The organism is Silicimonas lutimaris (assembly GCF_047314965.1).
Taxonomy (GTDB): Bacteria; Pseudomonadota; Alphaproteobacteria; order Rhodobacterales; family Rhodobacteraceae; genus JAVJUV01.
In genome coordinates, this window is record NZ_JBLBVK010000041.1 from 1 (window position 1) to 55,932 (window position 55,932).

Below are 55,932 nucleotides of genomic sequence, written 5' to 3' on the forward strand. Positions count from 1 at the left end.
GCGTCGGCAACCGAAGGGGGGGACGCTGTCCCCCGCGCCCCCTGCTGTATTTGCACCAGGAAGAAGAGGCATTGACCCGATCTGCCCGGCGGCGTAGGCGCAGGGGCATGACGACCTGGAGTGCAATCACCACGCTGGCCAGCAAGGCCTCTGCCGACGCGCTGAGCGAGGCGCTGGAGGCATTGGACGAGACGCCCTCGGGGGTCGGTGTCTTCGAGGTCGAGGACGGCAGCGGAACCTGGGAGGTGGGCGCCTATTTCACCGAGGCGCCGGACGCCGTCGCGCTGGCGCTTCTGGCCGCGGCGCACCATGCGGCGGAGTTCGTGATCTCGGAGATTCCGGAGACCGACTGGGTGGCCCATGTGCGCCGCGAATTGTCGCCCGTCGAAGCCGGGCGGTTCTTCGTTTACGGCAGTCATGACGCGGACAAGGTGCCGGAGGGGCGTATAGCACTGCTCATCGAGGCGGCGATGGCCTTTGGTACCGGGCATCACGGGACCACCCTTGGGTGTCTTCGGGCTCTCGACGGGCTTCTGGACGCGGGGCTGCGCCCGTCGAGCGTGGCGGATATCGGCTGCGGCACGGCGGTTCTGGCAATGGCGGCTGCACGGGTGTTCGATGCCGAGATCGTCGCCTCGGATATCGACGCCGTCGCGGTCGAGGTCGCGGAAGCGAATCTGGTCGCGAACGGGCTCTCCGGGCGGGTGCGCTGCATCGAGGCCGCGGGGTTCGATCATCCCGATCTTGCCGGAGAGGACGCTTTCGACCTTGTCTTTGCGAATATCCTGATGGGGCCGCTGATCGCGCTGGCCCCGGACATGGCGCGCGCCGTCCGGGCGGGCGGGCATGTCATCCTGAGCGGGATTCTCAACGAACAGGCTGACGAGGTACAGGCGGTCTACGAGGCGACCGGCTTCAATCCGGTCAAAAGGGAAGAGATTGTTGACTGGACGACGCTAATGCTCGCCCGAAACGGGTGAATTTTAGCGAAACTAAGTCTTTTCCATTGGTTACGCCATAATACTGCCATAATGGGACGTATTCTAGACGGGCTCGAATTCAGGGTTCGTGTCTCAGGAGTCGATTATGTCTGCCTCGCAGTTTGATGAATTTGAACGTCGTATGCGCCGGATTAACAGGCGTCATTCCAAGCTGTCGCAAGGCTATGTGACGGCGGTGACCAGCGACGGCCTCGTCGTTGCCAAGCCCCAGCGCCGCGCAAGACGCGGCATGCTGAGAGGGCTGGCGATGGTGGTCGTCGTCATGATGCTGTTCAAGGGTGCGCTTCATGCGCAGCTTGGAGCGCAGTCCTACCAGGATCGCATCGATGCTCTTGCTGCGGGCAATGCCATGGAACAGGCGGGCGCGTATTTCATGGTGGCCGACCCGATCACGCTCTGGATTTCGAAGACGGTGGTTTCCCTCGTGCGATAGGCCTTCCGCCGGGGCCGCCCGGCAGTCCTTTCAGGTCGCACAGAAACGGCCGTGTCCACCAAAGGACACGGCCGTTTTCGTTTCCGGTTTTTCTGAAGTCTCAGAAGAAGCGCTTGCGCGAGATCGCGTCGATGTCGCCACGGGTCAGCCCGATGTCGTCCAGCTCATGGGACGACAGTTGCGAGAGTACCTTGCGGGTCCGGCGCGCGTCGTTCCAGTCGGCGAACATGCCGAGTGCGTTGACGAAGCGGGCGCGGATGGTGTCCGCGAAGGTGGTTGCGTGGCCGCGGTTGCGGCCCAGATCGATAAGAGCCATTGAGGTTCCGCCTGTTCAGGAGTTGTTCGATTGAGCGCACATAGATTGAGCAAAACGCCTGCACAAGCGGCGGAATTGCAATTCTCATATGCATTGGAAGCATAGGTCGTTTTCAAGCGTAAACCGTTTTGAAAAAAGAAGAAATCCGGATCGAATATGTCGATTTCAAGCGCCGGAACGGCGTTTTCAGACTGCGATTGTGGCAGGATTGCGGCGGCAGGCCCGAACGCGACATCCTGCTAAACTTCTTGGCGAATGTTCGCGTTTCGTGCTAATCGTGCCTGAAAAGCAACAAGAGCAGGTGAGGCGATGCGCGTGATGGGGCTGGACCCGGGGCTGAGAGCCCTTGGATGGGGCATCGTGGATGTCTCGGGATCGCGTCTGTCCCATGTCGCAAACGGCATCTGCAGAACGGATGCAGGTCCGCTCGGGCCGAGGTTGGCGGCGCTTTTCGACGAGCTGTCGGCCATCTGGGCGCGATACGTTCCGGAGGCAGCGGCGGTCGAGCAGACCTTTGTCAACAAGGACGGCGCGTCGACGCTGAAGCTGGGCCAGGCGCGGGGCATCGCCATGCTGGTTCCGGCGCGGGCCGGGATCGATGTGGGCGAATACGCTCCGAACGCGGTCAAGAAGGCTGTCGTCGGTGTCGGTCATGCCGACAAGGCGCAGATCGCGCACATGGTGCGGATGCAATTGCCTGGTGTCGAGATCGCGGGACCGGATGCGGCGGACGCGCTGGCCGTCGCGATCTGTCACGCGCACATGATGCAGACGGCGCGGGCCGTTGCGGGGCGCGTCGCATGATCGGGCGGCTGGCGGGGCGGATCGACTACCGGGGCAGCGATCACGTGCTGATCGACGTGAAGGGCGTGGGGTATATCGTCTATGTGAGCGAGCGGACGATGGCCGCTTTGCCGCGCGTGGGCGAGGCGGCGGCGCTTTACACCGATCTTCTGGTGCGCGAGGACCTGCTGCAGCTTTTCGGTTTCACGACGCTGGCCGAAAAGGAATGGCACCGTCTGCTGATGGGCGTACAGGGGATCGGGGCGAAGGCGTCGATGGCGATCCTTGGGACCCTTGGGCCGGATGGCGTGGCGCGGGCGATCGCGCTGGGCGACTGGGGGGCGGTCAAGGCGGCGCCCGGCGTAGGGCCGAAGATCGCGCAGCGGGTGGTGAACGAGTTGAAGGGCAAGGCGCCGGCGATGATGGCGATGGGGGGCGAAGCGCCACCTGTCGCCGACGACGGCGAGGTAATCGAACACGTGGCTCCGGTGGCGCCCAGGGCGGTCAGGTCGTCCTCGGCCCAGTCCGAGGCGTTGTCGGCCTTGCAGAACCTCGGTTACGCGCCGGGCGAAGCGGCGAGCGCGGTGGCCGAGGCGGCCGGGGTTAACGAAGGAGCGGAGACAACGGTGCTGATCCGTGAGGCTCTGAAGCGATTGGCGCCGAAAGGATGAGGTCCGTTGTCTCATACCGGGTTTGTGCCGCCTTCGGCGCCGCGGTGCGAGGGGCGCTGCCCCTCGCGCTCCCCGAAGTATTTGAGCCAAGAGGAAAGCCGGGGGCGGTGCGATGAGCGGACCTGATCCGACACTCCGCCCCGAGCCGCGCCCCGAGGATGCGGACCGGGCGCTGCGCCCGCAGACGCTGGACGCTTTCATCGGACAGGCCGAGGCGCGGGCGAATCTGCGGGTCTTCATCGAGAGCGCGCGGCAGCGGGGCGAGGCGATGGATCACACGCTGTTCCACGGGCCGCCGGGGCTGGGCAAGACCACGCTTGCGCAGATCATCGCGCGGGAACTCGGCGTGAACTTTCGCATGACTTCGGGGCCGGTCCTGGCCAAGGCGGGGGACCTGGCGGCGATCCTGACCAACCTGGAAGCGCGGGATGTGCTGTTCATCGACGAGATTCACCGGCTGAATCCTGCGGTGGAGGAGGTGCTTTATCCGGCGCTGGAGGATTTCGAGCTGGATCTGGTGATTGGCGAGGGGCCGGCAGCGCGGACCGTCAGGATCGAGTTGCAGCCGTTCACGCTTGTGGGCGCGACGACGCGATTGGGGCTGCTGACGACGCCGTTGCGCGACAGGTTCGGCATTCCGACGCGGCTGCAGTTCTATACCGAAGACGAGTTGCACGAGATCGTCACGCGCGGCGCGCGGCTGATGGGCATCGAGACCGGCGAGGGCGGTGCGCGCGAGATCGCGAAGCGGTCGCGGGGCACGCCCAGGATCGCGGGGCGGCTTCTGAGGCGCGTCGTGGATTTTGCGCTGGTCGAGGGTGACGGGCGGCTGACTCAGGAACTGGCGGACAATGCGCTGACGCGGCTGGGGGTGGATCACCTGGGCCTCGACGGGGCGGACCGACGGTACCTGTCGCTGATTGCCGAGAACTACCAGGGCGGTCCTGTGGGCGTCGAGACGCTGTCGGCAGCGCTTTCTGAGAGCCGGGACGCGATCGAGGAAGTGATCGAGCCCTTCCTGTTGCAGCAGGGGCTGATCCAGAGGACCCCTCGGGGCCGGATGCTGGCGGCGAAGGCCTGGGCGCACCTGGGGCTTGCGGCACCTTCCGCGCCGGGGCAGGCCGAGCTATTCTGATCCCGGGCTTTCGAAGAGGGGGCGGGATGGCAGAGCCTGAGTTCACGGCACTTTGGCCGACGAATCTGATGCGGATCACGCTGCCGGGCGCCGAGCAGGCGAACCCGGTTCTTGCCGAACTGATCGAGCGGATGGATGCCGGACGCGACCAGATGACGACGGATTACCTGTCGGGGAATTTCTTCGACTTCGGGCATCCGGCGGTGGGATGGCTGAAATCGTGCGTCGAACGCGCGGTAGTGGATTACGCGCGCGGCACCGGGGTCGACTATCCGATCGACTTCAGCATCCAGGCCTGGCCGAACGTCAACCGGTTCGGCGACTATCACGACCTGCACAATCATCCGCATTCGTGGCTGTCGGGCACATACTACGTGCGCGTGCCCAGCGGCGAGGACGCGCCTCCGGGCCGCGAGGACCGGACGCCCAACGCGATCAGCTTCTTCGATCCACGCCCGCAGGCCAACATGCTGGCGATCCGAAACGATCCGCAGGTCGATCCCGAGCACCGCATCCTGCCGGAGGCGGGGCAGATGCTCATCTGGCCCGCATTCCTGCATCACATGGTGCATGTGAATCTGAGCCGGGAGGCCCGGATTTCGGTGTCGTTCAACATCGTGCTGAGATGGCGGAACGAGTATCTTCCCTGAGCCAGCCGGATGCGGTAGGGCGAGGCATGGAACATCAGGATATCGCGCGCTTTTTCACCCGTTCGGACGGGTCCTATCTGTTTTCCCGATGGGGCAGGCCCATCGTGCCCGTCGTTTTCGGCGTGGACGACCGGACGCTCAGCATCGTGAAGGGGGCGATCGAGGCTGTCGTGGTCCTCGCGGATCACAAGATGGCCGAGACCGACCCGGAACTGGGCGCGAACATGCTGATATTCTTCTTCCGGGACTGGGACGAGCTGACCGAGACCCCGGACCTGGATCGGCTGATTCCGGATCTGGCGGCTCTGGTCGAACGGCTGAAGGCGGCCGATGCAAACCAGTACCGACTGTTCCGGTTCGATCAGGGCGGGGCCATCAAGGCGGCCTTCGTCTTTGTCAGGATGGATGAAGCGCTTGCCGATGTTCCGGCGGAGGATGTCGCACTGGCGCAGGCGGCGCAGTCCATCCTGCTCTGGTCGGACATGGCGTTTCAGGACAGAGGGCCCCTGTCGGCCTTCGAGAGCAAGACGATCCTGAACCCGGAGATCGCGGGGATCATCCGGGCGGGCTATGATCCCGTGATGCCGGCAGTCGCGGACGATCCGAGCCATGCGCTGCGTCTGGCGGCGCGGATCGGCGCGGACAGGCGGAGTTGAACGGGAGGGGCGCGCATCGTGAATGCGCGCCGCCGCAAGATATCATTCGAGTTCGACCAGCAGATCCTTGGCGTCGATCTGGGCGCCGGGAGTGACGTGCACGGCCTTGACCGTCGCGTCGCGTTCGGCGTGGATGCCGGTCTCCATCTTCATCGCCTCGATCGTCAGCATGAGATCGCCCGCCTTCACCTCGGCTCCCGGAGTCACCGCGACGGTCGCCACGACGCCCGGCATCGGAGCGCCGATGTGGCCTTCGTTCGTCGGATCGGCCTTGGGACGGGCCGCGGCCGCGCTCGTCGATGACCGGTCGGTGACCCGTACGGTGCGGGGCTGACCGTTCAGTTCGAAGAAGACCTTGGCTTCGCCCTCGTCGTTGGTTTCGGCGATGGCCTGGCAGCGGATCTCGAGACGGACGCCGGGATCGATCTCGGGCGAGATCTCGTCACCGGGCGCCATCCCGTAGAAGAAGGTCGAGGTTCGCAGCGTGCGCACGGGGCCATAGACCTCGTGGCGCCGGGCGTAGTCGGTGAAGACCTTGGGGTACATCAGGTAGCCCATCAGGTCGTCGTCGGTGATGGCCCGGCCTTCCAGCGACTCGGAGGCTTCTTTCCGCGCCTTTTCCAGATCGACGGGAGGCAGGTTCTTGCCCGGACGGTCGGTCAGCGGCTTCTCGTTCTTGAGGATTTTCTTCACGATCGCCGGCGGGAAGCCTCCCGGCGGACGGCCGAGGTTGCCGCGCATCATGTCGACCACGCTGTCGGGGAAAGAGACTTCCTTCTTGGGGTCCTCGACATCGGCGCGGGTAAGCCCCTGCGAGACCATCATCAGGGCCATGTCGCCCACGACCTTCGACGATGGGGTGACCTTCACGATGTCGCCGAACATCTGGTTCACGTCGGCATAGGTCTGGGCGACCTCGTGCCAGCGCTCTTCGAGGCCCATCGAGCGGGCCTGCGCCTTGAGGTTGGTGAACTGGCCGCCGGGCATCTCGTGCAGGTAGACCTCGGAGGAGGGGGCCTGCATGCCGGATTCGAAGGCGGCGTAGTGGGCGCGGACGGTTTCGAAGTAGTTCGAGATTTCGCGGATCGCGGTGATGTCGAGGCCGGTTGCGCGGTCGGTATGGGCCAGCATTTCGACGACGGTGCCAAGCGTTGCCTGCGAGGTGTTGCCCGAGAGCGAATCCATCGCGCAGTCGACCGCATCGACGCCCGACTCGGCGGCCGCAAGGATGGTGGCGCAGGCAATGCCAGCGGTGTCGTGGGTGTGGAAATGGACGGGCAGGCCGACCTCTTCCTTCAGCGCCTTGACGAGGATGCGGGCGGCATCGGGGCGCAGGAGACCGGCCATGTCCTTGAGGCCCAGCACATGGGCGCCGGCGGCCTTCAGCTCTTTGCCCATGTCGACATAGTATATCAGGTTGTACTTGGCCCGGTTGGGGTCGAGCAGGTCTCCGGTGTAGCAGATGGTGCCTTCGCAGACCTTGTTCGCTGCCACCACGGCGTCCATCGCAACGCGCATGTTCTCGACCCAGTTCAGGCTGTCGAAGACGCGGAATACGTCGATTCCGGTCTCGGCGGCATGCTTGACGAAAGCCTGGACGACGTTGTCGGGATAGTTGGTGTAGCCGACGCCGTTCGAGCCCCGGAGCAGCATCTGCGTCATCAGGTTCGGCATGAAACGTCGGATGTCGCGGAGGCGCTGCCAGGGGCATTCCTGGAGGAAGCGGTAGGCCACATCGAAGGTGGCGCCGCCCCAGCACTCGACGCTGAAGAGTTCCGGCAGGTTGGCCGCGTAGGCGGGGGCGATCCGGACCATGTCGATGGAGCGCATCCGGGTCGCGAGAAGAGACTGGTGGCCGTCGCGCATCGTGGTGTCGGTGATGAGGACCTGTTTCTGGTCCAGCATCCAGTCGGCCAGCGCCTCGGGGCCGAATTCGTCGAGGATCTGGCGAGTGCCAGGGCGCGGGGACTCCGTGCGGAGTTCGGGTTTCCGGGGATTCTTGACATCTGCGGGAGGTTTCGGGCGGCCCACCGTCTCGGGGTGGCCGTTGATCATGATGTCGCCGATGTAGGTGAGGATCTTGGTCGCGCGGTCCCGGCGCGGTTTGAAGTCGAAGAGTTCGGGCGTCTGGTCGATGAACTTGGTGTGGTATTCGTTGTTCAGAAACGTCGGGTGCTTGAGCAGGTTCTCGACGAAGGCGATGTTGGTCGACACGCCGCGGATGCGGAATTCGCGGAGCGCCCGGTCCATCCGGGCGATGGCCGCCTCGGGCGTGGGCGCCCAGGCTGTCACCTTTTCCAGAAGCGAGTCATAGTAGCGGGTGATGACCGCGCCGGAATAGGCGGTGCCGCCGTCGAGACGGATTCCCATGCCGGTGGCGCCCCGGTAGGCGGTGATGCGGCCATAGTCGGGGATGAAGTTGTTGGTCGGATCCTCGGTGGTGATCCGGCACTGAATGGCGTGGCCGTTCAGCTGGACGTCATATTGCGACGCCGTGCCGGTCGCCTCCATCAGCGACTTGCCCTCGGCGATCTTGATCTGGGCCTGCACGATGTCGATGCCGGTGACCTCCTCGGTCACGGTGTGTTCGACCTGGACGCGGGGATTGACCTCGATGAAGTAGAATTCGCCGCTGTCCATATCCATCAGGAATTCGATGGTGCCGGCGCATTCGTATTTCACCGCTTCAGCGATCTTTTTGCCGAGGCTGCAGATCTTTTCACGCTGGGCGCCGGAGAGATAGGGAGCGGGCGCGCGCTCGACGACCTTCTGGTTGCGGCGCTGGACCGAGCAGTCGCGCTCCCAGAGGTGATAGATGTTGCCGTTCTTGTCGCCGAGGATCTGCACTTCGACATGGCGCGCACGCATGATCATCTTCTCGAGGTAGCCCTCGCCGTTTCCGAAGGCGGCTTCGGCCTCGCGCCGGCCCTCGAGAACCTTTTCCTCCAGTTCCTCGGGCTTGAGGATCGGCCGCATGCCCCGGCCGCCGCCGCCCCAGGAGGCCTTGAGCATCATCGGATATCCGACTTCCTCGGCGGCCTTGCGGGTGGCCTCCATGTCGTCGGTCAGGACCTCGGAGGCGGGAATGACCGGCACGCCGGCCTTGATTGCGACCTTGCGGGCGCTGGCCTTGTCGCCGAGGGCGCGCATGGTTTCGGCCTTCGGGCCGATGAACGTAATCCCATTTCGTTCGCAGGCATCGACGAAGGCCGGGTTTTCGGAGAGCAGGCCATAGCCGGGGTGGATCGCATCGGCACCGCATTCGCGCGCCACGCGGATCATCTCGTCGATGGAAAGATAGGCCGCAACGGGCCCCATGCCCTTGCCGATCAGATACGCCTCGTCAGCCTTGAAGCGGTGCAGCGACAGCTTGTCTTCGTCGGCATAGACCGCAACGGTTCGTTTCCCGAGTTCGTTCGCCGCCCGCATCACGCGGATTGCGATTTCGCCACGGTTGGCGATGAGGATCTTCTTGAACTCGGTCATCTGGGCAGGTCCTGTCTTTGCAGTTGCAGCACTGTGTTAAAGGTTGGGTAATTATTCAGCAAGTGTTGGGGTGGAAGGTTGATTGACCGTGCCGCATTGCATGCCTGTGTTTCTGCATGTGCGAAATGATGGCGCCTAAACTTTCGTCGTTTCTGATGTGTATGTTCAGCCTGTTCCCTCGCGGCGGATGGTCGGTTTCGGAGGTTCTTGAACGAAGTCGGTTGGCTGAAGATAGGGCGAAAAGTTACCGCGAGTAAAGTTTCTGGCTTATCGCCTTATTTTTGCCACATTGCCAGTAAAATATCGATATTTGTTTGAGTCGTTTGTTTGAGGAAGCGTTTCGTGTCGAGTTCTTTTTTTCAAGTGCAAGCCTTCAAAAGAAATGCGTCTTTCTTCGAGAGACGATTTCTGAATTCGGAAAGCGGCTCCCTCACCATTTTCAGCCTGTTTCTGTTCGTCATTCTGCTGATGATGGCTGGCCTTGCCGTCGATATGGTCCACCACGAGCGGAATCGGGTATATGTCCAGAATACCTTGGATGTCGCGGTGCTTGCCGCAGCCAGCGCCTCGCAGGATCTGGACTCGGAAGAGGTCATCGCCAGCTTCGTCGAGGCGGCCGGTATAGACCCCGACACCATCCATTTGACCACAAGCGATGTGGATGGCGAAACGCGTGCGTCGGCCGCGGCGGATGTCTCGACCGGTACCTTGTTCGCAGGCTTGATGGGCATCAACAGCCTGTACAGTCCGATCGATTCGGAAGCGATGGAGAGCATGACGAGGCTCGAAATATCCCTCGTCCTCGATTTCTCGGGATCGATGCGTGAGAACGCACAGGGTTTGGGGGCCGGGGGTGAAAAGACCCAGGCCTTGCGTGATGCTGTCGGGGATTTCATCAACCTGATCTATCAACTTGATTGCTCCACCGGCGTTTGTACCCAGCCGAATTCGAACGTGGACGTAACCGTGAACATCATTCCCTACGCAGGAACGGTGAACCCGGGCCCGGAGATGGCCGAGATCCTCGGGATGGATCGGTGGCATGACTGGTCGTCCTGCCCGTTTCTGGAGGCATCCGATTACAGCAATACGGCGCTTCCCGATGCGGAAAGCCAGATGCCTCACTTCGTGATCTGGACCGAAGAACTGGATGTCTGGACGCAGTATGGCTGGTGTCCGACTGACGACGGTTCGATCCTCTATGGTGGAACCGATCCGGAAGCGATCAAGCAATATGTCAACGATCTGCCTCTGTACGATGGGACGGCAACGGCTGAAGGGTTCAAGTGGGGTCTTTCGCTGCTGTCGCCGAGTTCGCGCAACGAGATGCAGGAGCTGGCAGACCTTGGCGTGACCGGCGATATCCGAGACGATTTTCCGGCGAACTATACCACCAACACGAAAAAGGTGTTGATCCTGATGACCGATGGCAAGACGACGCCGCAGGTCGTGCCGACGGATTTTTCCTTTGACGCATTGTATGACAACGATCGCCCGAACAGACCGCTGTACGACGAGTATCTCCATATCCTGGATCGCTATGCCAGCGTCGGATCCGACGGTGAGCCGAACACCCTTGAGGAGGTGGAGGCCTATGTGCAGCCCCAGGTGAGGTGGAATGCGTTGGATGATCCGTTGTTCACTCGCGAGGAAGCCGTCGCCAATTTGTTGCAGCAATGCGCCCTGGCCAAGTCGGCGGCCAACGGAGCCTCGGACCCCATATCGGTATATACGATCCGCTTCCTGAACGATGACGACTGGGTCGAGAACTACATGAGGGAATGCGCCAGCGAAGAAGGGTTCTTCTTCGACGTGAACGACCTCGATATCCAGTCTGCTTTCGTTTCGGTCGCGCGCCACATCAATCACACCATGCTCGCTCTGGTGAGATAGCGCAGTTTGCCATGCGGTTCATTCGGGCCCTGGAGGCATTCCCGCCTTCTAGGCCCGAGTGACCAGATGGTCCTTCAGTTCCGCCAGCGTTCTTGCCCCGATCTGCCCCATGTTCAGGAACATGTCATCCTTGAGGATGTGGATCAGGTGGGGCGGACCTTTCTCGCCGAGGGCGCCCACGGCATAGTGGAACGCGCGGCCGAGCATCACGAAATCCGCGCCAAGCGCCAGTGCGCGCATGATGTCCAGACCGCCTGTCACGCCGGAATCGAAAACGATCGGCGTGTCGGGGAGCGCGGCACGGATGGCAGGAAGCGCGAGGATCGACGCGGGGCCCCCGTCGAACTGGCGCCCGGTATGGTTCGAAATCCAGATGCCATCGACGCCCTTGTCGACAAGCCGCTGCGCGTCCTCGACCTTCTGGATGCCCTTGACCAGGAACGGGCCATCCCAAATCTCGCGGATTTCGTCGATGTCCGACCAGCCGGGCTGGCCGCGAATGATGTGACCCGCATGGGCCACGGAGTTGTACTCGTTTGATTTCTTCGCGTAATCCTCGCAGAACTTGAGGCTTGGGATGCCTTCCTTGAGCGTCCCGATGGTCCACTCGGGATGGGTCATCATCGACCAGATCATCGCCGCATTCACCTTCGGCGGGATTGTCAGGTTGGCGCGCCGCTGACGCTCGCGTCGCGAGTCCACCGGGACATCGACCGTCAGGATCAGGGTATGAAAGCCGGCGTTCTTCGCGCGCGCAAGCATATCGGCGCGGATGTCCTTGTCGCGTGGCATGTAGAGCTGAAACCAGCCCTGATCGCCGATGGTGGGCGCCAGCGTTTCGGGCACCACGGTCGCCACCGTGGACATGGAATAGGGAATCCCCGCTTTCGAGCAGGCAGCCGAGATGATCTTCTCCGCCCTCGGCCACATGATGCCCGACATGCCCACCGGCGCGCAGCCGAAGGGAAGCGGATACTTCCGTCCCAGGAACTCGGTCGAGAGGTCCGGCGTGAAGTTTCCTTCAAGGATCGACGGCATGAAATGGATGTCGTTCAGCGCCGACATGTTGCGGCGATGCTGGTCTTCAAGCCCGGTCGCGCTGTCGAGGTATTCGAAGACGAAATGCGGCACGCGGCGGCGCGCGCGTTTGCGCAGATCGGAGATGGCGGGAAAGCGAGTGTCGAGGTTCATGGCGCGAATATGCCCGGTTCTGGAATGGCCGCAAGGGGGCAGGGAGACCTTAACCATCTCGCAACCCTGAACTCAAAAAGGAGAAGATAAGATTTGCGCCATATGCGACTAAAGGCACGTGGGGTCCGGGCGCAGTTCAGGAGTATTCAGTGCCATGATTCAGATCGTTTATGAAAGCGAAGCCTCGGCGTCGTTCCGCGCGCAAGATCTTGTCGACATCATCGAGATTGCAAGGTCTGCAAACCCGGCCCGGCATATCACGGGCATGCTGATCTTCCACGAAGGGCGCTTCGTGCAGGTCATCGAAGGGCCACAGACCAACGTTCTAGAGCTTTACCAGCATATCCAGTCCGATCCGCGCCATGCGGACATCTGGCGTCTTGCGCGCCTGAGCATAGAGGAGCGTGTTTTTGCGCGATGGAGCATGGGCTTGCTGACCAAGGACAACATGCCCGAGCGGCTTGTCGACAGTTTGCGCGACTTTCGGGAGGTGTCCTGCCGCCTGAAGCAAGCCGCCGCAGCCAACCCAGATGGTGATAGCGCCTATACGGTGCGACTTGTGAGAGGCTTTCTGAGCCAGTTCAAGGAATTGGAAACCGCCTGAATGGATGGCGAAAAAAGGCGGAACAAAATGGAAACTTCACTTTAACCTCCCGCCGGGTGGCACTATCATTCTGCCATGAACTGGGCTTCCGACGATGATATGCCAGAGCGCGCCCCCCTGTCCCGGCAGGCGATGGCGGCGCGCGCGGCGCCGTATCTTGACGACCTGAACCCGCCGCAGCGTGAGGCGGCCACCACTTTGGATGGGCCGGTCCTGATGCTGGCCGGTGCAGGGACGGGGAAGACAAAGGCGCTGACGACGCGCATCGCCCATCTTCTGGCCACCGGAACGGCCCGGCCGAACGAGATCCTTTCCGTAACATTCACGAACAAGGCCGCCCGCGAGATGAAGACCCGCGTGGCCCGGCTTTTGGGTCAGGCCGTCGAGGGTATGCCCTGGCTTGGCACGTTTCATGCCATCTGCGTGAAACTTCTTCGCCGTCATGCCGAGCTGGTCGGATTGAAGACGAATTTCACCATCCTCGATACCGACGATCAGGTTCGGCTTCTGAAGCAGCTGGTGGTAGCGGCGAACATCGACGAGAAGCGCTGGCCAGCGCGCCAGTTGGCGCACATCATCGATGGATGGAAAAACCGCGCCTGGACGCCGGACAAGGTGCCGGCTGCCGAGCATGGCGCGTTCAACCGCCGGGGCGTGGAACTCTATGCCGAGTACCAGGAGCGTCTGAAGACGCTGAACGCGGTGGATTTCGGCGATCTGCTGCTGCATGTCGTCACGATCTTCCAGACCCACGATGACGTGCTGCAGCAATACCAGCGCTGGTTCCGCTACATTCTGGTCGACGAGTATCAGGATACGAACGTTGCGCAGTACCTTTGGTTGCGGCTTCTGGCGGGCGGGCACAAGAATATCTGCTGTGTCGGCGATGACGACCAGTCGATCTATGGCTGGCGCGGGGCCGAGGTGGGCAACATCCTTCGGTTCGAAAAGGATTTCCCGGGTGCCCGGGTGATCCGGCTGGAGCAGAACTACCGCTCGACGCCGCATATCCTCGCCGCGGCCTCCGGCGTGATCGAGGGTAACCAGGGACGGCTGGGCAAGACGCTGTTCACCGATCTCTCCGAGGGCGAGAAGGTGCGCCTCATCGGCCATTGGGACGGTGAAGAAGAGGCGCGCTGGATCGGCGAAGAGATCGAGGCGATGCAGGGCGGAACGCGCGGCATGCGGCCGTTCTCCCTGAACGATATGGCCATTCTCGTCCGTGCTTCGCACCAGATGCGCGCGTTCGAGGACCGGTTCCTGACGATCGGGCTACCCTACCGCGTGATCGGCGGTCCTCGCTTTTACGAGCGGATGGAAATTCGGGACGCCATGGCCTATTTCCGCGTGTCGGTGTCGCCGGACGACGACCTGGCCTTCGAGCGGATCGTGAACACGCCGAAGCGTGGGCTGGGCGACAAGGCGCAGCAGAAGATTCAGGTGGCGGCGCGGTCGAATGGCGTGAACCTTGTCGAAGGGGCGCGCTTGTTGCTGGCAGCCAAGGAAATCGGCGGCAAGGGCGGGACGGAACTGGCGAAGCTGATCGACGGGATCGACCGCTGGCACGCTCTGGTGCGCGCGGGTGTGGATCATATCGAGACCGCCGAACAAATCCTCGAGGAATCGGGCTATACCGAGCACTGGCAGAATGACAAGACGCCGGAGGCGCCGGGTCGTCTGGAGAACCTGAAGGAGCTCGTCAAGGCTCTGGAATCCTTCGAGAATCTCCAGGGATTCCTCGAGCATGTCAGCCTGATCATGGACAATGAGAGCGAAGAGACCGAGGACAAGGTCTCGATCATGACGCTGCACGCGGCCAAGGGGCTGGAGTTTCCGGTCGTGTTCCTGCCGGGCTGGGAGGACGGGCTTTTCCCGTCGCAGCGCTCGATGGACGAAAGCGGGCTCAAGGGGCTCGAGGAAGAACGTCGCCTGGCCTATGTTGGGATCACGCGGGCCGAGGAACTGGCGACGATCAGTTTCGCTGCCAATCGCCGCGTCTATGGCCAGTGGCAGTCGCAACTCCCATCGCGTTTCATCGACGAACTGCCCGCCGATCACGTGGAGGTCCTGACCCCGCCCGGTCTGTACGGTGGCGGCTTCGGAGCGGCGGCCCCGGAGATGAGCGCCCCACGCTCGGACCTGCACGACAAGGCGAGCCGCGCGGATGTCTACAATTCGCCGGGATGGAAACGTCTTCAGACCCGAGCGCAGGGCCGGGGCATGTCTCAGCCCTCGGAGGCGCGCAACGTGGTGATCGACCTCGATGCGGTGTCGGCGTTCACGGTCGGCGACCGCGTGTTCCACCAGAAGTTCGGCTATGGCGAAATCACCGGCATCGAGGGCGACAAGCTGGATATCGCCTTCGACAAGGCCGGCGAGAAGAAGGTGGTGGCGAAATTCATTACCGCGGCCGAAAGCGCGGGCGACGTGCCGTTCTGAACCCGAGTCGGGGGCTCTGCCCCCGGACCCCCGAAGTATTTTAACCAAGCGGAAAGACAATTTGTCTTAGATTGTCCCGGCGGTACAGGCGGAAGCGCCGATGACCACCCAAGGGGAAGGCATGGTCTTCCCGGAGAGGGCGTCCCCGGATGCTCTCTCCGTCTTTCCTCTTGGCTCAAATACTTCGGGGAGCGCGAGGGGCTGGCCCCTCGCTCCCGAGGCTCGAGTCAATCGGCCCAGTTTCCGCCCCGGAACACCGCAACGCGTTCCTCCGATAGAGTGATGCCGTCGATCTCGGTGTCGGCGGCGCCGATCATCCAGTCGACATGGATCAGGCTTGAGTTGCCGCCGCGTGCGGCGATGTCGACGTCCGAGAGGCCGGCGGTGTCGCGCAGGCAGTCTTTGTAGCATTGCCCGAGCGCTATGTGGCAGGCGGCGTTTTCGTCGAAGAGGGTGTTGTAGAACAGGACGCCGGACTCGGAGATAGGCGAGGCATGTGGGACAAGCGCGACCTCGCCGATCCGGCGCGCGCCTTCGTCGGTTTCGATCAGCTTGAGGAAGACCTCCTCGCCACGATCGGCCTTGGCGCGGGTAATTTTCCCGGCTTCAAAGGTGACCTCGATTCCGTCGATCAGCGTGCCCTGGTGGGCGAGCGGTTTGGAGGCGCGCACGGTGCCTTCGACGCGGTCCTTGTGCGGCGTGGTGAAGACTTCTTCGGTCGGAATGTTCGGATTGCAGGTGATGCCGTTCTTTGCCTCGGCAGCGCCGCCTTGCCAGAGGTGACCATCGGCGAGGCCGACCGTCAGGTCCGTGTTGGAGGAGCGGAAGTGCAGGGCCGCGAAATCGTGTTCGTTCAGCCAGTCGCGCCGCGCCGCCAGTTCCGTATTGTGCTCAGCCCAGGCGGCGACGGGATCGGCACGGTCGACGCGCGAGGCGGCGAATATGGTGTCGGCCAGAGCGGCCTGGGCCGCGTCCGGGTCGAGGTCAGGGAAAACCTGCCGTGCCCACGCGCGGCCGGGATAGGCGGCGATGGACCAGTTTATTTCGAACCCGGATATCTTGGCGAGCGCGGGTTTGTAGGCCGCAGCATTGGCCTTGGCGGCTTCGGCCACTTTGGCGGGATCCATGTCGGACAGCGCCATCGGATTGTCGGCGGCGATATGGAGGCGCGCCGCGTTGCCTTCGTAAGCCTTGGCCATGCCTTCGAAGAGCCAGCCTGGAGCATGGCTGAAAGTGCCGTCATGGCCATGGAGGTAGCGTGCGCGTGTGATCTCTTCGTCCGACAGGATGGGCGCGACAACCCCCGCGCCTGCGCGGTAGGCCGCCGCCGCGACGCGCCGCACGAGGGGCAGCGCTTCGGCGGAGGCCGTGAGAACGAGATCCTGTCCCGGTGCGAGGTTCAGACCCGTGCCGACGATTACATCGGCCAGCTTGTCGAGAATCGCGGTGTCGAAGGGAAGGGCGGTATCGTTCATCGGTGTCTCCTGGTTCCTGATCGCAATGTCAGGCCGACGAGGGAGAAGGACAAGGGGTTAAGCGGAACTGCGGCCGACGTCTTGAGTGGCATCAGCGGGTTTCCCGAAAGAAAAGACGCGCCCCGAGAGGCGCGTCTTTTTCGATTGGGCTGAACCCGAAGGGATCAGGCCGCTTCGCGGGCCTGCGCTTCAGCCGCATGGCGCCGTTCGCTCTCTTCGCGCGACAGTGCCACGGAGGTGCGCACGCCCTTGGAGACGAACTCCATCAGGCCTTTGACCACACGCTCGTTCGGGTCGATACCGGCGCAGGAAAGCACTTCGCGTCCATCGCGAGAGCGCGCCCAGCGTGCGATTTGCTCGGGACCGTTCCCATATTTCTTGTCGTCGGCGATGGCATCGTCGAGCGCAGCCAGTACGACTGCCGCAAAGAGTTTACGAGCGCGGTTGCCCTGCTCGTGATTGAATGCCGTGCCGTCCACAAAGTCTGCCATCTTCAACCTTTTTCTTGTTGCTTCTTACCGCGTTTTATGGCGTGGGGCCCCTTATGCAGGGTCCTGCACCACTTTTGTTTTTCTTTTTTGGAATAGCTGCTATGCGCTGTGCGCATGGCTAGCTCAATTCCTCCCAGGATTTTCGCCTTCTTGTCAGGGCGTTGTCGCTCGAATATAGGGACGCTCAGCTTTGAATCAACAAAAACATGCGGGTGACGCACATGCCCAAGATAAACGGGAACGAGATTCGGCCCGGTAATGTCCTTGAACACAACGGCGGTTTGTGGGCTGCCGTGAAGGTCGATCACGTCAAGCCCGGCAAAGGCGGCGCCTTTGCCCAGGTGGAAATGCGCAATCTGCGCAACGGCTCCAAGCTGAACGAGCGGTTTCGCTCGGCCGACAAGGTCGAACGTGTCCGACTGGAGCAGAAGGATCAGCAGTTCCTGTACGAGAACGACGGGATGCTCGTCTTCATGGACAGCGAGACTTATGAGCAGATCGAACTTCCGGCCGAGATCCTTGGAGACCGGCGTCCGTTCCTGCAGGACGGAATGACGATCCATATCGAATACTACAACGACGAGGCGCTGAACGCGACGCTGCCGCAGAAGGTGACCTGCAAGGTCGTCGAGACCGAGCCGGTGGTGAAGGGTCAGACCGCCGCCAACAGCTTCAAGCCCGCGATCCTGGACAATGGCGTCCGCGTGATGATCCCGCCCTTCGTGGGGCCGGATGAGGATATCGTGGTCAATACCGAGACCATGGAATATTCCGAGCGCGCCTGACCGGGTTTTCGTTCGTTCGATCCCGGTTGTCGGGACGCAACAATCAGCCCCCTGCCGGCAGGCCGGGGGCTTTTTGATTCTTCCGCATTCGGCGTGCTGAGATCGGGTGCAGAGCCGGAATTGGCCACGGTCCCGCAGGACGCATGGCAGGTATACCCAAGAATACCGTGATTTCCTGAGGTTTTCGCGCTAGGTGGCACATGCGAACGAAAAAATCAGGAAATCGAGGTGACATGGAACGTGCCCTTTCGGCCGTGTTCGGCGGTGTTTTGTCAGGTAATCAGACAGGCGACGGGCTGAGTTCGGCGCAGCTGCGGGTGGAACTGCTGTCCGGTTTGACGGTGGCGCTGGCATTGGTGCCGGAGGCGGTGGCCTTTGCCTTCGTGGCCGGTGTACATCCGCTGGTCGGCCTCTACGCCGCGTTCATCGTCGGCCTGATCACCGCACTGATCGGCGGGCGTCCGGGCATGATCTCGGGTGCGACGGGGGCCCTCGCCGTGGTCATGGTCAGCCTCGTGGCCCAGCACGGGGTCGAGTACCTATTCGCCACGGTCGTTCTGATGGGGATCATCCAGATCGCGGCTGGTGTCTTCAAATTCGGCAAGTTCATCCGTTTGGTGCCGCATCCCGTAATGCTGGGTTTCGTCAATGGGCTGGCCATCGTGATCTTCCTGGCGCAGCTGACCCAGTTCAAGGTGCCGGGCACCATGGAGGTGACGGGCCACGGCATGGGCGGCGGCGAGTGGCTTGGCGGCACGGCCTTGTACCTGATGCTGGGCCTGGTCGCCCTGACCATGGCGATCATCTGGGTCATGCCCAAGATCACCTCTGCGGTTCCGGCCCCGCTGGCCGGGATCGGCATCGTCGCGCTGATCGTCATCGGGTTGGGTCTTGATGTACCGCGTGTGGGCGACATGGCCTCGATCGAGGGCGGGTTGCCGGGGTTCCATATCCCCATGGTGCCGCTGACGCTGGAGACCTTCGAGATCATTCTGCCCTATGCCGTGATCCTGGCGGCGATCGGCCTGATCGAGAGCCTGCTGACCTTGAACCTTGTCGGTGACATCACCGGGAAGCGGGGCGGGGCAAGCCAGGAATGCGTGGCGCAGGGCGTGGCCAATACCGTGACCGGCTTTTTCGGAGGCATGGGCGGCTGCGCGATGATCGGCCAGTCGATGATCAACGTGAAATCGGGCGGCCGCACGCGGATCGCAGGCATTGCCGCAGCGCTGTTCCTGCTGGTGTTCATCCTGTTTGCCAGCCCGATCATCGAGACGATCCCGCTGGCGGCGCTTGTGGGCGTGATGTTCATGGTGGTGATCGGAACATTCGCGTGGAACTCGCTGATGATCCTGCGGAAAGTGCCGTTGACCGATGCCTTCGTGATCCTGTTGGTGACGGCGGTCACCGTGGCCTATGACCTTGCCACCGCGGTGGTGGTCGGCGTGATCGTCTCGGCTCTGGCCTATGCCTGGAACAACGCAACGCGCATCCGGGCCAAGAGCTACGAGACACCGGAAGGGGCCAAGATCTACCAGGTGCAGGGGCCGCTGTTCTTCGGGTCGGCGGACGGGTTCTCTGAACTTTTCGACGTGGAGGCTGACCCGTCGCTTGTTGTGGTGGACTTTGCCGACAGCCGGGTGGTCGACCAGTCGGCCCTGACCGCGATCGAGGCGATGGCGGCAAAATACGAAGCGGCTGGAAAGGCACTGCAACTTCGGCATCTCAGCCGGGATTGCCACACGCTTCTGACCAAGGCCGGTCAACTCATGGTCGATTCGGACGACGACCCCGATTATCAGCTGGCCGTGGACTACGGTGTTCGGACCGGCCAATTGGGTGCAGGGCACTGACGAAAGAAAAAGGCGGCCTGTCGGGCCGCCTCCCACGTTGCCGGATCAGTTGAGATAGGGGTTCGGATCGACGCTCTCGAAGCCCTCGCGAACCTCAAAATGGAGGAACGGCGGGTTCGCGGCGCGGACAACCGCGATTTTCTGGCCGCGCTTGACGCTGTCGCCTTTCTTGACGGCGATCTGGTCTACGCCTGCATAGACGGTCAGTAGATTTCCGTCGTGGCGCACGACGAGGATCGGAACCTGATCGGTGTCGCGTGTGATGGCGGCAACCGTTCCGTCGTCGGCAGCGACAACCGCGGTACCCGCGCTGGCCGAGATGCCGATGCCTTCGTTCTTGCCCTTCTGATAAGTGCGGATGATGCGGCCCTGTACCGGCATGCGCAGGCGCGAGGTGTCGGAGGCCTTGGTCTGCTTTTCCTGAAGAGGTTCTGCCTTGGGTGTGGGTGCTGCGGCCTGCCTGTCCTGCTCGGGAAGGGGCTGCGCTGCCGAAGGTGGAACGGGGGTTGCCGAGCCAACGCCCGGAGCCTCGACCGAATCCAGCGCGGCGACCTCGACATCCGACTGTGGCGCGGAGGTCGGGATCAGGAGGAATTGTCCCTCGCGAAGCTCGAGGTTCGGTCCCAACCCGTTCCATTCGGCCAGTGCAGCGACGGGCACGTTGTAAAGACGCGCGATGGAGAAGGCCGTTTCGCCCGATGCGACGCGGTGGCGGGTTGGTTGCTGGCCCGATGGCAGGCCCGGACCGCCGTCGGCGCGGTCGATTGCGGCACCTGCAATTGTCGCCAAATCGACATTCCCGCCGGAGAGCGTTCCCGTGCCGGGTTCCGCGACACGGCTGGGCAGGGCGATGATCTCGCCGTCGCGCAGCGGGGTGTTCTGGGGAATGGCGTTATAGCGCGCGAGCGCGACCGGATCGGTGCCGATGCGGGAGGCAACGGTGGAAATGGTGTCGCCGCGCCGCGCGATGGCCACCTGGTATTCCGGGTAGGAGATCACTCCGCGTTCGTCCGGGACCGGTCGCGCGGAGGTGGCGTTCCTGACAGCCTCGGATGTGTCGAAGCCGCCGGCGCCGCCCCGAAGGTCAAAATCGAAGCCGCCGAGACCGCCGCAGGCGCCGAGCGCCAGCATGGATGCGCCCATCACGGCCAGTCGAAAAGGAAATGCCTTGGTCGTCATTGCTCTATCCTCACCGCTTACCGGCCCTCTTTCCGGGACCGTTTAGCTGAAATATCTTGGGCCCGTCAGTCCTGACCCATCCCCTCGACGAGGGGTACGAAACGCACCGGCCGCAACTCTTCGTAGTCGTATCCCGTCTCGGTCCGCGTGACCTTGATCAGCGTTTGCACGTGATCCGACTGTCCCACCGGCACAACCATGATACCGCCAGTTTTCAGCTCTGCCAACAAGGGTCCGGGCGGATCCTCGGCGGCGGCTGTCACAAGGATGCGGTCGAAGGGCGCCTGCTCGGGCAGGCCGCGCGATCCGTCGGCCGGAAAGGCCGTGATGTTGGTCAGGCCTAGCCTGTCGAACACCGCCTGCGCTTCGGCCACCAGCCGCTTGTGGCGGTCGACGGTATAAACCCGGCGGGCAAGGTGGCTGAGCACGGCGGCCTGGTAGCCCGAACCGGTGCCGACCTCGAGCACCTTGTCGCGGGGCTGTACGTTCAGCGCCTGGGTCATGAGGCCGACGACGGAGGGCTGGCTGATGGTCTGGCCGCAGGCGATGGGCAGCGGCATGTCCTCGTAGGCACGCTCGGAGAACAGACCTTTCACGAAGGCGCCCCGGTCCACTCTTTCCATCGCCTCAAGTACGCGCTTGTCCATCACGCCGCGTTGGCGCAGCGCGAAGAGGAAAGCCATCTGACGCTCCGCGGCGTCGGTCATTCAAGGCGCTCCCTCAGGCTGTCGATCAGGTCGTGCGCGGTCAGATCGGCGCGTAGAGGCGTCACGGAGATATAGCCTTCGATATTGGCGGTCACGTCGCTGCCGGGTCCGGCAGGAACGTGCTGCGGTCCGCCGTGAACCCACATGAACAGTCTGCCAGAGGGTGATATATGCGGCTCGACCGAGTGCCGCGTGTCGGGCCGCACTCCCTGAGTGGCGACTTTCAGCCCCTTCACGTCGCTGCCCGGGATCGGTGGAAAATTCACGTTGTAGAACGTCCGGTACCCGCCTTCTTCCCAGTGTCCGTGGCGAAGAAGTCTGCGCACGGTATCGATGCCGTGCTCTGCGGCGGCTTCGAAGGGATTGTCGAGATCGATGTTTTCCGGGCCGAAGAACTGGCTGAGGGCGATCGCGGGAATGCCCTGAAGGGCGGCCTCGATCGCTGCGCCTATGGTGCCGGAGTAGAGCACGTTCTCGGCGGCGTTGTTCCCCCGGTTCACACCGGACAGTACCAGATCGGGCGGTGCATCCTTCATCACCTGGTAGATGCCGGCCAGGACGCAGTCTGCGGGCGAGCCCTCGGCTGCGAAGCGGCGCTCTCCGAATTGCGAGAGCATCGTCGGATGGGTGTAGCTGATGCAGTGGCCGACGCCCGACTGCTCGAAGGCGGGCGCGACGATCCAGACCTCTCCTTCGGTCCCGGCGATCTCTCTGGCGATATCCTCGAGTACGCGGAGGCCCGGCGCGTTTATGCCGTCGTCGTTGGTTATGAGAATGCGCATGTCCGGCCCCGTTTTTCCTTATGCTCCTGATTAGGGGAGGGGCGCGGAAGGGGCAAGGTCACGCCGCGGGTATTTGATGCGTCAGGCCGTTCAGAGGGCGTCGAGCAGCGTCTTTGCCGCTTCGGCGGGCGACGTCAGCGCATTCCGGTCTTCGCCGGGGAAGAAGCGGGCGCGGGTGGCCGTGGGCATGGGCGGAGGCGTCAGAATGCGGACGCTGGGGCCGTTCCGCTCGGTCTCTGCCTGCCAGCTGCGGGCCAGCGCCATTTGCGCGGCCTTTGATGCGCCATAGGCGCCGAAGAATTTTTCGCCGGCTCGCGGGTCGTCGAAGAAAAGAGCCTGTCCGGCATCGGCGGCGTCCAGCAGTGGCGCGACCATCTGGATCAGCGTGGCGGTGGCCGTTACGTTGATGTCCATCGACTTGACGAGGTCCTTGGCGTCGATGTGGTTCGCCGGCGCCAGGGGAGCGGCGTGGATCGCCGTATGCGCCCAGAGGTCGACATGGCCCCAACGGTCGTAGATGCCCCTGCAAAGCTGCGCCATCGCGTCGGGCTTGGTGATGTCCATGGGCGCGAGGGTCGCAGCGCCGCCGGAGGCCTGAATCCGGTCGTCGAGTTCTTCCAGGGCACCAACCGTCTTGGCGACGGCCACGATGTGGTGCGTGGCAGCGAGCTGCTCGGCCAGTGCGGCGCCAAGGCCGCGGGAGGCGCCGGTTATCAGGGCGATCTTTGTCATGACGCTGCTCTTGGCCGGGAGTGGCGGCGGGGTCAAGGGGGGTATAGGCTTGCGTCAAAGACGGAGGAAGCGGATGAGCAGCGAGTTGCGCGAGGGAGAGGTGGCGGTCGATACGGGTCCGGCGGAGGACGCGGCGTTGCGCTTTGTCGGCGTGATCCGGACGCCCTACGCCAACCGCGACATGTGCCCGCGCCAGGGAGATGCGGAGCATGGCCCTGTCTGCCGGATCGAGGTGAAGCCCGAGTGGGAAGAGGCATTGGACGGCATCGAAAAATACGACGTGATCGAGGTGCTGTACTGGCTGGACCAGAGCCGTCGCGACCTCGTGCGCCAGAGCCCGAAGTCGAATGGCAGGACGTTCGGCACCTTCGCGCTGCGCTCGCCGGTGCGGCCAAACCCGATCGGGCTGAGCCGGGTGCGACTGCTGGCCCGTCATGGCAATGTGCTGGAGGTTCGCGGGCTCGATTGCCTCGACGGCACCCCGCTCCTCGACCTCAAGCCGGACCGCTGCTCCTTTACGGTGCAGGCCCCGCCGAAGGGTGCGTGAGGACTTCCCATGACGCTGCATCGGCGCTAGCCTGTTTGCGGGAGGAAATCGGCGTTTGAACAGGGACTTCGCGTTTGACCTGAAAGAGGCCAGCGGGGCGCTTGGCGATCTTGGCACGCTGCTGCCGTTGATTGTCGCCGCCGTCGCGCTGGGCGGGCTTGCGCCTGTGCCGGTGCTTTTGGGCTTTGCGGCCTTCTACATCATGACGGCACTGGTCTATCGCCTGCCGGTTCCGGTGCAGCCGATGAAGGCGATCGTCGCGGTCATGCTGGTCTCGCAGGTGCCTCTTGCCTCCGTCGCGATGTCGGGTGTGGTGATTGGCGCCGTTCTGCTGGTTCTCGGCGCGTCGGGCTGGATCGACCGCCTCCTTCGGCTGGTGCCGCAATCCGTGGTGTCGGGGCTTCAGATGGGGCTGGGGCTGATGCTGGGTCTCGTGGCACTGGACATGATGGCGGCAACGCCCTTGCTGGGGGCATTCGCGCTTTTGCTGTTGCTTGGACTGATCGGTATCGGCTTGCCGGCCGCTCTGGTTTTTGTCGTTCTGGCGGTACCCGCCGGTCTCTGGTTCGGCTTGCCCGGTGTCGAGATGACGGCACCCGATGCGGCTTCGGGCGGGGATAGTTTCGCCATTGCGCTGGGCAGTCTGGCGCTTCCTCAGTTGTCGCTGACTTTGACGAACGCGATCCTTCTCACCACGTTCGTGATGCAGGATGCCTACGGAGAACGGGCATCGCGGGTAACCCCGCGCAAGCTGGCCATCACGACCGGTATCGCGAACCTGTGTCTGGCGCCTTTGGGCGCGCTGCCGATGTGCCATGGTGCCGGCGGCGCGGCGGCGCACCGGAAGTTCGGGGCGCGCACCGGCGGAGCGCCGCTGATGCTGGGTCTGGCGCTTGGAGCATTGGCCGTTCTGCCTGAAGGATTTGCCGTTCTGGCGATGATCCCTGCCGTTGCATTGGGCGCGCTTCTGCTGGTGGCCTCCGCCGACCTTGCTCTGTCCAAACGCCTGTTTGACGCCGTGCCGTCCTGCCGGCCGGTGATCGCCGTGACGGCGCTTGGGGTGGTCCTTTGGAATCCCCTTGCCGCCCTTGTCATTGGCACCCTGGCCGAGATGATCCGCAAAGCGGTGGTCCGCCGCGTTTTCGCGGCGCGCCGCGGCTAGAGCCGTCGGCCCTCTACCACCCACATCGTCTCGGGAAAGCTCCACGGCAGCGTCAGGCCATGGGTCATCAGATAGGCGCCGCTGACCCGGATCGAGCGGTATTTTAGCGCGGGCGTTCCACGGGACAGGCGTCCGACGTCTTCGCGGTTCTTCAATTCGATCTCGTACATCGCCTCGGGGCTGACGCGGGTCAGTCGAAGCGGGCGCGGCGAGATTTGCTCCGAGGTTGCGGCCTTGCCAGCAAAGACCACGAATTTCGCTCCGTCCGATGCGAGGTGCTGCTCAGCGATCACCGCCGGGTCCGGACTGTCGAGGCGCAGGATATCGGCTCCGACCAGCCAGTTGCGGTTGGCCTTCCACCAGTGGGTCACCTGACGAAGAGCTTCCGCCTCTTCCGGGGTGAGTTCCCGCGGGTCCATCTCGAACCCCATATGGCGTTGCGCGGCGACCCAGGCGCGGAAGCGGATGTCGAGGACACGTCCGCTGGTGTGGCATTTCCGAGGGCCGACGTGGCTGCCGGTGACGGCCATGGGAAGGAAGATCGAGGCGTTGTGCTGCATGCGCAGACGTTCGAGCGCGTCGTTCGAATCCGACAGCCAGACACGGTGGGTGCGACTTAGAATGCCGAAATCAATCCGCCCGCCGCCAGAGGCGCAGCTTTCGATTTCGACACGCGGAAATGCCGCGCGTAGCCGGTCGAGCAACGCGTAGGTCCCGCGTGTCTGGGCGGCGTCGGGCATCGGTAGGACCCGGTTGTGATCCCACTTGATGTATTCGATGTCATGGGCTGACAGGATCGCGCCGATACGGTCGAAGAGATAGTCGCGCACCTCGGACTTCGACATGTCGAGAGCCTGCTGGTTACGGCCCGGTATCTGGTCTTCGGCTCCAAAGGCCCAGTCGGGATGCGCCCGGAACGTGTTGGAATTGGGATTGATCATCTCGGGTTCGAACCAGATGCCGAATGTCATACCCATGGATTTCACATGATCGATCAGGGGATCGAGCCCGTCGGGATATTTGCGCCGGTCGATTTCCCAGTCGGCAAGGGCGGCGGTGTCATCGTCGCGCTGCCCGAACCATCCGTCATCGAGTACGAAGCGTTCGGCCCCCAGTTCGGCGGCGCGGGTCGCGATTTCTTTCAGTTCGTCGACGTCGTGCCGGAAATAGACGGCTTCCCAGCAGTTGTAATGCACGGGCCGGGGGCGTTCCGGATTGGGCCAGGTCACGACCCGGTCGCGGAGATGGCGCTGGAAGGCAACGGCGCATCCGTTGAGCCCGTCGTTGGAGTAGACGGCAAAGAGCTTACCTGTTCTGAACGCGGTCTGGGGGGTGCTTTCGACCCTTGCCGCGTGTCCGAACTGGATCTGCCTGCGTCCGTCCGGCAGTTCTTCGGCGATCATGCGGTGGCCGCCGGACCAGCCGTAATGGAACGCATAGGCCTCGCCACGCGCATTCGTCGCGCCCCGGCAGGGAACGATCAGTCCGGGGAAGTGCTCATGCCCCGTCCGGCCGGTCCGGTTTTCGCGATAGCGGATGCCCGGCGTCCAAGGCGTTCGGTGCATCTGGAATTCTCCGCACCAGCGCCCGGCGAAGTCGATCATCTCGTCGGACAGTTGCGGGGCGGGGAACACCGGCGCGGACAGCCAGTGGAGGTGAACGGGGCGGGCGGCGAGAAGCTCAGCCTCGGCCTCGATCAGGTGGGTGGCGGGGTCGATCGAGAAGCGCGCTGTGTAGGTCAGCACCTCGCCCTGGTCGGTATAGGTGAGTGCCAGGCCGTTGTCTCGGCGGTCCACGCCGGAGAGGCAGAACTTCGGCAGGTAGGGCGTGCCATCGGTGTCGCCCAGGATAAGGCCGGGCTGGCCGGGAAAGGTTCGCGTTGCCTCGGGACAGATCGAAAGCTCGGGGTTGGTGTCCAGCATCCCGCCGGTCACATCGAGCGCGTGGGCTTCGTAGAGCGTTGTCAGATCTTCGTCATCGGGAAGCCGCGTGCCCCAGTAGAGCACTTCGGCCAGCCTGTCCTGGTCGGACCCGAGGACGAGGGTCTGACGACTGTCGTCCAGCCGCCAGCATTGGATCATTTCACGGCACCCAGTGTGAGCCCGGCGATGAAGTGTTTCTGCATCAGGAAAAACATCAGGACCGGGGGGATTGCGGCCATGAGCGAGGCGGCCGAGACGAGGTGCCAGTTATTGACGAACTGGCCGTTCAGCGCGCGCACGCCGGCGGTGATGGGTTTCGCGGTTTCACCCTGTGTAAGGACGTTGGCCCAGAAGAAGTCGTTCCAGACAAAGGTGAAGATAAGGACCGCAAGCGCCGCGATCGCGGGGCGCACGAGTGGCAGGACGACGTACCAGAAGATCTTCCACTCTGCGACGCCCTCGATTCGCGCGCTTTCGATCAGGTCGAACGGAAGGGCCTTGATGAAGTTTCGCATGAACAGCGTGCAGAACCCGGTCTGGAAGGCCGAATGGAAAAGAAACTGCCCCGCGATCGTATCGTAGAGGCCGGTCTGCACGGACATGTCCCTGACGGGGACCATCAGGATCTGGAAGGGGATGAAGTTGCCCGCGACGAAAAGGAAAAAGAGCGGCAGGGCGACCCGGAACCGGTAGATCGCAAGCGCATAGCCCGCGAGGCATGCCAGAGAAACGGAGATGAGGACCGTCGGTACGGTGATCATCACCGAGTTCAGCATGTAGGTCGCGGCCTGGGATTGGGTGAAGACGGCCGAGTAGTTTTCGAACACGCGAAATTCGGAAGGCCATCCGAAGATGTTGCCCGAGTTGATATCGGCGGCGCCGCGGATCGAGGTGACAAAGATCGCCAGAAGGGGCAGGAGCCAGATGAAGAGGGCCAATGGCAGGAACGCCTGATAACCGACCCGGACGGCAGCGCTGGATTTTTCGATAGGACGCGGGAACATCTCAGCGGCCTCCTTTTTCATCCTGGTACATCCTCCACAGGAAGTAGGAGATGTAGACCAGCATGATCATGAACAGAACCGTCGCGACCGCCGAGCCGTAGCCATAGCGCTCGCCGTATTCCGAGATTGCGACTTCATACATGTAGTAGGCCAGAACGTTGGTCGATCCGTATGGGCCGCCCTGGGTCATGATCGCGATCATGTCGAAGGACCGCAGCGCACCGATCACCGTGACGACCACGGCGATGAAAGTGGCGGGACGAAGCTGGGGCAGAACCACGTGCCAGAGCATCTTCCAGCCCTTCGCCCCGTCGAGCCGTGCGGCCTCGATCTGGTCTGCGGCGACGTTGTTCAGTCCGGTGAGGTAGAGGATCATGCAATATGCGATCTGGGGCCAAAGTCCCGCGAAGATGATTCCGTAGGTAGCGTACTCTGGGCTTGACAGGATGTCGGGCACGGGCCGGTCGCACTTGAATGTCGTATTGCCGAGGATGTTCGTCGTCTCCTCGCAGAAGATCGCCTGCCAGACACTGCCGACGACTCCGAAGTCGGGGTTGTAGAACCAGCCGAAGATCAGGCCGACGACGACCTGGGAGATGACGAAGGGGAAGAAGAACATCGACTTGTAGAACCGCATTCCCGTGACGGTCTGATTGAGGAACAAGGCGATGAACAACCCTGCCGGAACGGCCAGCATGTAGAGGACCAGCCAGAGCACGTTGTTCTTGAGTGATGTCCAGAAGTTCGGGTCGTTCCAGAGCTTCGTATAGTTCTCGAACCCGACCCATGTTGCAGTGGATGTTCCGTCGGCGCGATAAAGCCCGTTCCATTCGTAGAAACTGAGCGAAATCGATTCGAAAATCGGGAAGACGACGTAGACGCAGAAGAAGAGAAGCGCAGGTGCCAGGAAGAACCATGGCGCCACGGAAAGCTTGTTCCTCGTCAGCCAGGATTCGTTGTGGGATGTGTCGCTCATCGTCTCCTCCCCGAGAAAATGAAGGGTCCGCGGCGCTGTGGAGCGCCGCGGACTTTGGCCTGAGGCTTACTTGTAGACTTCGACCTGCACCTCATCGAGGCGCTGCAGAACTTCCATCTTGGTCGAGGTGTCCAGCATGAACTTCTGGAAGCCTTCCATGCCGGCTTTCGCCATCTCGGCCGGAGCATCCCGGTCGTAGAACTGGGCTATGCCGGTGGCCGAGTTCAGGAGCGCGAAACCTTCCTGGATGAACTTGTTGTCCGAGATCGAGGCTTTGGCGTTGATTGGCAGCTGGCCGATGGTCTCGTTCCATTCGGTCTGGACGTCGGGCCGCGCCACGAAGGCGAGCCACTTCTTGGCGTCCTCGACGTTCTTGGCGTTGGTCGGGATGAAGAAAGCGTCAGCGGGCGCTTCTTCGGCCAGAGGGACGTTCGCGTCGATCGTCGGGAACGGCATGAAGTCGATTTGGTCCTCGGTCAGGCCGGCGTTCTTGAAGCCGTCGACGGCGAAGTTGCCCATCACGTACATCGCGGCATCGCCGTTGGCGAAGGGAGCGATTGCATCCTGCCAGTCCATCGAGGCGTGGTTGTCGATCCAGCCGCACTCGTTGATCATGGTTTCCCAGTTGTCGAAGGTCTTCACGATGCGAGGATCGGTGTACTTGATCTCACCGGCGGTCAGCGCGTTGTGGACTTCGTAGCCGTTGGTGCGGAGGTTCAGGTAATCGAATACGCCTGCGGCCGGCCAGAGGAACTTGGTGCCGATGGCAAACGGAGTGACCCCGTTTTCCTTCATCTTGGCGCAGCCCGCCAGCATATCGTCCCAGGTCTTGAACTCTTCGAGCTCGAGGAGGTCGAACACGTCTTTCCGGTAGTAGACGCCCCACTGGTAGTAGGAATAGGGCACGCCCCAGATCTTGCCGTCGCGCGACATGGTCGCCTTGATCGCGGCGAGGTCCTCGTTGAAGCCGTTGGCTTCCCAGACGTCGTCCACGGGCTGGAAGAGGCCGGCATCCACGAAGGGCGCCATGCGGTTGCCGGGGTACCACGAGGTCACGTCGGGCGATTCGGCGGTCAGGAAGTTGCGGATGGCAGTCTTGTGCGCTTCGCGGTCGTTGTTGTTCACGATCACGTTGATGTCGGGGTTCTCGGCCGAGAACTTGGCGACAGCGGCGTCGAAGGCGGCCTTCGGGCCGGGGTTCAGGTCGTCGAAGTTGATGACGAGATCGCGAGCAAGCGCGCCAGACGCCATCAGGGCGCCCGCCGCAGTTGCGACCAGCGTCAGTTTGAATGTGCGGAACATGGTGTCCTCCCAGTTAGTCCCTTGGTGAGTCAAGTTCCACTATTTGGAACATCGTCTCAACTATTGAAACTATGCGGAAGTGACGATATGGTGTCAACACTTCTTTCCGCGGGGAGGGCGGATGTGAACATCGATGCCAGAAGTGACGGTACGGTAGGCAAGGCGCTTGATCTGCTCGATCTGGTGGCCCGATCACCTGTTCCGCTTCGCTTCTCGGATATCCAGCCCCAAAGCCCGCATCCCAAGGCCACACTGCACAGGCTGCTGCAAACGCTCGTCAGTCAGGGCATGCTGTCCTATGACCATGATGCGCATACATATTCCCTGGGCCTGAGACTGGTTCAGCTGGCCCACAAAGCATGGTCGCAGAGTTCGCTGGCTCCTCACGCGCGCCCCTTTGTCGATGCGCTGGCGCGCCGAACCGGAGAGACCATCCACCTTGCGCAGATGGTCTCCGGGCAGGTCCTTTACATCGACAAGCGCAACGCCCGCGACCCGGTCGAGATGTTCAGCCAGGCCGGGAAGGTCGGCCCCGGATACTGCACGGGAGTCGGCAAGGCGATTCTCGCTTTCCAGAGTGAGGCCGAGCGGTCTCTGGCCATCGCACAGCAGAGTTTCCACCGATATACCGAAAACACCCTCCCCGATGCCGCCGCACTGTCGGCCGAACTTGCCGAAATCCGTAAGGCGGGGATCTCGTTCGACCGCGAGGAGCATGAACCGGGCATCATTTGTATCGCGGCTCCCATTCTGTCGAGCCGCGACAACGTGCTGGGCGCCCTGTCGGTTACGACGACCACTGCCCGTCACTGCCTTGATGAATTGCTGGAATGGAAGCCGGCGCTGACCGATACCGCCGCGAAAATCGCGCAGGCCGCCGAGGCCTGGAGATTTCCGGCGCAGACGTCCTGAGAGAGGAAAAACGAATGACCGGAGTAACACTGGAAAAAGCCGTCAAGACATACGGCAACGTTCAGGTCATCCACGGGGTGGACTTGGAAATTGCCGATGGCGAGTTCTGCGTGTTCGTTGGTCCTTCGGGCTGCGGGAAGTCCACTCTTCTGCGGATGATAGCGGGGCTTGAAGAGACATCGGCCGGGAAGATCAGCATCGGAAGCCGGGATGTCACCCGCGTCGATCCGGCGGAACGCGGCGTTGCAATGGTGTTCCAGACCTACGCGCTTTATCCGCACATGACCGTTGAAGAGAATATGGGTTTCGGTCTTCGGATGAACGGCCATCCCAAGGACGAGATCAAGCGCAAGGTGGCCGAAGCCAGCCGCGTGCTGAAGCTAGACGATTATCTCAAGCGCAAGCCAGCTGCGCTGTCGGGCGGCCAGCGCCAGCGGGTCGCCATCGGTCGCGCGATCGTGCGAGGCCCCGAGGTATTTTTGTTCGACGAACCGCTGTCGAACCTCGATGCGGAACTTCGCGTGGACATGAGGGTTGAGATCGCGCGGCTTCACAATGAAATCGGCGCGACGATGATCTACGTCACCCATGACCAGGTCGAGGCGATGACGCTTGCCGACAAGATCGTGGTCCTGCGGGCAGGGCGCATCGAGCAGGTTGGCGCGCCGATGGAGCTTTACCGAAACCCGGACAACAAGTTCGTGGCCGGTTTCATTGGTTCGCCCTCGATGAACTTCCTGAAAGGCCGCGTGGTGGAAGGCGGTGTCGAGGTCGCCGGATTGGGTGGTGCGGTCATCGCGACTGGCGTTGCTCTTCCTGGCGCCGGCCGTGACGTCATCGTCGGGCTTCGTCCGCAAGACATTACGCTGTCGGCGGAGCCTTCGGCGCTGAAAGTGGACATCACGGAACAGCTGGGAGGCGTCGCTTACGAGTACCTGTCAACGCCGACAGGCGAGGCCTTCGTTGCGGAGAGCAAGGGAGATGACGCGATCGATTCCGGTACGGAGGTCAAGGTTCGCTTCGATCCGGCGCGGGTCATGTTCTTCGATGCCGAAACCGAAGCGCGGTTGCGTTAACCGGACGACTTGTTGCCCGGTGCCAGCTTGGGACGCAGCGGCTCTAGGATACCTTGTGCCGGCGGCGGACGCTTGCGGGGCGACCATTGATCGAGAGCCGGCTGTCATTGCGGTTCTTCTGCGCGACGATCCTGCCCTTGGAGATGACCGCCAGTCGATCCGGCCGCAACCGGACGGCTTCGATCGGATCGCCCGCGTCCAGAACGACCAGTGAGGCAGTCTTGCCTTCCGCGATCCCGTAACCATCGAGATGCATGATCGCCGCATTGTGCTGGGTCACCATGTCGAAGCAGCGCCGCATTTCCTCGGGCGAGGTCATCTGGGCGACGTGCAATCCCATGAACGCCACGTCCAGCATGTCGCCGGTGCCAAGACTGTACCAGGGATCGCGGACGCAATCCTGTCCCCATCCGACGGTGATCCCCATCGCCTGCATCTCTTTCACGCGCGTCAGGCCGCGCCGTTTGGGATAGGAGTCGTGCCGTCCCTGAAGGACGATGTTTATGAGCGGATTGGGGATCGCCGCGATCTCCGCTTCGGCAATGAGAGGCAGAAGCTTGGAGACATAGTAGTTGTCCATCGAATGCATCGAGGTCAGGTGCGATCCCGCAACCCGGCCCTGAAGCCCGAGGCGCTGGGTCTCGTAGGCGAGCGTCTCGATATGCCGGCTCATAGGGTCGTCGGTTTCGTCGCAATGCATGTCGACCGGCAGGCCGCGTTCCGCCGCGATCTCGCAAAGCGCGCGCACGGATGCACGGCCGTCCTCCATGGTGCGTTCGAAATGCGGGATGCCGCCCACGATATCGACACCCATGTCGAGTGCGCGGACGACGTTCGCGGCTCCGGTCGCCGTGCGCAGAAAACCGTCCTGCGGGAAGGCGACAAGCTGCAGGTCGAGATAGGGTTTCACGCGCTCGCGGACCTCGAGCATCGCGGTGACCGTATTCAGGTGGTCGGGTGTGGTGTCGACATGGGTACGGATCGCGAGAAGTCCCATCGAGACCGCCCAGTCGCAATAGTCGAGCGCACGGTTCACCATCTCGTCCACGGTAGCGATCTCGCGCAACTCCCCCCAGAGATCGATGCCTTCGAGCAGCGTACCGGATGCATTGATCCGAGGCGTGCCGTAACTGAGCGTCGCATCCATGTGAAAATGCGGATCGACGAAGGGCGGCGCGACAAGATCCCCCGCGGCGTCGATGGTGGTGCCGGCGGTCGAGCCGTCGAGCGTACCGATCGCGGCGATGGTGCCGCCCCGGATGCCGATATCGGCGATTGTTCCGTCCGGCAGGGTGCCGCCGGTCACGAGGATGTCGAATTCGGCCATCAGCGCTCTCCGCGATTGTAGGGGACCATCAGGGCTTCGGGCACCTGGGCGCGGCGGGACATGAGTACGAGCGCCAGGATCGAAAGGACGTAAGGCACCATGAGGAAGATCTGGTAGGGCACGACCGCGCCCAGCGGTGTCTGCTGCATGCGTATTTGCAGGGCGTCGAAGGCCGCGAAGAGAAGTGCCCCGATCAGGGCCTTTCCGGGTCGCCACGCACCGAATACGACGAGCGCAATGCAGATCCATCCGCGTCCGTTCACCATCTCGAAGAAGAATGACGAGAAGGCGGACATGGTGAGGAAGGCTCCGCCGACCGCCATGAGGCCAGAACCGACAACGACGGCGCCCATGCGGATGGCGGTCACCGAGAGGCCCTGAGCCTCGACCGCCGAGGGGTTTTCGCCAGCGGCCCGCAGCGCGAGACCGAGCGGCGTTCTGTAGAGTACCAGTGCGACGATGCCCGCCGTTGCAAGGGCGAGGTATGTCAGGGGCGTCTGGGAGAAGAGTGCTTCGCCAAGGAAAGGGAGGTCGGAGAGCACGGGGATCTCGACCGGCTGGAACGGTTCGATCCTGGGCGGGCTTGTGACTTCGGGCAGGGCAAGGCGGTAGGCGTAATATGCGGTGGACGTGGCCAAGAGTGTCACCCCAAGTCCGACCACGTGTTGCGACAGGCCGAAGGGCACCGTCAGCGTGGCGTGGAGGAAGCCGAACAGCATCCCCGAGATCATGGCGACCATAACGCCGGGCCAGAGCCCCAGCCCTGCATAGACCGCGATCCAGCCTGCAAAGGCGCCGAATACCATGATGCCCTCGATGCCGAGGTTGAGTACTCCCGCGCGCTCGCAAATGAGTTCACCCATCGTTGCGAAGATAAGAGGCGAGGCGATCCGCAGGACCGCGCCCCAGAAGCTGGCTGAAAGGAGTATTTCAAGGATTTCCATCGCTACCCCCTCACCACCCGGAAACGCGCGAGAAGGATCGCCAGCACCATGAACAGGAGAGCCGTCGCGAGCGAGATGTCCGCAATATAGGTTGGCACCTCCGCCGCGCGGCTCATGCTGTCGGCGCCGACGAAGATGCCTGCCACGAAAAGGGCCGAGACCACGACGCCCAAGGGATGCAGAAGCGCCAGCATCGCGACTATGATGCCGGTGTAGCCAAAGCCCGGCGAAAGATCGAGGGTCAGGTTCCCCTTGAGTCCTGCGACCTCGGAATAGCCGGCGAGCGCGGCGAGACCACCGGAAAGAAGCGCGGTTTTAAGGAGAACCCGGTTCACCGGGATACCAGCGAAGCGGGCCGCATCCGGGTTTTGCCCGACGGCGCGAATCTCGTAGCCCAGCGTCGTGCGAGTCTGGATGACCCAGACGGCAATGGCCGCGATTATCCCGAGAGCGAAGCCCCAGTGCAGTCTGAGGCCGTCGACGATCCGGGGCAGCCGCGCATCGCGGGGCAGGGCCTCGGATTTCGGCCAGCCCATGCCCATCGGATCCTTCAGTGCGCCTTCAAGCAGCATGGAGACGAAGAGCAGCATGATGAAGTTGAAGAGGAGCGTCGTCACGACTTCATCCACGCCAAGCCGGACCTTCAGGAACACGGGCCCCAGGAGGATCAGCGCGCCAGAGATCACGGCAAAGAGCGCCATGACCGGGATGGCGAGAGGGCCTGGAAGCCCGAGTTTCGTGCCGATCAGGACTGTCACGAGGGCGCCGGCGTACAGCTGCGCCTCGGCCCCAATGTTCCAGAGCTTGGCCCGGAACGCGACCGCGACGGCAAGTCCCGTGAAGATGAGAGGCGTTGCCCGGTTCAGGGTTTCGAGGACGGCGAATTTCGACCCTGCAGCGCCCTTGATGATAAGTCCAAGCGTGGCGAAGGGATCGGCGCCGGCAAGCATTGCGAGGAAAGATGCCACGCCGACCGTCGCCACGAGTGACGCGGCGGGCAGGCCGAGGGTTCGCAGGAGCGTCGGGCTGGAGACAGGTTCAAGCCGCATGGTCGAATCCCTGTCCGGCCATCCAGGCGCCAAGTTCGGCCGGGCTTTTCGTGCCGCGCGGGAAACCTGGCGAGATGCGGCCCTCGGACATCACATGCACCACGTCGGACAGCGCGAGTATTTCATCGAGATCCTCCGAGATCAGCAGGACGGCCGCTCCGGCGTCGCGCGCCTCGATCAGTCGTTCCTGCACGTAGGTCAGCGCACCGATATCCAGTCCCCGCACGGGCTGGTTTGCCAGGATGATGCGCGGGTTCGATTCCAGCACGCGACCGAGGATCAGCTTCTGCATGTTGCCCCCGGAGAGAAGCCGAATACGGGTCTCCGGGCCGGGGCAACGCACATCGTAGCGGGCAATGATGTCCTCTGCATGCCCACGCGCCTTGCGCCAGTCGATGAATCCCGTGCGGCTGAAAGGCGGCGCGGCATAGCTTTCCAGAACGGCGTTCTCCGTCAGCGAGAAATCGGCGATCGAGCCGAGCGCGTGGCGGTCTTCCGGTATCCGTCCTATCCCCGCATCGAGGGCTTTGCGCGGTGACCAATCCGCAGGGCGATTTCCGGAAACCAGCATCTCGCCCTGTTCCGGCTCGGTCAGGCCTCCGATCAGGTCGGCAAGCGCACCCTGGCCGTTGCCGGAAACACCGGCGATGCCGACGATCTGCCCTTCGCGCAAGACAAGGCTGGCGTCTTTCAGACCGGTCCGCCGGCCTTCGGACGGCGTCGACACATTGCGGATTTCAAGCAGGGCTTCGCCCGGGGTGCGGGTTTCGGCATGGGGCAACGCCACCTCGGCTCCGACCATCATCTCGGCAAGCCTGTGACGGTCGGTGTCCTTTGTGGCGACTTCACCAACCAGTTTTCCGTGGCGCAAAACGATGACGCGTTCGGAAATCGCGGTCACCTCGTGGAGTTTGTGCGAGATGAAGATGACCGAAAGCCCCCTGGCGACTGCCTTCCGCAGCGTCTGAAAAAGCGCTTCGCTTTCCTGAGGGGTCAGGACGGCGGTCGGTTCGTCCAGGATCAGAACCCGCGCGTCCCGGTAGAGCGCCTTCAGGATCTCGACGCGCTGGCGCTCGCCGACCGACAGTGTCTTGATCGGCGTGTCGAGATGGACGGTCAGCCCGAAGTCGCGTGACAGGGCCTCGACCCGTGCCCGCCCTTCGGCCTTCCCGAGACTTGCGCGCCAGAGCGGAACAGTTCCGAGCAGAATATTCTCGAGTGCGGTCATGTTTTCGGCGAGCGTGAAGTGCTGGTGCACCATGCCGACGCCTGCGGCCAGCGCAACGCCGGGCGCGCCGGGGGGAAGCGTTTCGCCCATCACCTCGACCGTGCCCGCGTCGGCGGTGTAGTGGCCGAACAGAATGTTCATCAGCGTGGTTTTGCCCGCGCCGTTTTCTCCAAGCAAAGCAAGAACTTCGCCCTTGTGCAGGGCGAAGCTGATGTCTTCGTTTGCCGTCAGCTGACCGAAACGCTTGGTGATTCCGGTCAGCCTCAGGACAACGTCCCGGGACGGGCGGTCTGTCATCAGGAAGAGGTCGGTTCTTCGTCGTTGACCGTGACCACGAAATCTCCGGACCGGATGGCGGCCTCGCGCTCTGCCACCAGATCGAGAGCCGCCTGAGGAACCTTGCCGTCGAAGGTGCCGAGCGGCGCGAGGGAGCACCCGCCTTCCTTCATGTAGCTGTAGAGACCGTAGTTTGCGGCCTGGAAGCTGCCATCGGCAACGCGCGATAGGGCCGCCTGCAGCGTGGGCTCGAAATGCCAGAGCGCCGAGGCAACGACCGTGTCGGGATAATCCGGTTGCGTGTCGATCACGTTGCCGATCGCGAGAATGCCGCGCTCCTGCGCTGCGTCCGAAACACCGAAGCGCTCGGCGTAGAGGAGGTCCGCGCCGTTTTCGATCATGGCGAAAGCTGTTTCCTTTGCCTTTGGCGGATCGAACCAGGAACCGATGAAGCTGACCTGGAAAGTTGCATCCGGTTTCATCTCGCGCACGCCTGCCATGAAGGCATGCATCAGGCGGTTGACCTCGGGGATCGGGAAGCCGCCGACCATGCCGATATTGCCGGTTTCAGTCATTGCGCCCGCTATGATGCCAGAAAGGTAGGAGGCATCCTGGATGTAGTTGTCGAACACGGACAGGTTCGGGTAGGCGGGGTCGTCGAGGAACGACGAGCCAAGCAGGAAGGCGGTCTCCGGGTAATCGAGCACCACTTCGCGGGCTTCCTGCTCTACACCGAAGATTTCACCGATGATCAGCTTCACGCCCTGCTCGGCATATTCCCGCATGACGCGGGGATAGTCGGTGTTCGCCGTGTTCTCGGAGAAGGTATAGGTGATCTGGCCCGCGGCCTTTGCCGCCTCGGCCGCGACGTGAATGCGGCTGACCCACTGCTGTTCGACCGGAACCGTGTAGATGCCGGCCACGCTGATCGCGTCCTGCGCCAGAAGACGGCCTGGCGTGATAAGGCCCGCTGCAGCTGCTGCGCTGCCTGCTCCGAGCAAAAGCTGGCGGCGATGCAGCGTCGAGGCGGTGATGAGTTTTCTCGTCATGGTTTCCCCCTGTTTCGACGTAATTTTTGGTTTCGTACTTCTCGACGGTTGGCCGCCGTTTAGACCAGCCCGACGCTGCCAACATCGGGCCGTTCGGAGTGGAATGATACAAAACTGTGCGTTGCTTCATGAAGCGTCTATTTCTGATGCACGTCAAGGACCGGCGTGCCGAAGCGATGCTGCTTCGTTCGTCTTCGAAGCCTGCCGGAACGTGCTTCCAGATCGGCAGAGAATGCTGCAAATCAGTACGCGGAACGCCTGACGTCACCAGTGGATGACACTCCAAATCGAAGATGACGCCGGGCTTGCAAATTTGCCCTGTCCCGGTGCCATATAGGTGTGTGCGCTTCGGCAGCACGGCTTGCGGGGGGAGGCGGGACCGGATGGGCGATAGCCGGAAGATTTCGTGTTTTGTGAACGGGAAGGCCACGGAGCTGGAAACGGATCCGAACGTACCCCTTTTGCATGTCCTCCGTGAAGCGCTTGGAATGAAGGCCACCCGTTTCGGCTGTGGCGAGGCGACCTGCGGTGCCTGCACCGTGATCGTCGATGGGCGTCCGGTCATGTCCTGCGACATGCCTGTCGGCCAGATCGACAACTGCCGGATCGAGACCGCGGACAGCCTTGCGGGGAACCCTACACATCCTCTGGTTTCGGCCTTTCTCGATCATCAGGCTGGACAGTGCGGATACTGTCTTCCGGGCATACTGATGACGGCGAAGGCATTACTGAGCGAAGAACCCACGGCGAACCGGGAGCGGATCGCCGCGGCTTTGGACGGTAACCTCTGCCGCTGCGGTGCTCATGCGCGAATACTGGATGCGATTGAGGATGCAGCGGCGCGGATGTCCGTTGAGGTCCGCGTATGAACGGCACTGTCCCGCCCCTGTTGGCCGACGCTCCATTGCTGAGCGACTGGGTCAGTGTTTCAGCCGACGGTCGCATCACCTTCATGTCCGGCCGCGTCGAGCTGGGGCAGGGAAATGCGACTGCTCTACTCATGATGGCGGCCGACGAGTTGGGTGTCGCGCCGCACGCCATCGAACTTGAGACGGCCCGTACGGACCGGACGCCGAACGAGGGCTTCACCGCAGGCAGCATGTCGATCACATTCGGCGGGCAGGCCTTGCGCTGGGCCGCCTCCGCTCTTCGTGTCAGCATCTTTTCGCAGGCTGCCGGGCGGCTTGGTCTGGAACCGGGTGATCTGAACCTGGTGGGGGGCAAACTTCTTGCGCGTGGTGAACCAAGCGGGCTTCGTCTGGCTGACATCGCCAAGCACGTGGACCTGTCGAGCGAGATTGCACCGCTGGCGCGTCCGAAAGCGGCGGATGAAAGGTGGGCAACCTTCCGGGACATTCCCCGCCCTGACCTGATCGAACGGCTGACCGGGGCCCCATTCGTGCATGACATGACCGCGCCGGACATGCTGCATGGCGCGCCGGTTCATCCGCCGGGCATGTATGCGCGACTTGTGGCTCTTGACCTCGGCGAACTTGAATCGCGTCCCGGTGTCGTGAAGGTCATCCGCGACGGATCTTTTGTCGGCATCATTGCGGATACACCGTTGGCGGCCGCGCGGGCTGCCGACTGGGCCAGGCGAACTGGTACCTGGGACGACGCCCGGGATGAGACGGGTGACCCTGTCGAGGTTATCAGGCAGTCGAGCGGAGGCGCGGAGACCGTTCTGGAAACGGGTGACGTCAACCGGAATATCGGAGAGTGGTTCGAAACGACTGTCTCTCGGCCCTACCTGTTTCATGGCTCCATCGGCCCGGCCGCGGCCGTGGCCGTCTGGGAGGCCGAGAGCGCGACGGTCTGGACCCACAGCCAAGGTGTGTTCCAGTTGCGCAAGGCCATTGCCGAGACATTGCGCAAGGAAGAAGACGATATCGTCGTCATCCATCGGCCCGGCGCCGGTTGCTACGGGCATAACGGCGCTGATGACGTTGCATTGGATGCGATCCTGATGGCGCGCGCGGTGCCCGGCAGGCAGGTCAAGGTGGTCTGGTCCCGGTATGACGAGTTTCATGCCGCGCCCATGGGGGCGGCTATGGCCACGACGGTTCGTGCCTTGCTCGGCCCCGACAATACACTGTCAGCCGTGGACGTGACGGTGAATTCCGCCCCGCACACCAATCGGCCGGGCATGAGCGGGTCGCCGAACCTGCGCGCCGCGGCCTACCTGTCGAACCCGATCATGCCTGCGCGATCGGCCGATCTTCCCCTGGCGCGCGGGGGAGGTGCCGACCGGAACGCGGTCCCTTCCTACAACGTGGGGGATGTCCGTGTGCGAAAGCGGCTGGTTCACGATCTGCCTTACAGATCCTCGTCGCTGCGCTCTCTCGGGGCGTATAACAACGTGGTCGCCAGCGAGACTTTGATGGACGACATCGCGCATGCGATCGGCGAGGATCCGTTGCAGTTCCGGCTGAAGCATGCGGATGACCCGCGCGCACGAGAGGTTCTCGAGCGCATCGATGCGGAGACGCGAACGGCCCGGTCCGGGGATCAGCCGGAGGGCGCCGGGTGGGGCCTGGGATACGCGCGCTACAAGGGAACAGCCGGATACTGCGCCGTGATGCTGCGCGTCGAGGTGGACGGAAACGTCCGAGTGACGCATGCCTATTCGGTCTGCGACGTCGGAGAAGCGGTTAGCCCGGACGGCGTGAAGAACCAGATCGAAGGGGGCATAATCCAATCGATCAGCTGGACCTTGAAGGAGGCCGTGCCCGTCGACGGTTTGACGACAACGGTCGAGTCCTGGCTGGACTATCCGATTCTGAAATTCAGCGAGATCCCGCGCTTGTCGGTGACGGTGATCGACAGGCCGGGGGAGACGCCGCTGGGAGCAGGCGAAATCTCGCAGGGGCCGGCCGGCGCGGCTGTGTCGAACGCCGTGCGCGCGGCGCTTGGGGTCAGGATCCGGCGTCTGCCGATCACTCGCGAGGCGATCATAGGCGCCGTCTCAGAGTAGGGGACTTCCCTGAAGGTTCTGCCTCAGTATGGATTCCTTGGCGTTCTGTCGGAGGACAGGGATTGCTGGCTGCGCTCGACCAGCAATTCGATCGCGTCGGCCAGGTGTTCGCGGTCGATATGGTGGTCGCCGCGGGCGACGCGGATCCGGTGCGCCTCGATCATGACGTCGGCATGGCGGCAGCCTTCGGGAGGCTCGAACCGGTAGGACGCGATTTCGATCAGCAGCCCCAATGGGTCCTGGAAATAAATCGAGTCCATGAAACCACGGTCCTTGGGGCCGGAATGCTTGATCCCGCGATCATCGAGCCGCTTTGCCACCTGCCAGAATGTGGCCTGGCTGACATTGAAGGCAATGTGATGAACGGCCCCCGGCTCGGTAGATGTCCGGCTGGAATCCGGTTTGCGATCTTCATTGGTGAAGATCGTGATCAGGCGTCCGTCGCCGGGATCGAAGTAGAGATGGCCTTCGTTCGGATTGTCGAGGTTGGGCTGATCGAAGATGAAGGGCATGCCAAGGAGCCCTTCCCAGAAGTCGATGGAAGTTTGCCGATCCGCCCCCACAAGTGTGATGTGATGGACGCCCTGCGCCTGGATCTTTCTGATATCGCTCATTGTCTCGTCACTCCCCTAAGTTGCCTGTTTCCGGCCCTCGCCGTTCCGCGCGTTCAAGAGCATTCCCCAAGGATCGGATCCTTGCCGGGCTCACCCCGTCGGCGCGTCCGGGCGAAGCAGGCCGTTCGATTTCAGGTCTTCCCATAGTGCAGGCGATACCTCTGCCGACGCGGCCTTTATGTTGCTTTCCATTTCCTCCGGGCTCTGACCGCCCGGGATGACCGAAAGAACCGAGGGATGGCACAAAGGGAACCGGAATGCCGCATCGACCATTCTGACACCGTGGCTTCGGCAGATCTCGTCGATCCGTTCGACCCGCCGCAGAATCTCCGGTGGTGCGGGTTCATAGTTGTAGAACGCGCCTTCGCGCGCGCCGGTTGCCAGGATACCCGAGTTATAGGGTCCGCCGATCACAATGCCGATGCCCCGGCTTTCGCAGAGTGGCAGGAAGCTGTCCAACGCTTCCTGTTCCAGAAGCGTGTATCGGCCTGCCAGCAGAAAGATGTCGAAGTCGCCGCGTTCGGCAAGCCACTGGCATGGCTCCCACATGTTGAGCCCGGCGCCGATGGCCTTGATAACCTTCTGGTCGCGCAGCTGGACCAGCGCCTTGTATCCGCCGCCCATGAACTGTTTCAGACGTTCGTCCAGGACGGCTTGCGACCCGGTCACCTGAAGGTCCAGATCGTGCGCGTAGAGAATGTCGATCCGATCCACCCCCAACCGTTCAAGGGAGAACTCGAGAGAGCGCATGACGCCGTCGTAGCTGTAGTCGTAGACCTCGACCCGTGCCGGGACGTCGAACCATTTTCCGAAGCCGTCGCGCTTGTCCGCGGCGACTGCGCGGAGAAGGCGTCCGACTTTCGACGAGAGGACATAGGAATCGCGGTCCTTGCCTTTCAGAAACGGGTTCAACCGGGTTTCGGACAGGCCAAGGCCATACAGCGGCGCAGTGTCGAAATATCGTATTCCGCTCTCCCAGGCGCGATCTTGGATGGCCCGCGCGTCCTTGTCGGGGATTGCGCGATAGAGATTGCCGAGGGGAGCGGTGCCGAAGCCGAGCTCGGTGAAGGCAAGTCTGCCGGTCCCAAGGCGGTCGAATGTTCGGACTGCCAAAGCCATGGTTCACCCCCACGAAGCGCCGACCTGTTTGCGGCCATGATTTTTGTCTGATCGTAGCCGCCAGCTGAGCGCGAGTCGATCCAATGGTGGCTGCCTTGTCCGGAGGCTTGGGATTACGTCGCAAAGAACAATTGACGACCGGTCAAATCACAGGTGCAATCAGGCGCAGGGGAGGCTGAGTCATGAAGGAAATCGCGTTTGCCCTGGATCTGGTCGATGATCCGGCAGGAATTTCGGAATACGTGGAGTGGCACAAGAAGGTCTGGCCCGAGATCATGCGCGGCATGGCGGGAACGGGCGTGCTTGCGCAGCACATCTACCTGATTGGCAACCGTCTGTTCATGGTTCTCGAGGTCGAAGACGATTTCGACTATACCCGCGATTTTGGCCGTTATCTGAAGGAAACGCCGCGCGCGGCCGAATGGGACACCATGATGCGCAAGCTCCAGCGCACGGTTCCCTGGGCAGCCGAGGGCGAGCTTTGGGCGCACATGGAGCGCGTCTATGATCTGAATGAACAGCTTGCCAAAGCCGGAGGAGACCCGCGCCCACTGCAATCGGCCGGTCCGATACTCGATACGCACCATCACCTGTGGAAGATAGAGCGCGGCGATTACTTCTGGATGTCGCCGGACCTTGACGTGCTCTATCGGGACTACATGCCCAAGGACCTTGAGCCATTTCTCCGGCAGGCTGGCGTATCGAAGACCATACTTGTCCAGGCGGCTGATACCGAAGCCGAGACGGAGTTCCTGCTGGAAATCGCCGAGAGCTGTGAGTGGGTGGCTGGCGTGTGCGGGTGGCTGGACATGGACAGCGACACGTTCCCGTCACGGCTGGATCGCTTCCGGAGGAATCCCTATTTCAAGTCGTTTCGCCCGATGCTGCAGGATCTGCCCGAGGATGACTGGATCCTGAAACCGAGGGTTCTGAAGAATCTTGCCTACGTGGCCGAGACTGGCACTGCCTTCGAAATTCTGACCCGGCCTCCGCAATTGCCTTATGCGGTCGAGGCGGTGAAGCGCACTCCGGGTCTGAAGGCAGTGGTCAACCATATCTCGAAGCCTTTCATCGCGACCGGTGGCATGGAGCCCTGGGCCAGCCAGATGGCGCAATTCCGCGACTATCCGGACATTTACTGCAAGCTTTCCGGGCTTGTGACCGAGGCTGATCATGAAAACTGGCAGCCGGAGGATTTGCGACCTTATGTGGCGCATGTTCTAGACGTTTTTGGCATCGACCGGGTGATGTTCGGCTCGGACTGGCCTGTCGCCCTCCTTGCGGCCAGCAGTTACGGGGATGTGGTGAATGCCTTGCGTACGATAGTTGGGCCGATGCTTTCGGTCGATGGGCATCGCAAGCTGTTTCACGACAACGGGTCGCGCTTCTACGGGCTGTAGGAAAGAGGTTTGACGTGCTCGAACGGGATTATGATCTGCTGGGCGAAAGCGGAAAGCGGGCCGTGGAGATCGGATTGGCGGCCGCTGAATGGTATCACTCGGATATTCCACGCGAGGAGATGAAGGAACTCATGTCGCGGCGCGACGGTCCGGCGATCCGCGACTCGATCATCTATTATGGGGCGATGATTGTCCTTGCGGGCCTGACCATATGGCTCTGGCCGTCGCCATGGGCCTTCGTGCCATTCATGGGGTATGCGGTTCTTTACGGCAGCGCTTCGGACAGCCGCTGGCACGAGGCGGGGCACAGGACGGCGTTCAAGACGCGCTGGATGAACCGCGTTGTCTATCATATCGCCTGCTTCATGCTGTTCCGGAACCCGGTGATCTGGCGCTGGAGCCACTCGCGTCATCACACGGATACGATCATCGTTGGCCGTGACCCCGAGATCCAGACGATGCGGCCGCCCAAGATTCCGAGACTGGTTCCGATGTTCTTCGGGAAGCACCAGTTGGACGGGTTTATCAGCATGTTTCGCTATGCGTTTCACGGTCTGAACGAGGCTGAAAAATCATTCGTGCCGGAGCCTGAACAGCCCAAGGTGGCAGTGATCGCTCGGGTTTGGGTGGCAATATGTGCCGCTGTCGCGTTGACCGCGATGGCCACCCAATCGCTTCTTCCTTTCCTGCTGGTAGGTGTTGGTCCTTCGCTCTTCGGCTCGTGGCATTTTGTCATGACCGGATTGCTTCAACACACCGGCATGGCCGATAACGTGATCGATCATCGGCTGAACACGCGAACGGTCTACATGAACCCGATCAGCCGCTTCATCTATTGGAACATGAACTATCACGTGGAGCATCACATGTTTCCGATGGTGCCGTATCATGCGTTGCCGAGGCTGCATGAAAAGATCAAGCATGACCTTCCCGAGCCGAACCACTCGATTGCAGAGGGGCTGGCGGAGGTTGTCGGGGCGCTGAGAAAACAGCTGACCGATAAGGAATTCCGGATCGAGAAGGAGCTTCCGTCCACGGCGAGGCCATACCGGATGGACTATCATGCCGAGGCTCTGGGTTTGCCGGCGGAGTGAGCGGAATCGCTTCCCTCATTGACAGTTGGGCCCCGGCACGCCTTGTTTGCCGCCGAGCAAGGAGACTGCCATGCCAAAGGATATCCCCAACAGGCCTCGCTATGCGGCGCGTCTGAATGCGTTCAAGGCGTCCTTGCCGCCGGACGGGCGCGACACGCCAAGCCTGCTCGCTCTTGTCGCCGGTGTCGGAGGGATCGACGCGGCCGATCTGAACTACCCTGATCAGGTCTCGAGCGCGAACGAAGGCGAAGTGAGGCGCGCGCTCGACGCCCATGGCATTCACCTCAACGGTCTGGCGATGCGCTATTACGGAGAGCCGGCTTTCGCGATCGGCGCGTTCACGAATCCTGACCTGACCATCCGCCGGAAGGCCATCGATCAGACCCGCGAAGCAATCGACATCTGCGCGCGACTTGGTGCCGAGCAGTTGACGCTCTGGATGGGTCAAGACGGGTTCGATTATGCGTTCCAGGTCGATTATGCGCGCGCCTGGGACGATACGATCGCGGCCATGGCGGAGGCGGCAGACCACAACCCGGACATCGATATCGCGATAGAATACAAGCCGAACGAGCCACGCGCCTACGCGCTGATGCCCGATATCGGCACCACGCTTCTGGCGACAAAGGAGCTGAACCGCCCGAATGTCGGGGTCACTCTGGATTTCGCCCACGTTCTTTACGCTGATGAAATGCCGGCCCATGCCGCGCACCTCGTCGCGCGGCACTCCCGCATCATGGGCGTTCATCTGAACGACGGGTACGGCAAGAGGGACGACGGGCTGATGGTCGGCACCGTGCATCCGGTCGCGACCGTGGAGCTTTTCGTCGAACTCGATCGCATCGGGTATGACGGCGTGATCTATTTCGACACCTTCCCGGACCATTCTGGTCTGAGCCCGGTCGAGGAAGCGCGTACGAATGTCATGATCACAGACCGGCTGCGCGCGATTGCCAATACGCTGCGGGATGACAAGGATCTTGCGTCAGCCATCGCGCGGCAGGACGGGGCTGTCAGCCAGCGGATCGTGGCAAAGGCACTGTTCGGCGCATGACCGGAGAGAGGGTTCTCGTTCTGGGAGCGCTTCACCACGACGTGGTGGTGGACGCGCCACGACTGCCCGCCGTGGACGAAACCTTGCCGGGGACCGGCGTGGATTATCGGTTTGGCGGGAAAGGCGGCAACCAGGCGGTGGCGGCGGCCCGCATGGGTGCCGAGGTGTCCATGGCGGGCCGTGTGGGGCGTGACGAGGCGGCATTGGCAATCCTGTCGACTTTGGACGCTGTGGGCGTCGATCGTTCGTTGGTCCTGGAAACCGATGCTTCGACGGGAATGAGTGTGGCAATCACGCTGCCGTCCGGCGACTATGGTGCGGTGATCGTCTCGGGTGCAAATCTTGAGAACGACGGTGACGTTGCCTTTCAGGAAGCGCCGGCAACTGTACTGTTGCAGAACGAGATTCCCGAAGCCGCCAATCTTGCCCTGGTGCGGAAGCTACCGCCGGAGACGCGACTGATCGTCAACGCGGCTCCCGCTCGGCCTCTGTCGGACGAATTGGGCGCGCGAACCGATGTCCTGATCGTAAACCGGGTCGAGGCCGAGGGTATGACGTGCCTTGCCAACCCTGAGGATGCGGTTCGTGCACTCGCGGAAAAGGTTCGTGGTGCCGTCGTGTTGACGCGAGGAGCGGACGGTGCGCTGCTGGCGGAGGGCGGACAGGTAGCCGGTTATCCCACGGTGCCGGTGACAGTCGTGAGTACCCACGGCGCGGGGGACATGTTCACCGGTGCCCTCGCCGCACGGCTCACCGCAGGACATCGCCTGGACGATGCGCTGTCCTTTGCGCAAGCGGCTGCCGGACTTTATGTGTCTTTGCCCATTGCGCAGCGGGATCAGATTTCGGCCGCGGCGGTCGCGGGCTATCTCGCCTACTGATTTAGTCATTCGGATGCTTTCCAGGCCGATGGCTTCTGCGATAGGGTCGCGCCAGGGAGAAAGCTATGACACGATTTCAAGCGTTGTTTGGTGTGGCGAAGCCAGTCATTGGAATGGTCCATCTGGGCGCCTTGCCCGGATCGCCGCTTCACGACAAAGAAGCGGGTCTGGATGCATTGGTCGCGAACGCGAGCGCCGATCTGCAGGCTTTGCAAGCCGCCGGTTTCGATGCGGTGATGTTCGGGAACGAAAACGACCGGCCCTATGAATTTGACGTCGACAGGGCGTCGACAGCCACGATGGCCTACGTGATAGGCAAGCTTCGCGACGAGATCACCGTGCCGTTCGGTGTCAATGTTCTTTGGGATCCGATGTCGACCGTTGCGCTGGCCGCCGCGACCGGTGCCGGCTTCTGCCGCGAGATTTTCACGGGAACCTATGCTTCGGACATGGGGCCTTGGACACCGGATGCGGGCAAGGCCATGCGCTATCGCGACAGGTTGGGGCGATCCGATCTTGTTATGCTCTACAATGTTTCGGCTGAGTTTGCCGATAGCCTGGACCGGCGACCGCTTGCGGACCGGGCTCGATCTGCTGTGTTCTCCTCCATCCCCGATGCCGTTCTGGTCTCGGGGGCGATCACAGGCGAAGCTGCCCGAATGGAAGACCTCGAGGCGGTGAAGGCGGTCCTTCCGGGAACGCCCGTGATGGCGAATACCGGGGTCAAGCACGCGACGGTGGCGGAGGTTCTGAGGATTGCGGATGGTTGCATCGTGGGATCGGCGTTGAAGATTGACGGCGACACATGGAACGCGATCGATCCCGATCGCGCGAAGGATTTCATGGACAGGGCAAGGGCTGCCAGATGAACATCCGCGAGCTAGTGAGCGACCTGATGTCGGTACCCGGTCTGTCGGGCCATGAGGACAGGGTGCGTCGCCAGATCGCAAAGCACCTTTCACCGATTTCCACTGAGAGTGATCGCCTTGGCAATCTTTGGGCGACGTTCGAAGGTACGGGGCCCAGCGTCTTGCTGTTCACGCATATGGATCAGCTCGGTTTCATCGTCCGCAAGATCGAAGCCGATGGTTTCCTGCGCCTGGAACGCCTGGGCGGCGTGCCTGAACGCGCTCTGGCCAGCCAAGAGGTTCTTGTCTGCGTTGGAGAGGGGCGGGACGTGCGCGGCATCATCGCGAACAAGAGCCACCATGCGACGACACCCGATGAGAAGTACACGGTCGTCCGCTACCCGGACCTCTATGTCGACTGCGGGTTCGAGAGCAGTGACGAGGTCACTGCCGCCGGTATCCAGATCGGTACGCCTGTCGTTTACGCTCCCGGTTCCTCCGCGCTTGGGGCACATCGACTGACCGGTCCGGCGATTGACGATAGAGCGGGCTGCGCCGTTTTGATCGATGTCGCTCGCGCGCTCTCGCGGCGGGCGAATGGCCCGACCGTTCATGTGGCCTTCACGACGCTTGAAGAGTTCAACTTGCGTGGAGCGCAACCCTTGGCGCAGCGGTTGATGCCCGACATCGCGATCCAGGTCGATCTGATGCTTGCCACCGACACCCCGGACATGGGCGACCGGGGAGAGATGGTTCTGGGCGGCGGGCCAGGGATCAGCCTCTACAGTTTCCACGGGCGCGGCACGTTGAATGGTGTCATCCCGCATCCCGCCATGGTGGGTCTATTCGAAACGACTGCCGATGCGGAAGGGATCCGGCTTCAGCGCAGCGCACAGACCGGTGTGCTGACCGACCTGTCCTATGTCCAGCTTGTCGGAGAGGGTGTGGCATCCATCGATGTCGGCTTTCCCATGCGGTACTCGCACTCCTCGCAGGAAGTCGTCGATATCCGTGATCTCGACTCTTTGCGCGACCTCCTGGTCGCCGCCCTGTCCCGGATCGGACCGGACTTCAGCCTTTCACGAGATTGAACAACCGGAGGGGTTCATGGCCTATACGCTTGGGATCGATATCGGCACATTCGAGTCGAAAGGCGTTCTCGTCGACGTCGCGACGGGCGCGATCATCGCTCAGGCCGCGCATCCCCACGAGATGCTGGTGCCGCAACCCGGATGGGCCGAACACCGGCCAGAAGAAGATTGGTGGGGCGATACCGTCAGGATCATTCGCCGACTGCTGACGGAAAGCGGGGTCGATCCGGCCGGGATCGTGGCGGTGGCGACCTCGGCAATCGGGCCGTGCATGCTGCCGGTAGGCGCCGATGGCAAACCGTTGATGAACGGTGTGCTTTACGGAGTGGATACTCGGGCTGAGCGAGAGATCGCGGACCTGAATGCCGAGATCGGTGAAGCGGCTATCCTGGAGGTATGTGGCAATGCGCTGACCTCGCAATCGGTGGGGCCGAAGATCCTGTGGCTCAGGCGACGGCATCCCGAGATCTTCGCGCAGACGGCAAAGGTTCTGAGCTCGACGAGTTTCATTACACATCGTCTCACCGGTGAATACGTTATCGATCACTACACCGCCGCCAATTTTTCTCCGCTGTACGACGTTGGCAAACTGGATTGGACGGAGGGGCTGACCAAGGGCATCATTCCCTTGGATCGCTTGCCGAAACTGCTCTGGAGCACCGAGATCGCCGGACAGGTGACTGCGGCGGCAGCGGCGGAAACCGGACTAGCCGAAGGAACGCCCGTGACCTGCGGGACGATAGATGCGGCGGCTGAAGCCGTGAGCGTCGGTGTGCGCCGCCCGGGCGACATGATGATGATGTACGGCTCGACCATCTTCATCATCCAGGTGACAGAAGCGCCGGTCCGAGACTCGCGGCTCTGGTATGCGCCTTGGCTGGTGCCGGGACAGCATGCCTCTATGGCAGGCCTGGCAACGAGCGGAACGCTGACGCATTGGTTCCGCGACCAGTTCGCGCGGGAGCTTTCCCGCGAGGACGCCTTTCCGAAACTGGCCGAGGAGGCCGCCGCTTCGCGTCCAGGGGCGAACGGCTTGATCATGCTGCCTTATTTCTCGGGGGAGAGGACACCCATACACGATCCCAAGGCTAAGGGTGCGTTCTTCGGTCTGAACCTGACGCACACAAGGGGAGACATGTACCGCGCCCTGATTGAGGGCATTGCCATGGGAACGGCCCATGTGATCGAAACCTACCGTGATCTGAACGCAGCGCCAGACCGCATTCTGGCAGTGGGTGGCGGCACCAAGAATGCCTTGTGGCTGCAGGCGACATCGGATTTCGGCGGTGTACCCCAGATCGTGAGCGAAAAGACCGTGGGGGCCAGCTATGGCGATGCGCTGATCGCGGCGATCGCCGTCGGTGCAGCGGAACCGGAGGATATCGCTGTCTGGAACCCGGCGGTCGAGAGTATCGAGCCGGAACGCACGGCGGCGCATGAGAAACACTATGCCCTGTTTCGCCGGCTCTACGAGCAGACAAAGGACATTGCCGCCCAGTTGAGCGTGCCCGAATGAGCAATAACTTTGAAACGGCTTTGGGCGAGCTTGGCGCGGTTGCGGATCGCATCGACCCTCGCGAGATGCACGCCGCAATGGACATGATCGCCAATGCCCGGCGGATCGTGCTTTACGGCTGCGGGCGCGAGGGCTTGCAACTCCGGGGTTTCGCGATGCGGCTTCACCATCTGGGGTTGGACGTCGCCATGCAGGGCGACATGGCCACGCCTCCGGTCGGAACCGGGGATCTTCTGATCGTCTCGGCCGGACCCGGCGAGTTGGCCACTGTCACGGCGCTCATGCGTGTTGCCCGCAACGCGGGGGCGGACGTTGTGTTCCTGACCGCTGTACCTGAAACTCCCAGTGCGTCACTGGCCAACTGTGTGCTGACCATTCCTGCCCAGACCATGGCCAGTGATCAGGGCAAAGGGGTTACTTCGGTCCTTCCGATGGGTTCGGTTTTCGAGGGAGCCTTGTTCCTGCTGTTCGAGATCATGGTGCTTGGACTGCGCGATCGCCTTGCCGTCACGCCCGAGGCCATGCGTGCGCGCCACACGAACCTGGAGTGACGCCATGCGGTTCGAGATGATGCTGCCCTACCAAATCCGTGCCGCGATCGCCGCGAACACGCCGGTCGTGCTTCCGCTTGGTGTTCTGGAATACCACGGAGAGCATATGGCGGTGGGCATGGATACGCTGGCCGTAACACGCGTTCTGGACCGGTTGGAGCGCGAAATGGACCTCGTGATCCTTCCGCCATTCTACTACGGCGCAGCCAGTTATGCTGTGGAAGGTCCCGAGGGCACGGGCTCACTGCATGTCGATGCGGGCAAAATCGCGCCCTTCGCCGAGGAGATGTTCATGGGCCTCTTGCGTATCGGCTTCCGGAATATCCACGGCATTATCCATCACCAATCCGAGAACTTCATCGCGGGGATGCCCACGGATCTCGCTTTTCGGTTCGCGGGGCGGCAGGCGGTCTTCCGGTTCCTGGAAGCCGAGAGGGGGGAGGGCTGGTGGGGACGGAACGACATGCGCGATTACTATGCGCAGCACGAAACGGGCACTGATCCGTTCAACTGGATCAGGGTGCATCCGCTGATGACATCAGAAATCGTCGCAGAATATCCCTTCGATCATGCGGGCGTCGGAGAGACCTCGCTGATGATGGCTCTCGCACCCGAAGCGGTGGAAGCCGGGCGAATAGACGCGAACACGGGCTGGTATACTGAGACTGCGCGCGACGCCTCGGGGGAACTGGGCGAAAAGGGTGTAGCGATGATCCTCGATCATCTCCGCCGCGTGCTGGTCTAGAGCGGCGGAAGGTCGATGACGCCCTTCTTCAGCAGAAAGCATCCGTATGGTCCGCTGTCGGATGTGCGAATGACGCAGAAGGCACGCTTGGCAGCGTCGTAGAACGCGAAACGCTCAAGCGACTGCATGGTAACCGGTCGTCCTTCCGCCGCGTCGACAACGCCTTGCATCCGATCGAAGATCGGCATCCGCGCACCGGGGTTGCCGACCACCTCCATACGTGTGACCGGTGCTTCCACGAAGGTGTCGAGCGGCATCAAAGTAAGGATCGCCGCAGCCCCGGTGGGAATGTCGCAGCCGGCCATAACTATCAGACTTCCGTAGGTCGTCTCTTTGGCGATGGTGACGGCCGGATGGTTCACGTCGCAGATCAGAAGATCATCGCCATGCCCCATCAGCATCAGCGCATGGACGATCTCGGCGGAGAGACGCTGGTCTATGCCTTTCAGCATTACTTCACCGCACCGGCAGCCATGCCCTTGATGATGTAACGCTCCAGAACGACGCCGATGACGATCAGCGGCAGGATCGCAGCTGTCGACAGTGCAGCCATCGCCCACCAGTTGATCCCCTGGCTGCCGGTCTGGCTGGCGACCATGACGGGCAGGGTCTTGGCATCGGTAGAGGTCAGAAGGGCTGCGAAGAAATATTCGTTCCAGGTCAGCACAAGCGACAGGATGAAGGCTGCGACCATGCCTGGCAATGCGATCGGCAGGACGATGGTCAGGAACGCTCCCCAGATCGACAGGCCGTCAACGAGTGCAGCCTCTTCCAGTTCGACCGGGATCGACTGGAACTGGTCGCGCATGATCCAGATGACGATGGGAAGCACCGTCAGCGTGTAGAGCAGGATCAGCCCGATCCGCGTGTCCAGCAGATCGAGCGAGCGGTAGAGCACCAGGAAGGGCAGGGCCAGAACCACGGGCGGCAAGATCAGCTGGCTGAGGAAGAAGAACGAGATGTCGGGGTTTCGCATGAACCCGAACTTGTAGCGGAAGCGCGAGAGGCCGTAGGCGGCCGTCGTTCCGAGAATGACCGCAAGGAGTGAGGCGGAGACCGACGTGATCGCCGAATTCGTGAAGCGCTTCATGAATTCCTCGCGCACCGTCGATTCCTGCCCGATCAGGCGGGGTGACAGGCCAAGCGATTCCCAGCCCTTCCATGCGGGCTCGAAGTCGACAAAGGGAACCATGTGGCCCTGCATCACGTTTGGCGCCAGTTTGAAGCTGGTCGTGATGGTCCAATAGATCGGGAAGAGACAGACGATCGTCCAGAAGATCAGTATGCCGTAAATCGCGATCCGGCTGGCGTACCATTTGGCCGTGTGACCGTGATCGGTGGGATGGTCATGGAATATCTGCTCTGCCATCTCAGTACCTCGGGTTCATCCAGCGATCGACGAGTTTCATGAAGACGGTGATCGCAAGGACGATCAGCACCAGGTAGAACAGCGCCAGAAGCGTTCCGTAGCCCACGTTGGACCGATCCCGGTATTCGCGGAATATGAAACTGGTGACCGAGTCCGTTGCGCCGCCCGGACCGCCCGAGGTGACGTTGATGATGATATCGGCCAGCTTCAGCTTGAAGATGATGCGGATCAGGATCGCCGTCAGCGACACGGGCAGCATCAGGGGAAAGGTCACCTCCCAGAAGCCGCGCCAGCCACTGGCTCCGTCCACCTTTGCGGCTTCCTGAACTTCGCGCGGGATTGCCTGAAGGCCTGCCAGTAGCATGATCATCATGAAGGGAATGAACGTCCAGGCGTCCATCGCCATGATCATGAACCGCGCGATTTCCGGGTCTGAAAAGAAGGCGGGTCTGTCCCAGCCCAGCCAGCGGGCAAGGCGCGAGATCGGGCCGAACCTGATCTCCAGCATGGACTTTCCGACCATCCAGGACACTGCCACGGGCGACAACATCAAGGGCAACAGAAATGCGACGCGGAAGAACTTCCGCGCCTTGATCTGGCTGGACAGGATCAGCGCCAGGCCAAAGGCGATGGCGTATTCCACTAGGATCGCCAGCGTATACCAGACCATGTTTTTCAGGGCATTCCAGTAGAACGGGTCGGCCCACATCTGCCGGACGTTATCCAATCCGTTGAACTGCGGGCCATCAAAAGCCGAGAGGTTCCAGTTCGAGAACGCCAGTGTCAGGGCGAAGATCAGCGGGAAGATCACCATCGCGACGACGAAGAGCGTCGCGGGCAGTATGAAGAGCGTGCGTTTGCCCTGTTCGCCTTTCACGACGACCTGGGCGATGCAGAGGCAGGTTGCCCAGACCAGGTAGCCGTAGAGCGCCGGGCGCCAGTTTTCGAGTTCGACGCTGACGGTGCCGCGCGCGGCCAGAGCGCAAAAGGCGAAAGCGGCGACCATCGCCGCGAAGGAGCCCCAGATCAACGCTTTTCCAAGACGTTTCCGCGACTCGCTGATCGTGTCGTCGGTCACGACGTGAAGCAGGTCTCCAGCGCTCATCCTGTCTTTCTTCCCGGAAAAATGTGTGGGGTCCGGTGGGCAAGCCCACCGGAGGATCGCTGCGCCCGAGGGCGCGGCGACACCCTGTTAGAGGCCCAGAGAGGCCTTGTAGAGCTCGATCTGTTGCTCTCGGCCGATCTGGTCGGTGATGTTCTCCCAGGCCGCCGCAATCGCATCCGCGGTTTCCTGGGCCGAGCCGTACTGACCGGCAAAGCCCTTGGCCAGTTCGTCCTCGGCGACCGAGTAGTACTGGAAGATGCCCGGGATGCGGGGTTCAAGGGCCGCGTTCGGGTGGTTGTAGCTGTCCGCGTTCGAGCCGAGGTAGTCCTCGATGAAAGCGCGGTCATACCCAGCTTCTTCCCACTCGTCGTACTGGAAGTGGCTGTTCCGATAGGGCTGGAAGCCCGACGGATAAGCCGAGGCCCAAAGCGAGAGGTCCTTGCCGCCGAGATGGGCGGCAGCAGACCACGCGGCCTTCTGACGCTTGGAGTCGCTGTCGACTGTTGCCATGACGTAGACGCCCCAGCCCAGATAGGCCATGTTGGGCGCTTCGTTCATGGTGTTCTCCCAAGCCCCTGCTGCCGAGTTGTAAACGCGGTCGGAGGCCGGGTTGATCCCGAAGCCGACGACATCGCCCACGACCGAGGTGTCCGAGGTGCGTGCGTTCGAGCCAACGTCGCCCCACCACATCAGCATGGAGCCTGTCCCCGCAAGGAACTGCTGGAAGGCCGTGGTGCCCGGGTCGGCGTTGATCTGGTCGGCTGGGTAGACGTCAGCTGCGATCAGGTCCATCACGTCCTGGATCGCCTGCACCCAGGCGGGATTGTTCACGCGCGGCTTCATCGTGTCGGGATCGAACAGCCAGGCCGGGTCGCTTGGGTGCTTGGCGTAGGCCGCGGCGCGGTTTTCCAGGAAGTAGAAGCCGAAGCCGCCCCAGCCTTTAAGCGGGTCGAGATACCCGTGTGCGTCGAGACCGGTCAGCGGATCGGTCTGGCCTTTCAGCGCCAGCGAGATCTCGTTGATTTCCTGCCAGGTCTTCGGCACGTCGCGCCCGGTGACCGAGCCCTCGCCAAAGTAATCGGTGCGATATGCGAAGGTATGGCAGTCGCCATCAATTGAGATTCGGTAGGTTTTTCCGTCCCAGGTTCCGACAGGCGCTTTCAGATAGTCAACGTAATCATCCATATCGATTACGTCTTTGACCCAGTCGGGCATTACAGATGCCATTCCGCGACCGAGAACGTCTCCTTCGAATGGCGCGCCCATCTCGATGATGTCGAAATCCACTGTTCCGGTCGCGATCGATTGCTGAAGGCGGGCGTTGTAGTCGGCCTGGGCAAGGTCGATCCAGTTGATCTTGGCGCCGGTGTACGCCTCCCAAGGCTTGAGGAAGCCGCGGAACAGGAAGTTATGCAGGTTCTGGTTGTTCAGCCCCATGAAGGTCAGTTCGACTCCGGCGAACTCGCCCTCGCTGACGACCTCCTTGATGGGGCCAAGGCACATCTCACCGACTTTCTGCCAGTCCGCATCGGTGG

Annotated in this window: 53 protein-coding genes (1 of these 53 only partly in view); 28 read left to right on the plus strand and 25 right to left on the minus strand. The window is 62.4% G+C overall.

Going from position 1 to position 55,932, the window contains the following annotated elements:
- Nucleotides 1-107: 107 nt before the first annotated feature.
- Complete coding sequence (locus tag ACKLNI_RS06150; RefSeq protein ID WP_413718175.1) at nt 108-980, plus strand: 50S ribosomal protein L11 methyltransferase; 873 nt, start codon at nt 108-110, stop codon at nt 978-980.
- Nucleotides 981-1,122: 142 nt separating this feature from the next.
- Nucleotides 1,123-1,434, plus strand: a complete 312-nt coding sequence (locus tag ACKLNI_RS06155) for a hypothetical protein (protein ID WP_413718176.1) — start codon at nt 1,123-1,125, stop codon at nt 1,432-1,434.
- Nucleotides 1,435-1,534: 100 nt separating this feature from the next.
- Here the strand turns inward: ACKLNI_RS06155 and ACKLNI_RS06160 are convergent, their stop codons facing one another.
- The gene (locus ACKLNI_RS06160; RefSeq protein ID WP_413718177.1) at nt 1,535-1,750 is read right to left on the minus strand and encodes a DUF1127 domain-containing protein; all 216 of its coding nucleotides are present in this window, start codon (nt 1,748-1,750) and stop codon (nt 1,535-1,537) included.
- 309 nt (nt 1,751-2,059) lie between these two features.
- Between ACKLNI_RS06160 and ruvC the strand changes: the two genes are divergently transcribed.
- The 5 genes from ruvC (at nt 2,060) to ACKLNI_RS06185 (ending at nt 5,645) form a co-directional block, all read left to right on the plus strand.
- Nucleotides 2,060-2,554 carry a crossover junction endodeoxyribonuclease RuvC gene (gene ruvC / locus ACKLNI_RS06165; RefSeq protein ID WP_413718178.1) on the plus strand — a complete coding sequence of 165 codons (495 nt, stop codon included), beginning with the start codon at nt 2,060-2,062 and terminating at the stop codon, nt 2,552-2,554.
- Nucleotides 2,551-3,204, plus strand: coding sequence for a Holliday junction branch migration protein RuvA (gene ruvA / locus ACKLNI_RS06170; RefSeq protein ID WP_413718179.1), 654 nt, complete (start codon nt 2,551-2,553; stop codon nt 3,202-3,204). The genes ruvC and ruvA overlap by 4 nt, the downstream gene beginning before the upstream one ends.
- Before the next feature lie 112 nt (nt 3,205-3,316).
- Nucleotides 3,317-4,339 carry a Holliday junction branch migration DNA helicase RuvB gene (gene ruvB, locus ACKLNI_RS06175; protein WP_413718180.1) on the plus strand — a complete coding sequence of 341 codons (1,023 nt, stop codon included), beginning with the start codon at nt 3,317-3,319 and terminating at the stop codon, nt 4,337-4,339.
- A gap of 26 nt (nt 4,340-4,365) precedes the next feature.
- Nucleotides 4,366-4,989, plus strand: coding sequence for a TIGR02466 family protein (locus ACKLNI_RS06180; protein WP_413718181.1), 624 nt, complete (start codon nt 4,366-4,368; stop codon nt 4,987-4,989).
- Between the two features lie 26 nt (nt 4,990-5,015).
- Nucleotides 5,016-5,645 carry a hypothetical protein gene (locus tag ACKLNI_RS06185; RefSeq protein WP_413718303.1) on the plus strand — a complete coding sequence of 210 codons (630 nt, stop codon included), beginning with the start codon at nt 5,016-5,018 and terminating at the stop codon, nt 5,643-5,645.
- 42 nt (nt 5,646-5,687) lie between these two features.
- Here ACKLNI_RS06185 and ACKLNI_RS06190 read toward each other — a convergent pair whose 3' ends face one another.
- Nucleotides 5,688-9,131, minus strand: a complete 3,444-nt coding sequence (locus tag ACKLNI_RS06190) for a pyruvate carboxylase (protein WP_413718182.1) — start codon at nt 9,129-9,131, stop codon at nt 5,688-5,690.
- Nucleotides 9,132-9,494: 363 nt separating this feature from the next.
- Between ACKLNI_RS06190 and ACKLNI_RS06195 the strand changes: the two genes are divergently transcribed.
- Nucleotides 9,495-11,024, plus strand: a complete 1,530-nt coding sequence (locus ACKLNI_RS06195) for a pilus assembly protein TadG-related protein (RefSeq protein WP_413718183.1) — start codon at nt 9,495-9,497, stop codon at nt 11,022-11,024.
- A 48-nt stretch (nt 11,025-11,072) separates the two neighbouring features.
- Here ACKLNI_RS06195 and ACKLNI_RS06200 read toward each other — a convergent pair whose 3' ends face one another.
- Nucleotides 11,073-12,215 carry an alpha-hydroxy acid oxidase gene (locus tag ACKLNI_RS06200; protein WP_413718184.1) on the minus strand — a complete coding sequence of 381 codons (1,143 nt, stop codon included), beginning with the start codon at nt 12,213-12,215 and terminating at the stop codon, nt 11,073-11,075.
- Between the two features lie 154 nt (nt 12,216-12,369).
- On the opposite strand from ACKLNI_RS06200, the gene ACKLNI_RS06205 reads away from it, so the two are divergent.
- Both ACKLNI_RS06205 and ACKLNI_RS06210 read left to right on the plus strand, forming a co-directional pair.
- Nucleotides 12,370-12,819, plus strand: coding sequence for a BLUF domain-containing protein (locus tag ACKLNI_RS06205; RefSeq protein WP_413718185.1), 450 nt, complete (start codon nt 12,370-12,372; stop codon nt 12,817-12,819).
- Between the two features lie 75 nt (nt 12,820-12,894).
- The gene (locus ACKLNI_RS06210) at nt 12,895-15,258 is read left to right on the plus strand and encodes an ATP-dependent helicase (protein ID WP_413718186.1); all 2,364 of its coding nucleotides are present in this window, start codon (nt 12,895-12,897) and stop codon (nt 15,256-15,258) included.
- A 227-nt stretch (nt 15,259-15,485) separates the two neighbouring features.
- Here the strand turns inward: ACKLNI_RS06210 and ACKLNI_RS06215 are convergent, their stop codons facing one another.
- The 3 genes from ACKLNI_RS06215 to ACKLNI_RS06225 all read right to left on the minus strand — a co-directional run bounded on the left by ACKLNI_RS06215 (nt 15,486) and on the right by ACKLNI_RS06225 (nt 17,532).
- Nucleotides 15,486-16,733 (minus strand): aminopeptidase, encoded by a 1,248-nt coding sequence (locus ACKLNI_RS06215; RefSeq protein ID WP_413718187.1) that lies wholly within the window; start codon nt 16,731-16,733, stop codon nt 15,486-15,488.
- A gap of 164 nt (nt 16,734-16,897) precedes the next feature.
- On the minus strand, nt 16,898-17,224 hold the full coding sequence (locus ACKLNI_RS06220; RefSeq protein ID WP_413718188.1) for a DUF6280 family protein: 327 nt from the start codon (nt 17,222-17,224) through the stop codon (nt 16,898-16,900).
- 2 nt (nt 17,225-17,226) lie between these two features.
- A complete protein-coding gene (locus ACKLNI_RS06225; RefSeq protein ID WP_413718310.1) occupies nt 17,227-17,532 on the minus strand; it encodes a hypothetical protein in 306 nt (101 codons plus the stop codon).
- On the opposite strand from ACKLNI_RS06225, the gene efp reads away from it, so the two are divergent.
- Together efp and ACKLNI_RS06235 are read left to right on the plus strand one after the other, a co-directional pair.
- Nucleotides 17,446-18,009 (plus strand): elongation factor P, encoded by a 564-nt coding sequence (gene efp, locus ACKLNI_RS06230; protein WP_413718189.1) that lies wholly within the window; start codon nt 17,446-17,448, stop codon nt 18,007-18,009. The genes ACKLNI_RS06225 and efp overlap by 87 nt on opposite strands.
- 233 nt (nt 18,010-18,242) lie before the next feature.
- A complete protein-coding gene (locus ACKLNI_RS06235; protein ID WP_413718190.1) occupies nt 18,243-19,862 on the plus strand; it encodes a SulP family inorganic anion transporter in 1,620 nt (539 codons plus the stop codon).
- A 45-nt stretch (nt 19,863-19,907) separates the two neighbouring features.
- On the opposite strand, the gene ACKLNI_RS06240 is transcribed toward ACKLNI_RS06235, so the two are convergent.
- From ACKLNI_RS06240 to ACKLNI_RS06255, 4 genes are all read right to left on the minus strand, one after another.
- Nucleotides 19,908-21,041 carry a peptidoglycan DD-metalloendopeptidase family protein gene (locus tag ACKLNI_RS06240; RefSeq protein ID WP_413718191.1) on the minus strand — a complete coding sequence of 378 codons (1,134 nt, stop codon included), beginning with the start codon at nt 21,039-21,041 and terminating at the stop codon, nt 19,908-19,910.
- A 65-nt stretch (nt 21,042-21,106) separates the two neighbouring features.
- The gene (locus ACKLNI_RS06245) at nt 21,107-21,748 is read right to left on the minus strand and encodes a protein-L-isoaspartate(D-aspartate) O-methyltransferase (RefSeq protein WP_413718192.1); all 642 of its coding nucleotides are present in this window, start codon (nt 21,746-21,748) and stop codon (nt 21,107-21,109) included.
- The gene (surE, locus tag ACKLNI_RS06250; RefSeq protein WP_413718193.1) at nt 21,745-22,530 is read right to left on the minus strand and encodes a 5'/3'-nucleotidase SurE; all 786 of its coding nucleotides are present in this window, start codon (nt 22,528-22,530) and stop codon (nt 21,745-21,747) included. The genes ACKLNI_RS06245 and surE overlap by 4 nt, the downstream gene beginning before the upstream one ends.
- Before the next feature lie 90 nt (nt 22,531-22,620).
- Nucleotides 22,621-23,262: an SDR family NAD(P)-dependent oxidoreductase gene (locus ACKLNI_RS06255; protein WP_413718194.1), complete on the minus strand. Its 642-nt coding sequence runs from the start codon at nt 23,260-23,262 to the stop codon at nt 22,621-22,623.
- A gap of 73 nt (nt 23,263-23,335) precedes the next feature.
- Between ACKLNI_RS06255 and tsaA the strand changes: the two genes are divergently transcribed.
- Nucleotides 23,336-23,809: a tRNA (N6-threonylcarbamoyladenosine(37)-N6)-methyltransferase TrmO gene (gene tsaA, locus ACKLNI_RS06260; RefSeq protein ID WP_413718304.1), complete on the plus strand. Its 474-nt coding sequence runs from the start codon at nt 23,336-23,338 to the stop codon at nt 23,807-23,809.
- Nucleotides 23,810-23,864: 55 nt separating this feature from the next.
- Complete coding sequence (locus ACKLNI_RS06265) at nt 23,865-24,971, plus strand: putative sulfate/molybdate transporter (protein ID WP_413718195.1); 1,107 nt, start codon at nt 23,865-23,867, stop codon at nt 24,969-24,971.
- Here ACKLNI_RS06265 and ACKLNI_RS06270 read toward each other — a convergent pair.
- From ACKLNI_RS06270 to ACKLNI_RS06285, 4 genes are all read right to left on the minus strand, one after another.
- Nucleotides 24,968-27,052: an alpha-galactosidase gene (locus ACKLNI_RS06270; RefSeq protein WP_413718196.1), complete on the minus strand. Its 2,085-nt coding sequence runs from the start codon at nt 27,050-27,052 to the stop codon at nt 24,968-24,970. The two genes, ACKLNI_RS06265 and ACKLNI_RS06270, sit on opposite strands and share 4 nt — an antisense overlap.
- Entirely contained in the window at nt 27,049-27,897 is an 849-nt protein-coding gene (locus tag ACKLNI_RS06275; protein WP_413718197.1) for a carbohydrate ABC transporter permease, read from the minus strand. Before ACKLNI_RS06275 ends, ACKLNI_RS06270 begins: the two co-directional genes overlap by 4 nt.
- Nucleotide 27,898: 1 nt before the next feature.
- Nucleotides 27,899-28,873 (minus strand): carbohydrate ABC transporter permease, encoded by a 975-nt coding sequence (locus ACKLNI_RS06280; protein WP_413718198.1) that lies wholly within the window; start codon nt 28,871-28,873, stop codon nt 27,899-27,901.
- A gap of 66 nt (nt 28,874-28,939) precedes the next feature.
- Nucleotides 28,940-30,175, minus strand: coding sequence for an ABC transporter substrate-binding protein (locus tag ACKLNI_RS06285; RefSeq protein ID WP_413718199.1), 1,236 nt, complete (start codon nt 30,173-30,175; stop codon nt 28,940-28,942).
- Nucleotides 30,176-30,262: 87 nt separating this feature from the next.
- Between ACKLNI_RS06285 and ACKLNI_RS06290 the strand changes: the two genes are divergently transcribed.
- Nucleotides 30,263-31,087: an IclR family transcriptional regulator gene (locus tag ACKLNI_RS06290; RefSeq protein WP_413718200.1), complete on the plus strand. Its 825-nt coding sequence runs from the start codon at nt 30,263-30,265 to the stop codon at nt 31,085-31,087.
- 14 nt (nt 31,088-31,101) lie between these two features.
- Entirely contained in the window at nt 31,102-32,163 is a 1,062-nt protein-coding gene (locus ACKLNI_RS06295; protein ID WP_413718201.1) for an ABC transporter ATP-binding protein, read from the plus strand.
- 43 nt (nt 32,164-32,206) lie between these two features.
- On the opposite strand, the gene ACKLNI_RS06300 is transcribed toward ACKLNI_RS06295, so the two are convergent.
- The 5 genes from ACKLNI_RS06300 to ACKLNI_RS06320 are packed head-to-tail and all read right to left on the minus strand — an operon-like array spanning nt 32,207 to nt 38,036.
- On the minus strand, nt 32,207-33,490 hold the full coding sequence (locus ACKLNI_RS06300) for an amidohydrolase family protein (protein ID WP_413718202.1): 1,284 nt from the start codon (nt 33,488-33,490) through the stop codon (nt 32,207-32,209).
- The gene (locus ACKLNI_RS06305; RefSeq protein ID WP_413718203.1) at nt 33,490-34,434 is read right to left on the minus strand and encodes an ABC transporter permease; all 945 of its coding nucleotides are present in this window, start codon (nt 34,432-34,434) and stop codon (nt 33,490-33,492) included. The genes ACKLNI_RS06300 and ACKLNI_RS06305 overlap by 1 nt, the downstream gene beginning before the upstream one ends.
- Before the next feature lie 2 nt (nt 34,435-34,436).
- Nucleotides 34,437-35,483 carry an ABC transporter permease gene (locus ACKLNI_RS06310; protein WP_413718204.1) on the minus strand — a complete coding sequence of 349 codons (1,047 nt, stop codon included), beginning with the start codon at nt 35,481-35,483 and terminating at the stop codon, nt 34,437-34,439.
- The gene (locus ACKLNI_RS06315) at nt 35,473-37,008 is read right to left on the minus strand and encodes an ABC transporter ATP-binding protein (RefSeq protein WP_413718205.1); all 1,536 of its coding nucleotides are present in this window, start codon (nt 37,006-37,008) and stop codon (nt 35,473-35,475) included. The genes ACKLNI_RS06310 and ACKLNI_RS06315 overlap by 11 nt, the downstream gene beginning before the upstream one ends.
- Complete coding sequence (locus tag ACKLNI_RS06320; RefSeq protein ID WP_413718206.1) at nt 37,008-38,036, minus strand: BMP family protein; 1,029 nt, start codon at nt 38,034-38,036, stop codon at nt 37,008-37,010. Before ACKLNI_RS06320 ends, ACKLNI_RS06315 begins: the two co-directional genes overlap by 1 nt.
- Before the next feature lie 128 nt (nt 38,037-38,164).
- Here ACKLNI_RS06320 and ACKLNI_RS06325 point away from each other — a divergent pair, with 128 nt between their 5' ends.
- The 3 genes from ACKLNI_RS06325 (at nt 38,165) to ACKLNI_RS06335 (ending at nt 41,010) form a co-directional block, all read left to right on the plus strand.
- The gene (locus ACKLNI_RS06325) at nt 38,165-38,314 is read left to right on the plus strand and encodes a hypothetical protein (protein WP_413718207.1); all 150 of its coding nucleotides are present in this window, start codon (nt 38,165-38,167) and stop codon (nt 38,312-38,314) included.
- A 105-nt stretch (nt 38,315-38,419) separates the two neighbouring features.
- The gene (locus tag ACKLNI_RS06330; protein ID WP_413718208.1) at nt 38,420-38,905 is read left to right on the plus strand and encodes a (2Fe-2S)-binding protein; all 486 of its coding nucleotides are present in this window, start codon (nt 38,420-38,422) and stop codon (nt 38,903-38,905) included.
- Entirely contained in the window at nt 38,902-41,010 is a 2,109-nt protein-coding gene (locus ACKLNI_RS06335) for a molybdopterin cofactor-binding domain-containing protein (protein ID WP_413718209.1), read from the plus strand. Before ACKLNI_RS06330 ends, ACKLNI_RS06335 begins: the two co-directional genes overlap by 4 nt.
- Before the next feature lie 23 nt (nt 41,011-41,033).
- Here the strand turns inward: ACKLNI_RS06335 and ACKLNI_RS06340 are convergent, their stop codons facing one another.
- Complete coding sequence (locus tag ACKLNI_RS06340) at nt 41,034-41,615, minus strand: VOC family protein (protein WP_413718305.1); 582 nt, start codon at nt 41,613-41,615, stop codon at nt 41,034-41,036.
- A gap of 99 nt (nt 41,616-41,714) precedes the next feature.
- A complete protein-coding gene (locus ACKLNI_RS06345) occupies nt 41,715-42,743 on the minus strand; it encodes an aldo/keto reductase (protein ID WP_413718210.1) in 1,029 nt (342 codons plus the stop codon).
- A gap of 182 nt (nt 42,744-42,925) precedes the next feature.
- Between ACKLNI_RS06345 and ACKLNI_RS06350 the strand changes: the two genes are divergently transcribed.
- From ACKLNI_RS06350 to ACKLNI_RS06390, 9 genes are all read left to right on the plus strand, one after another.
- Entirely contained in the window at nt 42,926-44,143 is a 1,218-nt protein-coding gene (locus ACKLNI_RS06350; protein WP_413718211.1) for an amidohydrolase family protein, read from the plus strand.
- Between the two features lie 14 nt (nt 44,144-44,157).
- Nucleotides 44,158-45,237: a fatty acid desaturase family protein gene (locus ACKLNI_RS06355; RefSeq protein ID WP_413718212.1), complete on the plus strand. Its 1,080-nt coding sequence runs from the start codon at nt 44,158-44,160 to the stop codon at nt 45,235-45,237.
- 70 nt (nt 45,238-45,307) lie between these two features.
- Nucleotides 45,308-46,291: a sugar phosphate isomerase/epimerase family protein gene (locus ACKLNI_RS06360; RefSeq protein WP_413718213.1), complete on the plus strand. Its 984-nt coding sequence runs from the start codon at nt 45,308-45,310 to the stop codon at nt 46,289-46,291.
- Nucleotides 46,288-47,172, plus strand: a complete 885-nt coding sequence (locus ACKLNI_RS06365; RefSeq protein ID WP_413718214.1) for a PfkB family carbohydrate kinase — start codon at nt 46,288-46,290, stop codon at nt 47,170-47,172. The genes ACKLNI_RS06360 and ACKLNI_RS06365 overlap by 4 nt, the downstream gene beginning before the upstream one ends.
- 65 nt (nt 47,173-47,237) lie before the next feature.
- Nucleotides 47,238-48,041 (plus strand): BtpA/SgcQ family protein, encoded by an 804-nt coding sequence (locus tag ACKLNI_RS06370; RefSeq protein ID WP_413718215.1) that lies wholly within the window; start codon nt 47,238-47,240, stop codon nt 48,039-48,041.
- The gene (locus ACKLNI_RS06375; protein WP_413718216.1) at nt 47,978-49,111 is read left to right on the plus strand and encodes a M42 family metallopeptidase; all 1,134 of its coding nucleotides are present in this window, start codon (nt 47,978-47,980) and stop codon (nt 49,109-49,111) included. The genes ACKLNI_RS06370 and ACKLNI_RS06375 overlap by 64 nt, the downstream gene beginning before the upstream one ends.
- Before the next feature lie 16 nt (nt 49,112-49,127).
- Nucleotides 49,128-50,627 (plus strand): FGGY-family carbohydrate kinase, encoded by a 1,500-nt coding sequence (locus ACKLNI_RS06380; RefSeq protein ID WP_413718217.1) that lies wholly within the window; start codon nt 49,128-49,130, stop codon nt 50,625-50,627.
- Nucleotides 50,624-51,178, plus strand: coding sequence for an SIS domain-containing protein (locus tag ACKLNI_RS06385; RefSeq protein ID WP_413718218.1), 555 nt, complete (start codon nt 50,624-50,626; stop codon nt 51,176-51,178). Before ACKLNI_RS06380 ends, ACKLNI_RS06385 begins: the two co-directional genes overlap by 4 nt.
- 4 nt (nt 51,179-51,182) lie before the next feature.
- Nucleotides 51,183-51,923 (plus strand): creatininase family protein, encoded by a 741-nt coding sequence (locus ACKLNI_RS06390; RefSeq protein WP_413718219.1) that lies wholly within the window; start codon nt 51,183-51,185, stop codon nt 51,921-51,923.
- On the opposite strand, the gene ACKLNI_RS06395 is transcribed toward ACKLNI_RS06390, so the two are convergent.
- From ACKLNI_RS06395 to ACKLNI_RS06410, 4 genes are all read right to left on the minus strand, one after another.
- The gene (locus tag ACKLNI_RS06395; protein ID WP_413718220.1) at nt 51,920-52,375 is read right to left on the minus strand and encodes an RbsD/FucU family protein; all 456 of its coding nucleotides are present in this window, start codon (nt 52,373-52,375) and stop codon (nt 51,920-51,922) included. The two genes, ACKLNI_RS06390 and ACKLNI_RS06395, sit on opposite strands and share 4 nt — an antisense overlap.
- Nucleotides 52,375-53,292, minus strand: a complete 918-nt coding sequence (locus ACKLNI_RS06400) for a carbohydrate ABC transporter permease (RefSeq protein WP_413718221.1) — start codon at nt 53,290-53,292, stop codon at nt 52,375-52,377. Before ACKLNI_RS06400 ends, ACKLNI_RS06395 begins: the two co-directional genes overlap by 1 nt.
- 1 nt (nt 53,293) lies before the next feature.
- Nucleotides 53,294-54,397 (minus strand): carbohydrate ABC transporter permease, encoded by a 1,104-nt coding sequence (locus ACKLNI_RS06405; RefSeq protein WP_413718222.1) that lies wholly within the window; start codon nt 54,395-54,397, stop codon nt 53,294-53,296.
- An 87-nt stretch (nt 54,398-54,484) separates the two neighbouring features.
- Nucleotides 54,485-55,932, minus strand: the 3' portion of a protein-coding gene (locus tag ACKLNI_RS06410; RefSeq protein WP_413718223.1) for an extracellular solute-binding protein. Its footprint extends 202 nt past the window's final position; only the last 1,448 of its 1,650 coding nucleotides appear in the window; the start codon falls outside the window, past its right edge; it ends in the stop codon at nt 54,485-54,487.

Bases quoted from the DNA above. Each gene is read 5' to 3' on its own strand.
- ACKLNI_RS06150 (WP_413718175.1), top strand. From the start codon at position 108: ATGACGACCTGGAGTGCAATCACCACGCTGGCCAGCAAGGCCTCTGCC.
- ACKLNI_RS06155 (WP_413718176.1), top strand. From the start codon at position 1,123: ATGCGCCGGATTAACAGGCGTCATTCCAAGCTGTCGCAAGGCTATGTG.
- ACKLNI_RS06160 (WP_413718177.1), bottom strand. From the start codon at position 1,750: ATGGCTCTTATCGATCTGGGCCGCAACCGCGGCCACGCAACCACCTTC.
- ruvC (WP_413718178.1), top strand. From the start codon at position 2,060: ATGCGCGTGATGGGGCTGGACCCGGGGCTGAGAGCCCTTGGATGGGGC.
- ruvA (WP_413718179.1), top strand. From the start codon at position 2,551: ATGATCGGGCGGCTGGCGGGGCGGATCGACTACCGGGGCAGCGATCAC.
- ruvB (WP_413718180.1), top strand. From the start codon at position 3,317: ATGAGCGGACCTGATCCGACACTCCGCCCCGAGCCGCGCCCCGAGGAT.
- ACKLNI_RS06180 (WP_413718181.1), top strand. From the start codon at position 4,366: ATGGCAGAGCCTGAGTTCACGGCACTTTGGCCGACGAATCTGATGCGG.
- ACKLNI_RS06185 (WP_413718303.1), top strand. From the start codon at position 5,016: ATGGAACATCAGGATATCGCGCGCTTTTTCACCCGTTCGGACGGGTCC.
- ACKLNI_RS06190 (WP_413718182.1), bottom strand. From the start codon at position 9,131: ATGACCGAGTTCAAGAAGATCCTCATCGCCAACCGTGGCGAAATCGCA.
- ACKLNI_RS06200 (WP_413718184.1), bottom strand. From the start codon at position 12,215: ATGAACCTCGACACTCGCTTTCCCGCCATCTCCGATCTGCGCAAACGC.
- ACKLNI_RS06205 (WP_413718185.1), top strand. From the start codon at position 12,370: ATGATTCAGATCGTTTATGAAAGCGAAGCCTCGGCGTCGTTCCGCGCG.
- ACKLNI_RS06210 (WP_413718186.1), top strand. From the start codon at position 12,895: ATGAACTGGGCTTCCGACGATGATATGCCAGAGCGCGCCCCCCTGTCC.
- ACKLNI_RS06215 (WP_413718187.1), bottom strand. From the start codon at position 16,733: ATGAACGATACCGCCCTTCCCTTCGACACCGCGATTCTCGACAAGCTG.
- ACKLNI_RS06220 (WP_413718188.1), bottom strand. From the start codon at position 17,224: ATGGCAGACTTTGTGGACGGCACGGCATTCAATCACGAGCAGGGCAAC.
- efp (WP_413718189.1), top strand. From the start codon at position 17,446: ATGCCCAAGATAAACGGGAACGAGATTCGGCCCGGTAATGTCCTTGAA.
- ACKLNI_RS06235 (WP_413718190.1), top strand. From the start codon at position 18,243: ATGGAACGTGCCCTTTCGGCCGTGTTCGGCGGTGTTTTGTCAGGTAAT.
- ACKLNI_RS06240 (WP_413718191.1), bottom strand. From the start codon at position 21,041: ATGACGACCAAGGCATTTCCTTTTCGACTGGCCGTGATGGGCGCATCC.
- ACKLNI_RS06245 (WP_413718192.1), bottom strand. From the start codon at position 21,748: ATGACCGACGCCGCGGAGCGTCAGATGGCTTTCCTCTTCGCGCTGCGC.
- surE (WP_413718193.1), bottom strand. From the start codon at position 22,530: ATGCGCATTCTCATAACCAACGACGACGGCATAAACGCGCCGGGCCTC.
- ACKLNI_RS06255 (WP_413718194.1), bottom strand. From the start codon at position 23,262: ATGACAAAGATCGCCCTGATAACCGGCGCCTCCCGCGGCCTTGGCGCC.
- tsaA (WP_413718304.1), top strand. From the start codon at position 23,336: ATGAGCAGCGAGTTGCGCGAGGGAGAGGTGGCGGTCGATACGGGTCCG.
- ACKLNI_RS06270 (WP_413718196.1), bottom strand. From the start codon at position 27,052: ATGATCCAATGCTGGCGGCTGGACGACAGTCGTCAGACCCTCGTCCTC.
- ACKLNI_RS06275 (WP_413718197.1), bottom strand. From the start codon at position 27,897: ATGTTCCCGCGTCCTATCGAAAAATCCAGCGCTGCCGTCCGGGTCGGT.
- ACKLNI_RS06280 (WP_413718198.1), bottom strand. From the start codon at position 28,873: ATGAGCGACACATCCCACAACGAATCCTGGCTGACGAGGAACAAGCTT.
- ACKLNI_RS06285 (WP_413718199.1), bottom strand. From the start codon at position 30,175: ATGTTCCGCACATTCAAACTGACGCTGGTCGCAACTGCGGCGGGCGCC.
- ACKLNI_RS06290 (WP_413718200.1), top strand. From the start codon at position 30,263: ATGGTGTCAACACTTCTTTCCGCGGGGAGGGCGGATGTGAACATCGAT.
- ACKLNI_RS06295 (WP_413718201.1), top strand. From the start codon at position 31,102: ATGACCGGAGTAACACTGGAAAAAGCCGTCAAGACATACGGCAACGTT.
- ACKLNI_RS06300 (WP_413718202.1), bottom strand. From the start codon at position 33,490: ATGGCCGAATTCGACATCCTCGTGACCGGCGGCACCCTGCCGGACGGA.
- ACKLNI_RS06305 (WP_413718203.1), bottom strand. From the start codon at position 34,434: ATGGAAATCCTTGAAATACTCCTTTCAGCCAGCTTCTGGGGCGCGGTC.
- ACKLNI_RS06310 (WP_413718204.1), bottom strand. From the start codon at position 35,483: ATGCGGCTTGAACCTGTCTCCAGCCCGACGCTCCTGCGAACCCTCGGC.
- ACKLNI_RS06315 (WP_413718205.1), bottom strand. From the start codon at position 37,008: ATGACAGACCGCCCGTCCCGGGACGTTGTCCTGAGGCTGACCGGAATC.
- ACKLNI_RS06320 (WP_413718206.1), bottom strand. From the start codon at position 38,036: ATGACGAGAAAACTCATCACCGCCTCGACGCTGCATCGCCGCCAGCTT.
- ACKLNI_RS06325 (WP_413718207.1), top strand. From the start codon at position 38,165: ATGAAGCGTCTATTTCTGATGCACGTCAAGGACCGGCGTGCCGAAGCG.
- ACKLNI_RS06330 (WP_413718208.1), top strand. From the start codon at position 38,420: ATGGGCGATAGCCGGAAGATTTCGTGTTTTGTGAACGGGAAGGCCACG.
- ACKLNI_RS06335 (WP_413718209.1), top strand. From the start codon at position 38,902: ATGAACGGCACTGTCCCGCCCCTGTTGGCCGACGCTCCATTGCTGAGC.
- ACKLNI_RS06345 (WP_413718210.1), bottom strand. From the start codon at position 42,743: ATGGCTTTGGCAGTCCGAACATTCGACCGCCTTGGGACCGGCAGACTT.
- ACKLNI_RS06350 (WP_413718211.1), top strand. From the start codon at position 42,926: ATGAAGGAAATCGCGTTTGCCCTGGATCTGGTCGATGATCCGGCAGGA.
- ACKLNI_RS06360 (WP_413718213.1), top strand. From the start codon at position 45,308: ATGCCAAAGGATATCCCCAACAGGCCTCGCTATGCGGCGCGTCTGAAT.
- ACKLNI_RS06365 (WP_413718214.1), top strand. From the start codon at position 46,288: ATGACCGGAGAGAGGGTTCTCGTTCTGGGAGCGCTTCACCACGACGTG.
- ACKLNI_RS06370 (WP_413718215.1), top strand. From the start codon at position 47,238: ATGACACGATTTCAAGCGTTGTTTGGTGTGGCGAAGCCAGTCATTGGA.
- ACKLNI_RS06375 (WP_413718216.1), top strand. From the start codon at position 47,978: ATGGAACGCGATCGATCCCGATCGCGCGAAGGATTTCATGGACAGGGC.
- ACKLNI_RS06380 (WP_413718217.1), top strand. From the start codon at position 49,128: ATGGCCTATACGCTTGGGATCGATATCGGCACATTCGAGTCGAAAGGC.
- ACKLNI_RS06385 (WP_413718218.1), top strand. From the start codon at position 50,624: ATGAGCAATAACTTTGAAACGGCTTTGGGCGAGCTTGGCGCGGTTGCG.
- ACKLNI_RS06390 (WP_413718219.1), top strand. From the start codon at position 51,183: ATGCGGTTCGAGATGATGCTGCCCTACCAAATCCGTGCCGCGATCGCC.
- ACKLNI_RS06395 (WP_413718220.1), bottom strand. From the start codon at position 52,375: ATGCTGAAAGGCATAGACCAGCGTCTCTCCGCCGAGATCGTCCATGCG.
- ACKLNI_RS06400 (WP_413718221.1), bottom strand. From the start codon at position 53,292: ATGGCAGAGCAGATATTCCATGACCATCCCACCGATCACGGTCACACG.
- ACKLNI_RS06405 (WP_413718222.1), bottom strand. From the start codon at position 54,397: ATGAGCGCTGGAGACCTGCTTCACGTCGTGACCGACGACACGATCAGC.